The organism is Pseudomonas sp. B424 (genome assembly GCF_055408345.1).
In genome coordinates, this window is record NZ_JBUZTL010000014.1 from 1 (window position 1) to 55841 (window position 55841).

Here is a 55841-nt window from a genome sequence, read left to right on the forward strand (position 1 = left end):
CTTCGGCGGACTCGACGAGAATGGCGCGATCTGCACCCAGTGCCAGCGCGGTACGCAGCTGTTCCTGAGCAGTGGTCGGGCCGATGGAGACGACGACGATTTCAGTCGCAACACCTTTCTCTTTCAGGCGTACGGCTTCTTCCACTGCGATTTCGCAGAAGGGGTTCATCGACATCTTGACGTTGGCGAGGTCAACGCCGGAGTTGTCCGCTTTGACGCGCACTTTAACGTTGTAATCGACCACGCGCTTGATACAGGCCAGCACCTTCATTGCTTGTCCCTCGATGGGTATAGGTTCGTTCGCCCAAGGCAAAAGCGAGCTTACCCCGCAGGCTGAAGCGGGCGTATCGGCCATTCGAGGTAGAGGCGGTTTAACGCGGCATGTAGTCACGCTGCCAGCGCCGCGGAATCCTCAACGACGCCAGCCCCAGCACTGCGGCAAGCCCGGCGCTGAACAGCATGGCCTTTAACCCGAACTGCGCCTCCAGCAAAGCACCCAATACCGCGCCCAACAACATCCCGGTCCAGGGCACCAGTTGCACGCGCCAGCCGCTGCGCCGTTCGCCCAGTATCCAACGGCCCAGCCCCCTGCCGAAACGCGACAAGGCGCCGGTCACATAGGTCAGCCCCACGGGCAAGCCATTGACCTGCTCCACTGCCGCATTGAGCATGCCCATCGCCACAATTGCGGCCAGCAACGCCGGCACTTGAGAGGCAAACGGCAATAATGCTGCCGTGCACAACAGGCCCGCAATCACCAGCATCAGCGGCAATGCACGTCGCCCGCCCCAGCGCGCCAGTAAAACCCCGAGGGCGTTGCCGACAATAAACGCCAGCACGGCAAACAACAGGCGCACCACCATTACCAGGTCGCCCTCACCTATCGCCACTGCCAGGCGCGTGGTGTTGCCGCTCATAAACGAAACGAAATCGCCGGTGGCCAGAAAGCCGATGGCGTCGGTCATGCCCGCCAGCACCGACAGGCTTGCAACCATGGCCAACCCTACACGGCCACGCCAGGCACGAACGCGAAGATGCACGGGGTTGCTCGGTTTTCGCAGTGGCGCTGGAAGCATGGTGCAAGCCTCTGTAGGAATACCTGACTAAAGAGCGAACGATTTTGTCATATAAAAAAGCCACCATAGCACTACGCATGTAGGACTATTCCCAATCTCGCGCAGGTAATATCGAACCAATTGCGAAAAAGGCATCTAATAAACGCGTCTGCCAAGGATGAGAGGCTCAGGTTTTGCCGTAATGACAAGGATCAACACAGAGGCGCAAATGCCCGCTGTGCCAGGCCAGTCAGCCTTAACAGTAGTAAGCAGAAGACCCCATGACTCAGTCTGTTTGGAATAAACCTCGACTCAAGCCCTATGCACTGGCGGCGATTCCGCTGCTGTTGATTGCTGGCGCCGTGACTCTGGCGGTACACGCGGATGACGTCTTTGCCCGGCCGGTAGATGGTGTGCAAACCCTGGTGTTTTTGCGCCACGCGGAAAAACCCGCCGATGGCCTTGGCCAGCTTACCTGCCAGGGGCTGAACCGGGCGATTGACCTGGCTACCCTGCTACCACAACGCTATGGCAAGGCCGATTATGTGTTTGCCGCCAACCCTTCGCGCCAGGTCGAAGAAGGCGCCGATGATGACGCCTACAGCTATGTGCGCCCGCTGATGACCATCAACCCCAGCGCCATCAAGCTGGGCTTGCCGATCAATCTGGAGTACTCGGCCAACGACACCCGCCAGCTGGCCAAAGAGCTGACCGACGACCAGTATCACAGCTCGACCATCTACACCGCCTGGTCCCACGGCTACTTGCCGGAACTGATCAACAGCGTCGCCAGCCAGGCACTGGGCAAGAAGACCTCGTTGACCGAAGACTGGTCCGGCGGCGACTTCGACTCGCTGTATGTGCTGACCCTGACCTGGAAAGACGGCAAGGCCACCCTGCTCAGCCGCGTCGACAAACAAGACCTCAACAATGGCGCCAAGGCTTGCCCGACCTGATCAGCCTGCCCGCACATCACGGCGCGAGCACTGTTCGCGCCGGGGCATGACGACGCACTGCCCAGCTGACACCCCCCAGCAGCATCACCACCGCCAGGGTTTCCAGCAAGGTGGGCCAGCGTTGCAGGTAGATAAAACCGTAGAGAAGCGCAAACACCGTTTCAAACACGATCAACTGCCCGCTCAGGGTCAGCGGCAAACGCCGGGACGAGGCATTCCACATGCGATTGCCAAACCATGAGCCGAGCACCGCGCAGGCCAGGTTGACCAGCCAGAACATCTGCCAGCGCTGATCACTGGCCTCGACCGTCACCGCGTCCACGGCCAGCACATGGGCGACACCCCAGATCAGCACGCCGAGCACACCGGTGGTGACACCCCACAGCGTCGACCACTCGCCACTTTCAAAGCGGCTGTGCTTCAAATACCGCGCATTCTCGATTGCAAACCAGCTCCAGCACGCCAGGGCGCCGATGCCACACAGCACCCCCAGCACCTTGGAGGCAAACGGCTGTTGCGAGGTACCACCGAACAGCGCTTCGAGGTTGATGCACAGCACCCCACCCAGAACCAGCAGCAGCGGCCACACCAGCCGCGCCAGTGGCACCGCCCCGGCATCGCGACGGCCAAGCCAGGTCATGCTTAGCGGCAATACCCCAATAATCAGGGAAGCCGCAGCGATACCCACCCACTGCACCGAAGCGGCCAGCAGCATGTAATAAATCAGATTGCCCAGCAGGGCGAACTTGACCAGTGTCAGTACATCGCGGCGGGTGAGCTGGCGCAGCAAGCGTTGGGCATTGGGCAACAACAACACCAGCGATACCGCGCCATACACGATAAAGCGCCCGCAACTGAGCAACAGCGGGCTGAATTCCGGCAACAACTTTGGCACCAGAAACACCAGCCCCCAGACCGCACCGGCCATGCCGGCATAGACTACCCCGCGTTTCATTGGCTGTTCTCTGGCTGTTGAGTATCGACAGAGCGTAGGCAGTTCAGGGGTACAGCACAAAAGATCATTTGGCATGCTGGCATTCCACCAGGGAATGGCTTATACCGTTAAATCTGAACATGGACCCTCGTAGCCGCTGCCTCGCTCCTCGCCAGCGGCTACATCAAACGAGACGACTGTGAACCGCTACCACAAACACTTGCCGCCCCTGGACAGCCTGATCACCTTCGAAGCGGTCGGCCGCAATGGCAGTTTTACCCGCGCCGCCAGCGAGCTGTGCCTGACCCAAAGTGCAGTCAGCAAACAAATCCGCGCCCTGGAAGACAACCTCAAGCTGGCCCTGTTTGAGCGTCAGGCCCGTGGTATTTGCCTGACCCAGGCCGGAGCCAGCCTGTTCAGCGAAGTCAGTACCCTGCTCGAACGCCTGCAGCACAACGTCAACAGGATCAAGGCCGCCCACGCGCCCAATGCCGTCACTGTCCTCTGCACCCATGCGGTCGCGCAGTTCTGGCTGTTTCCGCGCTTGCTCGCCTTCAACACCGAGCACCCGTCGATCACGGTGAATATTCATGCCAGCAACGATATCGACGAATCCAGTGTCGCCGATTACGACTTCGCGATTTTGTATGGCGCCGGCCAGTGGTCATCTCTGAGGGCCGAGCCGCTGTTCGCCGAAAAGGTCTACCCCGTCGCGCACCCCGACCTTGCCTTGGCCCATGTCAGCCACCCCGCCGACCTGCAAGGCTTGCCCCTGATCGAACTGGACGCTTCGGGCTGGAACTGCATGGACTGGCGCGACTGGTTCAAGCATTTTGGCCTGGAACACAAGGCCGATGCGCAACGACCGACCTTCAATCAGGTCACCCTCGCCTATCAGGCGATCGTGCAAGGCATGGGGGTGGGGCTGGGCTGGGACTTTATGGTGCGGGACAAAATCGAGCGAGGCGAACTGTGCCGCGTCGGTCCATTTGAATTTTTCAGCACAAACGCCGACTATCTGGCGCACTCTCGGCCAAAAACGTTGTCAGAAGCAGCAATTACTTTCCAGCGCTGGCTGCTCGACGACGCCCGGCGCAGCCAATCTCCAATTTGCCAACAGCTCAAGGTACATGCATGAATATCCGCGTTATCGGTTTACCCCTGCTTATTGCAGCACTGTTGGGACTGGCGGGCTGCGCAACCCCGAGCGTTGTAACCTTGCAAAACGGCACGCAGTACCTGACCAAGGACCGGCCCGTCACCACCAACAAGGACGGCTTCTATGAGTTCGACGACATTGCCGGCAAGCGCATCAAGGTCAGGGCCGAGGACGTGTCCACCATCAAGGCAGATTGAATCCGGTGGCTAGCTTCAAGCGGCAAGAAATCTACCTCGCTCTTCACTAGCAGCTTGCCGCTAAAAACTTGCCACTGCTTCTATTCATTCAACGCATCGAGCAGCCGGTAGTAGCTGATACCCGCCGCCACATACAGGCGCTGCAAGCTGTGGAAGGGAATCCGGCGAATCGGCGTAACCGGGAACGGGAAGTCATTGCTGGCTCCCGAAATACGCGCCGCCAGGTGCTTGCCCAAGGTCGTTGCCATGGCAATACCGCGCCCGTTGTAGCCCATCAGTATCGACAAGCCCGGCTGCGGCTCGTGCAGCTGTGGCAGCACGCTGTGGTTGAGGGCTACCCGGCCGCTCCAGCGGTATTCGATCGCCACGCCCGCCAGTTGCGGAAACAGGCTGACCAGCGAACGCTCCAGATGCGCCCAGTCTTCCGCGCGGCGCGGCTCGGAAAATGGCCCGCGCCCACCCAGCAGCACGCGCCCCTGGGCATCCTGTTTGAAGTACAGCAACAGGCGCCGCGCATCCGAACACACTTCCCCGCCCGGCAAAATGGTTTTGCGCAGCTCCGGTGAAAGCGGTCGGGTGGCAATCAAAAAGCTGTTGGCCGCCAGCACGGTTTGCCGTAATCCCGGCCACAACCCATCGGTGTAACCATTGGTGGCCAGCACCACGCGATCGGCCGTGACGCTGTGGCCCTGTGCGGTGGCCAACTGCCAGAGCGGGCCAATGCGACGCAGGTCGGTCACCCGGCTGTCGCTGTGTATGGTCACGCCACGGCCCAGCGCCGATCTGGCCAGGCCCCGGGCATAGTTAAGCGGGTGCAGGCTGCCAGCGCGAGGATCAACCCAACCGCCCACATAATTTTGGGTACCGATACGCTGGCAAACGGCATTGGCGTCCAGCAACTCGGCCGCCACGCCGCGCTGCTGCCATTGCCGGGCGCGGTGTTCCAGGGCCTTCATCGTGCTGCTGGAATATGCAGGCTGGATCCAGCCCTTGCGCGTGGCGTCGCAGGCAATGCCGTACTCGCGAACCAACGAAAACACTTCGTCCGCCGCCCCGCCGCATGCCTCGATAATTTTTTCGCCGCGCTCGGCGCCAAAGCGTTCGAGCAACTGATCCGGGTCGTACTTGAGCCCGGGAATTACCTGCCCGCCATTGCGCCCCGAAGCGCCCCAACCCGGCTCACCGGCATCCAGCACGCAGACGCTGACGCCCGACTCGGCCAGGCGCAGAGCGGTCACCAGCCCGGTATAACCGGCGCCGACAATCGCCACATCCACCCGTTTGTTTTCCGCCAACGGCCGGGTCAATGCACCGGGGCGGGCCGTAGCCGACCACAGTGAAGGCGGCAGTATCAGTTTCGACGGTGCTTTCATGTGCGCCTGCGCAGTGCAAAACGTCGTTCCAGACGACGCAAACCATAGGACAGCGGCAAGCTCATGGACAGATAGAGCAGCGCCACCAGGGTATAGACCGTCATGTTTTCAAAGGTCGACGATGCGATCAGCTGCCCCTGGCGGGTCATCTCGGCCACGGTGATGGTGGACACCAGCGACGAATCCTTGAGCATCATCACCAGCGTGTTGCCATAGGGCGGCAAGGCAATGCGAAACGCCTGAGGCAATACGATCCGGCGCATGATCAACAGACCGCGCATGCCGAACGACTCGGCAGCCTCGATCTGGCCGAGGTCGATGGCCTGGATCCCGGCACGGAAGTTCTCGGCCTGATAGGCCGAATAGGCGATCCCCAGACCGACCACGCCAGCCTGCATGGCGCTGAGCTGGATGCCGAAGTCGGGCAATACGAAATAGATATAGAAAAGCTGCACGATGATCGGCAGGCCGCGAATCACATTGACCACGCCAATGGCGAACAATGCGATGGCGCGGATTTTGGAAACCATCATCAGCGCGAACAACAGGCCAATCACTGAACTGAGCACGAACGAGCCCGCCGTGACCTGCACAGTGACCACTGCCCCCTTGAGCAGAATCGGAAGAAAGTCCAACGCGTCCTGGAGAAACATAAACTACCTGCGCAACGCTACAAGAAGTGGCCCGCCGCAACGCGGGGGCCACAGGGTCATCAGTTCAGCTGCCACTTCTCGATGATGCGTTGCAAGGAGCCGTCAGCCTTGATCGCTGCGATGCCCTTGTTGACCTGAGCCAGCTTCTCGGCGTCGCCCTGACGCATCACCAGGCATACATCGCCCATCACCACCGGCACGTAAGTGCTCGACAGTTTCACGTCCGGGTTTTTGCCCTGGGCCAACTGGTAGGCGATGATCGGGCGATCACCGAAAGCAGCCTTGATGCGCCCCAGCTTCAGGTCGCGCATCAGGTCGGGGATGGAGTCGTAGCTGCGCACTTCCTTGAAGCCGCCGTGCTTGTTCAGCGCATCAAGGAACACTGTACCCACCTGGGCACCGACCACTTCGCCGGCCAGGTCATCCATGGTTCTGTATTCTTTTTGATCGTCAGCTTTAACGATCAGGCCTTCGCCATAGCTGAAAATCGGATCGGAATATTGCACGACCTTTTCACGCTCAGGGGTTTTGAGCATGGCGGCGGAAATCAGGTCGATCTTGTTGGTGGTCAGCGAGGGGATCAGTGCAGCAAACGTGGTTTGCTGGATCTCGGTATCAAACCCTCCGGCTTTGCCGACGGCTTCGGCCGCGTCGACCATCATGCCCTGGATTTTGCCGCTCTTGATGTCGAGGAAGGTGAACGGGATACCCGTTGCGGTCGCACCGACTTTGTAAACTGGCTCTGCAACGGCGTTGACTGATCCAATCAACCCACCAGCCATTGCGCAAACGAGCGCCAGTACTTGAAAAGGTTTTTGCATTGCGAATCTCCCTGTGGTCGCTTTTATTGTTCCTGTTCGGCACTCAACATCCCTTGGACTCTCTGGTACAAAATGCCGGCATCGACTATAACCAATTTACTTAAATCGTAAAGAGATTTATAGATATCGCATATCGATATCTATGTACCTGAAAAATGCCAAGGATGCGCCATGAGCGATAACAACAACCCTCTTTTCAATCAGTCACTGGAAAAGGGCCTGGCCGTACTTCGCGGTTTTGGCGCCGCGCGGCGCACCATGACCCTGGCCGACATTGCGCTGGCGGCAGGCATCAGCAAAAGCTCGGCCCAGCGCATGGTGCATACCCTTGAGGAGCTGGGCTACATACGCAAGCACGCACAAAGCCGGCGCTTCCAGCTGACCCCCAAGGTGATGGAAATCGGCTACAACTATCTGGCTGCCGACATTCTGGTGGATGTGGCCAACCCCTACCTGGCCGAGCTCAACCAGATCACCGGTGAGACCATCAACCTGACAGAGCCCGACGGGCTGGACATGGTGTATGTCTCGCGCTTTGTGGCGCCAAAATTCATCCCGATCCATATGCCCATTGGCAGCCGCATCCCCATGTATTGCACCGGGGCCGGCCGCGCGTACCTGAGCGGCCTGGGTGATGACGAGGTGCACCGCATGCTTGCAAGCAGCAATCGGGTTGAGCTGACCCGGCACACACTGACCGATGCGTCGGCCATCTTCGACCGCGTGCTGACGTGCCGCAAACTGGGATATGCCACCAACAAGGAAGAAATGTTCCTCGGTGACATGACCCTGGCCGCGCCCATTTTCAACAGCAACGGCGTGCCGGTAGCGGCCGTACATGTAGTGGTGCCCACCAGCCGCTGGACCCTGCAGGATGCCGAAGACAAGATGGCCTCTTCGGTGATCCAGTGCGCCCGGGCGATCAGCAATTCGATCAGGACGCTGTAGTGTGTAATCGCAGGGGTGCGCAGCCTCGCTGCGCTCCTCGGCGACTACGGGTATCATGCCGCGCTATTCCCCTGCGTTCGGTAACTCTTTATGCCCAGTATCTCCCCAGCCACGCCCACCAGAGGCTGGTCATTCTGGTGGAAGCCTTTGCTGTTTCTGCTGGTAGCCGGTATTGGCCTGTACTACGTCAAGTGGTCGCCCTACTACTTCAAGGCCTTTGTCGCGGCCGACAACCACAGCATCGGCGCTTCGATCCTCAACGATAACCAGGGCGAACCCGTCGCCGCCGCACTGGCTTATGCCAAGGTGTACTTTCTGGCAATCTGGAAAGCGGCCGTGCTGGCGGTCATTCTCGGCTCGCTGATCCAGGTCCTGATCCCCCGTGACTGGCTGCTGCGCCTGTTCGGCAAGGCCGGTCTGGGCTCGACCCTGCGCGGCGGCCTGTTCGCCTTGCCGGGCATGATGTGCACCTGCTGCGCAGCCCCCGTGGCCGCCGGCATGCGCCGGCAAAATGTTTCGGTCGGCGCCGCCCTGGCCTTCTGGATCGCCAACCCCGTCCTCAACCCCGCGACGTTGGTCTTCATGGGCTTTGTGCTGGGCTGGGGCTTCAGTGCGCTGCGCCTGGTGGCGGGCATCGTGCTGGTGGTGGGGGTCTCGCTGATCGCGCAACGCATCTCGCGACCCGAAAGCATCCCCGAGGCCGCGCTGGATGCGGTGTCGCAAGCCAGCCTGAGCGATCAGCAGAACTTCTTCAGCCGCTGGGGCCGCAGCTTGTGGCAACTGTTCTGGAACACCATTCCGGTCTATCTGTTGGCGGTGCTGTTGCTGGGCGCGGCACGCGTGTGGCTGTTCCCCCATGTAGACGGCGCCATGAGCGACAGTCTGATGTGGCTGGTACCGCTGGCAATCATCGGCACGCTGTTCGTCATCCCGACGGCGGCAGAAATCCCGATTGTGCAGACCATGATGGCCCTGGGCATGGGCACCGCCCCCGCCGTGGCGCTGCTGATGACCTTGCCGAGCGTGAGCCTGCCGTCGCTGTTGATGCTGCGCAAGGACTTCGACGCCCGCGTGCTGGTCAGCGTGGCACTGATGACCATGGTGGTCGGTGTGCTTAGCGGGCTGGTGGGGATGTGGTTGCTCTGACAATCACCGCAACCCGGTAATTCAGCTGTTGCCCAGAATCAGGCTGCGGTAATGGCCCGGGTTGGTCCCCGACCACTTGCGAAAAGCCTTGTAAAACGAGCTGGTGTCGGCAAAGCCCAGGCGCAGGGCGATGTCGGCAAAGCTGTGGTCGGGTTCGGCCAGCCAGCCAATCGCCAGCTCCTTGCGCACACCATCCTTGATGCCTTGAAAGGTTTGCCCTTCGTCCGCCAGACGGCGACGCAGGGTCGACGCCGACATGCACAGGCTCTGCGCCATGCCCTGGGTCTCAGGCCACAGTTCGGCAGGCTGCTGGCGCAACGCCTGCTTGATCTGGCTGGCCAGGCTTTGCGGGTCGCGGTACTTGACCAGGATATTGGCCGGCGCCTCGGCCAGAAACCGCCTCAGCTCCTGGGCATTGCGCCTGATCGGCGCATCCAGGCAGTCCGCCGCGAAAATCATCCGCGTGCGGGGCCGGTCAAAGCGCAGGTTCTCGGAGAACATCACCTCGTAGTCTTCGCAATAATCGGGCGCCGCACAGCGCAACTCTATCGCCAGGATCGGGATCCGCCGCCCGGCCAGCCAGCAGGCCACACCGTGCACGATCATCCAGTAGGTGAAGTAGGTGAAGCCACGCCCCGGATTCGAGTCAGGCTCCTGGAGTACGATTTCCGCCAGGCTTTGCTGGCGCACCAGCCGCGCCGGCAAGCGCTCCAGCATCAACGACAGGAACCCCAGCACCACCTCCAGCCCCTGAGCCAGAGTCGGCTGGGCCATGGCCGTACGGCACATGAATTCCAGGCTGCCGGAGCGCAGCTTGCGCGGGTCCATGCCGAAAAACTCATCATCCAGACGCCGCGCCAGCAGCCGCCACATCCGCGCATAGACCAATGCAGGCACACGGGCATCCGGCTGGTCGAGCAGCGCAGGGGCAATGCCGACCTTGTACAGCACTTCGTCCGTGGCGCTACCCGGCGCACAGCTCTGCAGCAGGGCCTCGCGCACCAGATAAATGGAGATGGTGTCCTTGTTCAGCATGGCCCCTGATCCAGATCCGATGTCCGTTAGATGTCGGCCATCTTAAGCAGCGCAGATCAAAAAGCCAGTAGTACCTTAGGCGTGTACGGGCATCGTCACCGGCGGTGCTGCCAAACGCTTGGCCAGCAACCCTGCAAACGCCACCACCGGCACCACCGCAGTGGCCAGGGCCAGCCACAACAGCCCGGCAAACCCGTGCGCCACCAGTTGCCCCGCCACCGCCGGACCCACCATCGAGCTCAGAGCAAACGCCGCCGGGATCAGCATGATCGAGCGACCGCTCGGGTCCAGACGGGCAACGGCGGCCGTCTGGTAAATGCAGCCCCAGCAGAAGCCCACTTCCCAAATCCAGGCACCCAGCGCATACATCACAAAGCCTTGTGCGTACGCCAGTAACAGCAAGCCGGTGCCGATCACCGCCAGCACCAGCAGGTGCGGCCAGCGTGAACCGAGACGGTCGCCGATCAGGGCCAGAGCCAGCGCCGCACCGCCACCGAGCAATTTAAGCACAGCGAACACCACGCCCATCTGCGCCGGCGCCACCTCCAGGCCGTGCCCCAGACGCTCAAGAAAGGCCCACAGGCCAATCTGCCCGGCACCAAAAACAAAGAAAAATCCCAGTGCCCAATACGCCGGCACCGGGAAGCGAAAGCGGCCTTGAAGGGAGCTCTCTTCAGCCAAACCGGTCTTTACCGCAAAGTCACTGCGCCGTGGCAGCGCGAAGGCGCTCAGGCTCAGTAACAGAATCATTGCCGCCAGTACCAGTGCGGCGCCGGCGTAGTGAAAATGGCTGATCACCAGTGATGGCAACACAAACAGCACCAGCGCCACCAGGCCAAGCTCAATGCCCTGACGGATGCCAAACGCCCGTTCCTTGTTGGGCATTTCGGCCATGATCCGCAACCCGAGACAGGTCATCAATGCCGCAAAAAAACCGATCAATGCCCACAGCGGCAATTGCGCCTGCGCCGGCAATAGTGACGAGGCCAGCAACGCCAGCGCCGCACCCAGCGCGCAACCGAATGTCAGGACGCGCCAGTTGCAGCGGTCAATAAAGCCCACCGCAACCAGCGTGCCCACCAGGTAGCCACTGAAACACACAGAGCCCAACAGACCGATTTGCGCCGGTGCAAAGCTGAAGCTGTCCGCCAGCGCCCCCAGCAAAATGGGCAATGTATTGAAGGGCAATCCGCCGATGGTCGACGCCAGGCTTGCCGCCAACATAAAGGTCAGCGTTTTACGTTGATTCAGCATCATCGGCAGTGCCCTTCACTCAGTCTTCAATCAGCGCTGATCTACGGTGGTGATTTCACGGCGCTCGGCCATGCTCGCCGGAACGCTGGCTTCATCGGTGAAGAACTGCTGGTACCACTCGCGCAGCTGATACACCGGACCGTCGCCCTCGGCCAGAACCGGGTTGTTGACCCGCACTTTGTGGGTCCAGATATCAACGTCCTGATAGAACGAGTCGCGGTTACGCTGCACGTAATCCACGGCCAGTGCTTCGTTCTGGGCATCGGTCCAGCCAGGAACTTTTTTCACCATGCAGCCAAAGCGCAGTTCAAAACTGTTGGGGCCGATCGGCACGTGGCAGTTGAGCAGGATGGACTTGATTTCCTGGCCGTCGAACACCGCACTCATGCGCGTCAGGTGAGTCGCCGGGCCGTAATAGGCCGACTCTGCCACCAGATCACCGCCCAGGCGCTCTGAGTCACCGTGGAAAATCTGTTGGGCGATGTGCCCTTCGAAGACGTTATGGAAGTACTTGGTCGGGGTGCCGTGCACCGGACCGAAATGCTGGGCATCCACCAGGTTGTCCACCAGCTCGCGGGGGTTGGTGTTGATGGTCAGCTTGTCCATGTGCCAGCTGTGCAGCCATTCTTCGCTGTCCATCTCCGGCAGGTGCGGAATTACCACATCTTCGGCAGGCGGCTTGCCTTCAGGGTTGTTCCAGACAAACAGCAGTTTGTTCACTTCGCAGGTCTGCCAGGCGCGGGTTTTGGCCTTGGGCGGAATACGCTTGCAGTAAGGGATCTCGACGCACTTGCCGCTGGCATCGTACTGCCAGTGGTGGAAAGCGCAGACCACCCGGTCATTTTCGATGGTGCCCTGGGACAGGTCAGCGCCCATGTGCGGGCAATGGGCGTCGAGCACACTGATCTCGCCCTTGGACGTGGCGAACGCCAGCAGTCGCGAGCCAAAGACATTCAGGGTATGCAGCTTGCCGTCACGGTATTCATCCGCTTCACCCAGGCAATGCCAACCACGGCCAAAGCGCGGCGACAAAGCATTCTCGACGTGGATTTCTGCGAGTTTAGTCATTTTTATTATTCCTCAGGTTAAGGGCCAGGGCGCTTTACTGAGTGATCTTCACCGAGGTGAGAGGCAGGCTCATCGTTCAGATGGACTAGGTACAGCGCCTTGCCCACATCCATGTGGGAGCCGGCTTGCCTGCGATGCGCACAACGCGGCGCTTCAGGCAGATTGAGGGGATGCCATCGCGAGCAGGCTCGCTCCCGCCGGGTGGGAGCCCGCCTTTATCAGCGCCAATCCTCAACAATCCCGTGTTCACGGGCAAACGGCTGGCAGTGAATGGTTTTGCGCTGGTGATCCACCGCCGCATCGCTGGTCGCCAGCCACACCATGACCGCCGCCGGAACTTGCGGCGGCGCAGAGCCTGCACGCAAGGCAATCACGCCTTTGTCGCCGATGGTGGCGCGCAAGGCGTCGGTGGTCACGACCCCCGGGTTGAGGGTGAAGGCGCGAATCCCCTGATCACCGAACTCCACGGACAAAATACCCGACAAACGCGACACCGCCGCTTTGCCCGCGCCATAGGCATAACCCCAGCCTCCCTTGCCCGCCGCCACCGGAGGATCGGTTTCACCGGCGCCGGAAGTGACATTGATCACTACCCCGCCGCCCTGCTCCAGCATCTGGCTGACCACGGCCCGGGTCAGCAGGAACGGGGTCATGACATAGCCCTGGAACACCCGTTCCAGGGTCTCGGGCTGCAGCTCCATAAAGGGCGCGTTAAGGTCGCTGCCCTGGTAGATCGCGTTATTGACCAGCACATCCACCCGGCCATATTCGGCAAGCACCGCCTGGCTGGCCGCGAGCACCGAATCGCTGTCGAGCAGGTCCATGCGCACCACCAGCGCCTTGCGGCCCAGCTCGCGGATCGCCGCAGCGGTGGCGTTCAGACTGCCGGGCAGCGCCGTGCCGTCAGGGTTGCGCAAACCGTGGGTATGGTTTTCGCCTTCATCCAGGCTGCGGGCGCTGATGGCCAGATCAAAACCTGCACGGGCAAACGCCAGAGCGGTTTCACGACCAATGCCGCGACTGGCGCCGGTAATAAATGCCACTTTGTTCATGGGGATTCCTTAAAAGTCAGAAACGCTGGGCACGCACCATCGCGTCCATGCCACCGTCGACAAACACCACGCTGCCGGTCACAAAGCTGGCCTGGCCCGATTGCAGAAAAGCCACCACCCGGGCGATTTCTTCAGGCGTGCCCGCACGGCCCAATGGCGCCACAAACTCACGCACCGCCTTGCCGAACCGGACGTCATCCTTGGCTGCCTGATGCAGCGGTGTCTCTACCGCGCCCGGCGCAACCACGTTCAGGCGAATGCCTTGCGCCGCCCATTGCACCGACTTGCGCCGTGCTTCGCAGGTCACCGCGTACTTGGAACTGGCGTAGGCGATGTGGGGCTGGCCCAGTGCATTGGCCAGCTCCAGCGCATGCGCCTCGTCACCGGCCAGCAGGGCTGCGACCATCGGCTGTTGATCCGCACCGGGCTGGGTGGCAGCCACCGAGCCAATCACCAGTGCCGCCGGGTTTTCACCCTTGGCCAGGGCATCCGCCAGGCCGTCAAGCAACTCACTGACGCCAAAATAATTCACCGCCAGTACCAGGCTGCTTGAAGACGCCGTCACCCCCAGCCCTGCACAGCACACCAGCCCGTCAAGCACGCCACCGCACTGCTCAAGTACCTGCGCCACTGCCGCCTGGCGCCCGGCGCGGGTCGACAGGTCTGCGACCACTTCGGCGCTGGCCCGGTCAATCCCGATGATGCGGTGCCCCGCAGCCCGCAAAACCGCGCACACGGCGGCGCCGATCCCGGAAGCGGAACCACTGACAGCTGTAACTGGCATAAGACTTTCCTTGATGATGCAGGCGTACGGTGGCCTGACTGATGAGCAACCGGCAGTGGCGATCAATCGCCACTGCCGGCCGGTAAACGTTGCTTAAGCGCTTTTACGAGTCGGCCGCGCCAACTGTGGCGCCGGCACAATCACGGACTCAGCCGCTCGCAAGGCGCACTTGGGCTTTCCCAACGCGACCACGCTGTTCAGCAGAATCCTTACCAGTTCGGTCTGGCGGCGCACACCGGTCTTGGAAAAGATCGAACGCAGATGCGCCCGGGCCGTATTGCGCCGAATATTCAGGTTCTCTGCGGCTTCTTCCAGGGACAAACCGTTGGCCAGTTCCATTGCCAGCGCCGTTTCGGCCTTGGTCAGATTGAACAGCTGCTTGGTCACCACTTCACTGGCCAGCGACTTGCCAACCGAGTCGCGGATGTAGATCACTGCAGCCGGCTTGCTCTTGCCCTCGGCCCATTCCAGCGAAGGGATCGCCTCGACCACCAGCCCCAGACTGACCTGGCCTGAAGGCCGCGTGACGGACATGGCATCGGCGGTCACGCCGCCATCGCGCACTTCCTGGCTAAAGGCGTGTTTGACCAGGCGCTGCAACTCACGGTTGTCGCTGGGATACGTCGCCTCCAGCCTGCCACCCACCAGCTTGAGACCATCGGCATTCTTGAGGATTTCTTCGGCGACCGGGTTCAGGCGCAGCACCTTGCCGGTTTCATCCAGCACGATGGTCGCCACGGACAGGCGGCTGATGGCCTGGGCGTAAAGTTCGCTCATGGACTCGCTGCGATCGAGCAGGTTGTGCAGGTGCAGGGCCCGGCGCAGATGCGGCAAGAAGCTGCTGCACAATGCTCGTTCGGCACTGGAGAATTTGGGAGACATTTTGGGCCGGGTAAGACGAAAGCGCAGCTTGCCGCCGTCGGGGGTCGAAATATCGGCGCCCATTACATGGTAGACATCCTGCTTGGCACAGTAGGCCTTGAAATAAGGCGATTGCACCCACTCGGACTCGCTCATCAGGTCTTCAACCGTAAACACCTGATCAAGCGCCTGACCGGCGAACGGGGTGTTGGCTTGCGGGTAGGTCTGATACGTCAGCTCGCCCTCGCCTTCGATATCCCCCGCCACAATCATCAGGCCCAGATCCGGCTGGTCGGGCACTCGCAGGATCAGCGTTGCGTAGTTGGCCTGGAACATTTTGCGCACGGCACACAAGGTACGCCCCATCACTTTCGGGTCCAGCGCACCGTCGTAGAAATTACCGACCATTTGATCGTAATCGGCCAATTCGAGCCCCAGACTGGCCAGGGTTTGGTGGTTCAGGGTCACTGTATCCACGGACGTTTCCTCGCATTGGGTCAGGTTCAAGACCTGCCCTTTTTATTGTTCTTATTACTAGGGTCTGTTGACGTTTGGTTGTGGCCGCGCAGCCACTGCAACCGCAGCTGCGCAAAAACGACTCAGTGTCTCTTTATGTTCATCGTCATACAAGCCCGGCAAACTGTCTGTTTCAGCGGTTTGAAGCGTCCTTGGCGGCAACGCTCTGTTTGAGCGGGTAATGCCCGGCAGGCGCTTCCTGGCTGCCGGTTTTAACCTTGACCAGCGGGCGCCCCAGGTTGAACCAGGCCGCCAGGGCGGGCAGTAAAAAGATCGCCCCCAGCACGTTGACCAGGAACATGAAGGACAGCAGCACCCCCATGTCGGCCTGGAACTTCAACGGTGCAAAGGCCCAGGTACAGACACCGATAGACATGGTCAGGGCGGTAAACACCGCCGCTGTGCCGCGCTGGCACATGGCCTGGTAGAACGCGTTGCGCAGGTCCTTGCCGTCGGCCATCTCATGGGCAATGCGCTCGTACAGATAAATCCCGTAATCGACCCCCACGCCCACGCCCAGCGCCATCACGGGCAAGGTTGCGACCTTGAGGCCGATGCCCAGGGTCGCCATCAAGGCGTTGCACAGGATGGCGACAATCGCCAACGGCACCAGAATGCACAGCACTGCGCGAAATGAGCCGAAGGTCAGCCAGCAGAACAGTGCCACCGAGCCGAACAGGGCGGCCAGCATCACCACCTCGGCCTGCTTGACCGCTTCGTTGGACGCTGCCATCACGCCCACGTTGCCGCCCGCCATCAGGAACTCCACATTCGGCCCCTGCAGGCCGGCAATGATGCGCTGGGTTTCATTGACCACATGGCTGACGGTCGCGCCTTCGTGGTCGGTGAGGAACACCAGGATCTGCATGCGCTGGCAGCCTTCCGTCACCAGCCCGTCATCCGGCATGTAAGCCCGCGCGCCCTGGCTCAGGCCGCGCTCGGAACCCGGGATCGCCGACCAGCGCGGGTTGCCTTCGTTGTTGCCGGCAATCACGTTTTTGCTCATGCCCGCCACGCTCTGTACCGACTGCACGCCGGACACGCTGCGGATCTGGAAATCGAACGACTCGATCGCCCGCATCACCTGCGGCGCCAGGCAACCTTCTTCGATGCCCTTGACCTGCACAAACACCGACATTACATCCAGGCCGATGGAATAACTGTTGATGATCTTCTGGTTGTCCTGGTTGTAACGCGAGTCGGCCCGCAGCTCCGGCGCACCGACACCAATATCGCCCACCGCCAGGTCCCGGGCCTTCCAGGCGCCCACGCCCAGCAGCAACAGGCTGACCACAAACACCGCCAGCGCCGGTTTCGGCTCGGCCAGCGCCGACAGGCGCCACCACAAGGCGTGCCTGCCCTGAACCTTGAGCCCCTGGGCCATGGCACTCGGCTCAAGCTTCAAGTACGAAAGAATGATCGGCAGCATCAGCTTGTTGGTGATGATCATCAGCATCACCCCGATGCAGGCGGTCACCCCCAGCTCATGGACGATGGGAATGTCGATCAGCATGATCACGCCAAAGCCCAGGGCGTTCATCAACAGCGCCAGAGAGCCCGGAATGAAGATCTTGCAAAAGGCACCGCGGGCAGCCTGCACCGACGAACTGCCGCCCAGTACATCCTGCTTCCAGGCATTGGTCATCTGTACCGCATGGGATACGCCAATCGAGAAAATCAGGAACGGCACCAGGATCGACATCGGGTCGATACCCAGCCCCAGCAAAGGCAGCATCCCCAGCAGCCATACCACCGGCAGCAAAGCCACAGCCAGCGCCACCACGGTCAGGCGCCATGAGCGCGAATAGAACCACAACATCAGGGCCGTGATCACAAAGGCAATCACGAAGAAACCGATCACCGTGGTCAGCCCGTCGACCACATCCCCCACCAGCTTGGCGAAGCCGACGATGTTGATCTCCACATCGTCACTGCTGTACTTGGCGCGGATATCTTCAAGTCGCTTGGCTACCTCGGCATAGGACACCGGTTTGCCGGTTTGCGGGTCCAGGTCCTGCAAGTCGGCGCGCACCATCGATGACGTCAAGTCATTGGACACCAGGCGCCCGACCTGCCCCGAACGGGCCACGTTGTTGCGCACCTGGGACAAGTCTTCGGCGGAACCGGTAAAGCGCGGCGGTACCACTACGTCACCAAAGAAGCCGTCTTCGGTGATTTCGATGTAACGCACGTTGGCGGTAAACAGCGAAGTCACGCTGGCGCGGCTGACACCGTTGATAAAGAACACGTCATCGGTGACTTTGTTCAGGGTTTGGAGGTACTTGCGATTATAGATATCGCCCTCGCCCTTCCACTTCACGCTCACCAGAAAGCGGTTGGCGCCGGTGAAGTACTGGCTGAAGTTGAGGAAGTTGACCATAAACGCATTACGCACCGGGATCTGCTTGTTAAAGCCCGGGTCCAGCTGGGTATGGGTGGCGCTGTAGCCCAGGGCCAGGGTCAGCAGCACAAACAGCGCCAGCAAGCCCCGGCGCCAGATGATCAGCAGATCGGCAACGCGCTCGACCGCGCGGTTTACCGCAGATTTTTCGCGATTCACTTGGCACCTCCCAGCGCAGCAACGCTGCCATCAGTGCCCTGGAAAACACCGCGTTCACCGCCCACCAGCAGGCGCCCGGAACCGACCAGCACCGCTGAAGTCAATGTGCCCAGGCCCGCCAGCCGCGTGGCGTTGACGAGGTGGCCATTGCCGTCCAGTCGCACCAGGGAGCTGCCAGCACCGACAATCAGCAGCCCGCCGCCATTGGGCAGCAGTGCATGACCGTAAAGTGGCAACTGATTGCCCACCGCCACCGCGTCCCAGGTACGGCCAAAATTCTGACTGACGAACACATGGCCGCGCATGCCGTAGGCCACCCAGCGATCCGGGCTCAGGCGCACCACACCAAACAGGGAACCGTTGTAGAACGGCTCCAGGGTTTTCCAGCTGCGGCCGGCATCGTCACTGCGCAGCACCAGACCCTGCTCGCCGACCACCATCCGCCGGCCATCCGCACCGCCGTCCATGCCATTGAGGTGAGCACTGTCTACCTCAATGGGCTGGGCTTGCCAGGTGCGGCCGTCATCATCGGACTGGTAAAACTTGCCAAAACTGCCGAAGGTCATCACGCGGTTGCCGCCGGCACTCCAGATCCCCAGCAAAGGCTCGGCGATTTCGCCGTCGTAGCGGACCTCGGTCCAGTTCGCGCCTTTGTCGACGGAGCGCAAAATCCAGCCATCGTGGCCCACCGCCAACAGGTTTTTGTCATCCAGCGCCACCAGCGCGGTCAGGGTCAGATCACGCTGTGGCTCGACCGCAGCCGGCTGCCAGGACACGCCCTGATCATCACTGAGCAAAATATTGCCGCGTTCACCCACCGCGACCACACGCTGGTCCAGGTACAGCATGCCGTTGATTTGCAGGCGATCCGGGCGCAACTGGGCCGAGGCGACGTTTGAGGCAGGACGGGGGGAGAAGGTAAACGCGATGGTTACAGCGACAATCAGACATACCAGATAGCCGATCATTGAGCGCATGGTAGATGCCTCGCTGCACGATTCAGTTGCTGGGCAGAGTTCATGCGGCCAGTCCTCTTTTTATTATCGTGGATGCTCTGGCTGCCTCCTCGGCGAGGTAACCAGAGCCTTCCTTCGATCATCGGACTGGTCGGTCACGGACACATCGTCCAAATGGCCTAGTGAGATGAAGGAGGGATAATGCGGAGGCAGCGCACACAAACCTGTAGATACTCTGTTCCCGGTCAAGCACTGGCGAAGTGTTTCTCGCTAAACGGCTTGGCCGGATCAAAAGCGTCCGAGGCGGCAGGCCGGTCTGTGTGGTGTCAGGGTCTGTGACGCCTCCAATCCGCTGTGGGAGCGGGCTTGCTCGCGATGGCATCGGCGCGATTCAACTCAAATACCGCGCCGCTTGCATCGCGAGCAAGCCCGCTCCCACAAGGGGTTGTGCAGTTTCAAGCCTTAACCTTTGCTTTTGCTGTAGCCACGGGAATGTACGAACAACGCGAATGCCCCCATTCCAGTGGGGCGTGTGTGGCGGATATGTACTTGGTGTTGTAGTTATTCATCCCGAGTACATATCCGTTCAATGCGCCACGGCTTTCTACGGGTTTCGCCCTTACGGCGAGGCACTTTTTCCAAACGCCGAAAAAGTACCCAAAAAGGCTTGCCCCGGCGTACGGCCTTCGCTGCGCTCAGGTGTCCCTCGCGCAGGGGCCGGTAGATCAAAAGCAATGCCCGCCGAGGCGGCTGACCGGCCGGCCTGGTTGGCGGCGAGGTCTTGGAGACTCGCACATCTCATCTGTGGGAGCGGGCTTGCTCGCGATGGCATCGGCGCGATTCAACTCAAATACCGCGCCGCTTGCATCGCGAGCAAGCCCGCTCCCACAAGGGGTTGTGCAGTTTCAAGCTTTAACCTTTGCTTTTGCTGTAGCCACGGGATTAATCAAGCGACACGAATGCCCCTCACAGGAGGCTGAACGCAGGTGCTGTTATGGGGGTAGCGGCGTACGGCCTGCTTGGTGGCGAAATCCGTGATCGCCCGCATCGCAGGCAAGCCCGCGATGGCATCACGGCGGGCTGCCTGTTATGTCAGTCCGGCTCAAACCAGCCGCTGAATCTGCTTGTGCCGCCAGACCAGCCGGTAATACGCAGTCTGCAACACCAGCATCGCGATATAGGTCACCGGGAACGCCATCCACACGCCTTGCAAACCAAAATGCGCATCCAGCACCACGGCCCCAGCAAAGTCACTGAGATTTTTCTCACCTCTCACGGCGTCCTGCCTAACGAACACAATTTTCATGGGCAACGCAGGTTCACCATCGGCATAAACAAAAGTATCCACACGGCAAATAGCCGGTGTCAGGCCCATTTACAATCGTCAAGCTCTGCGGGGGAAGCAACATCTTCAACAATGCGACTCTATAGGCTGGTGAAGGGCACGACACGTGCAGTCTCTTTGCGCCACGATGTTCTTTTTCAGGAAAATCGCAGATGCGTAAACTATCGTGACACCGCTACTTCAATGCAAGTGCACGCATAACCCGTACAAAATACATTGACCGCCAGACCGGCTTACCGGCTTACCGGCTTACAGCAGTAAAAAACCCTCGTAAGCAAACAGTGCCCCAAGTGATTTTCGCCTTGCCATATTTATTATATTGCGATTGACCTTCATAACGACACGGCAACTTACCAATCGCCAATTTACAGACAAATCATATTAATATTGACATATTAAAACCGAGAAAACACACAGCTAGACCTGCACAGGCACCACCAACAAAACCGCAACAAATCTCCATAACCTGCCGCCACACACGCAAGAACTTATCGCATTAAACAAAGCGTATAACAATCACCATAAAGATCACGCCTGCCCGCGGGCCAATATCTGAAATACCATAACAAAAAGTTTAAATTGATGTTTAACCGCTTTTACATTAACGCTCTAGCGCAGAGGCATTCAAGCAGCCTGGTCTTTGCCACTGAGGCGCATGAGGCGCAAGCCTCACTGAAAATGATTAACGTAAATAAAAATAATATTTTCAATATGTTGGGCATCCACACCCGTGCTTTAAACTTACCCCGCTGCAAGCCTGCCAGCACAGGGCCTTCAACCTGTTACATTGCAGTTAACCTTATTAAAAGCAATCAGTACGCACCCTCCATACATTAAACACCAAACACCAAACACTGAATACTGAATACTGAATACTGAGCACATCCAAATACAACCCCCAAAACTTGCAATGTTCTACAACCGTACTACTTTTGATTATGCACCACGAACACTACCAGCCAGCTGTCCGGCCGCACTAGTTCTGTTTGCGCTTTATGGCGCACACATCAATTGCGTGCCCACACTATTGACACCCAGATCCAATAATACTGTTTGATAGCGACACCCCACCACGACCCCAGGAGACCCGGATAACATGCGCGCTTTATCTTATGCCGGAGCAACCAGCACTTGGCTTGTAATAAAGCCCCTGCGCGTTCCACTCTGGCGCCGCAAGCTTTAACCAACACTTAAACACCGTATGCAAAGGCGGTAGTTCCTGGCGCACATAATATTCCTTCATCAGAGGCTGGCGTACATCACGCCATAAAAAATCATGAACAAGATCTTTTCTGTGGTATGGAGTTACTCCTTGAGCGGTTGGGTGGTAACTAGCGAGTTGGCGCACAAAACATCCAAAACTGGGCCTTGCAAGGGCATTAAAACATTAGTGGCCGTGGCTGTCGGGCTATCCTTCGGGCTGCTGTCCACGCTCGCTCTTGCAGGTACGGCAATGCAGGGAGGGGTCGTTAGCAATACTTCTGCACTAGGTACCGGGGCCTCGGCACCAGCAACCGTAGACAACTTTTCCATCGCCATTGGTGGCGGTACCGGGGCCACGGCCAGAAACAGAAGTGTTGCAATCGGTGAAGACGCAAATGCAATAGGCGACAGTTCTACAGCTGTCGGACGCCTTTCCGATGCCACTGGCAGTAGTTCTGTTGCGATCGGATTAAGCAGTAATGCCTCAGGTTCAGATGCGGTTGTCATAGGCAACTCGGCCTTCGTGTCAGTCGCTGCTACCCAAGGCCTGGCACTGGGTTCCGGAGCAACCTCCAACAACGCCGGTGCCGTTGCACTTGGCGCCAACAGCACCACCGCTGCCTCAGTTGGTACCAGCGGGGCAACCATTGGCGGTGTCGCTTACACCTTTGCCGGGACCACTCCGGCCAGTGTGGTCAGCGTCGGCAGCGTGGGTGCAGAACGGCAGATCACCAATGTCGCGGCAGGCCAAGTAAGCACCACCAGTACCGACGCAGTGAACGGCTCGCAACTTAATGCGACCAATCAACAGGTCACCAACAATTCAACAGCCATTACCAACATCAACAACGGCGCCGGGATTAAATACTTCCACGCCAACTCGATACTGGCCGATTCATCGGCGGCAGGCCTTGATGCAACAGCGGTCGGGCCCAATGCCCAGTCTCTGAATGCCTCGGATACGGCAATCGGCGTCAATTCCATTGCCAGCGGCGGCAACTCCCTGGCGGCCGGTTCGGGGGCAAATGCCAGCGCAGTCGGAGCAGTGTCCCTGGGTAACGGCTCGCAAGCCAACGAGGCAGGCTCTGTTGCCCTCGGCGATGCAGCCATCGTGGCTGTCGGTGCGACCCAGGGCCTGGCACTGGGTTCCGGAGCAACCTCCAACAACGCCGGTGCCGTTGCGCTCGGCGCTGGCAGCACCACCGCTGCCGCGGTCGGCACCAGCGGGGCAACCATTGGCGGTGTCGCTTACACCTTTGCCGGGACCACTCCGGCCAGTGTGGTCAGCGTCGGCAGCGCGGGTGCAGAACGGCAGATCACCAATGTCGCGGCAGGCCAAATAAGCACCACCAGCACCGACGCAGTGAACGGCTCGCAACTTAATGCGACCAATCAACAGGTCACCACCAATTCAACAGCTATAACCAACATCCAAAACGGCACGGTAGGCATGTTCCAGGTCAAGAACACCAGTGCTTTGTCCAATCCTGCGGCAACCGGTACCGACGCGGTCGCAGGCGGTGCCGGCTCGCAAGCTTCTGGCAACAACAGTACGGCCGTTGGTAGCAATGCCATTGCCAGCGCAGAAAAAACAGTCGCAGTCGGGCACGGAGCAACCGCTAGAGGAACGAACAGCGTGGCATTGGGTGTCAACTCGACAACCACTCGCGACAACAGCGTTTCGGTAGGAGCCCCCGACAGCGAACGGCAGATCACCAATGTTGCAGCCGCAACTCAGGGCACCGATGCGGTGAACTTCGACCAACTCAACAGAACTACGGCAAACACCACCAACAATGCCAACAACTACACCGACCAACGTTTTTCCCAGCTAAAAAGCGACCTGGACAAACAGGATCGTGTCTTGAGCGCGGGGATCGCCGGGGCCATGGCCATGGCCAGCCTGCCACAGCCTTACGTTGCAGGCGCCAGCATGACAGCCGTGGGGGCCGCCACCTATCGTGGGCAAGAGGGACTGTCGTTCGGGGTGTCGAGAGTCTCTGATAACGGCCACTGGGTGGGCAAGCTCCAAGCCAGTACCACTACCCAGAGCTATTTCGGGGTAGGGGTCGGTGTGGGCTACCAGTGGTGAACATTAACTGAAGCGTTCTACAAACGACGGCCTACCCCCGTCACTGCTGCCCCGGCACGGCTCTCTTGGTGCCGGGGCGTTAATCTCAAAAATCAGGGCGGATACCATGTCATTGCTCAAAACAACCGGATGGGTTTTCTCATTAGCGCTGATGGCAGGCTGCGACGGCGCTCCACAAGTTCACGCTAACCTCACCAATAAGAAGCCGCACGGAGTAATGATCCCGGCACTGCCAATCATCCAGGGAGCGGTCATGGGGTTGGTGCCGATGGTCGAAGGGCAACGCAACGATGTGATGATGCACCATGTCTGCGCAATGGCACGGGGTGAAAGCACAGCCAAGCAAGTTGCCGAAACCTTGAAAAAACAGGGGATTGATTTGAGCAAAACGCCTCAACAGGGCGATCCATTGTCATTGCTGGTGGATCCGGACATGTCTCACCGGGAGACCGCATGCGCAGCCTACATAGCCACGTCGACAATGGTACTGCCCAAAACCAGTGAGTTTATGGTGCAAACGATCACCGAACACCCACAGGGCAAACAGTCGAAGACACTGACTGTCGACCCGCAGAAGCTGAATAACTTCATGCGGGTGCAATTGGCAATCGCCAAGTCTGATGCAGACGTATTTGCAATGATTGCGACCCAATTGGCACAAACTCCGGGCTTGACCCTGGATCAATACAATCAGCGGGCCAAAAGCCTGTTTACAACCATTGCCCCCCGATACTTGCAGCGGGTCAAGGAACTGTATGCCAGCGATAAAAATACCCTGTTTGCCTTAAGGGATTATTCGCAGAACGGCTTCAAGTTCGTTAGCAGTAGCGGCCTTCTTTTTGAATACGACTACAACGGCCTGAACCTGACCTTCAACCGCATCCCCTGGTACGGGTCTGGTCAGTTGCTGGGTAAAACCTACTGGCTGGATGTGGCGTACTTCGATCCGGCACTGGTAACGGCGTTGCAAGCGGTCCCAGGGGAAACCAAACCCGTCAGGCCTTGAACCCATCGCAGACTGTCTGCCATTGCACACGTTTGCAGTGCCGCACCGCAAGTTGTCACAGAGCCCCAGGTGATGCGAGGGGGGGAGCACCCGCGGGGGCGGTGCCACGTTATGGGCTGAATCCGCATCGCGGGCAGGCTCGCCGAGCCGGAATGGATGCCGCTAGAGCCGGATATGTACCCGGTACCCGGCTTGGCACCGCAAACCTCAAACCAGCCGCTGAATCTGCTTGTGCCGCCAGACCAGCCGGTAATACGCAGTCTGCAACCCCAGCATCGCGATATAGGTCACAGGGAACGCCATCCACACCCCTTCGAGACCAAAGTGCGCATTGAGTGCATAAGCCACCGGCAACTCAATGCACAGCACGCAGAAAATCGTGATCCCCATGGGCACCAGCACCACGCCGCTGGCTCGCATGATCCCGCCAATCACCGCCTGGAAACCAAACACCAGAACGCTCCACAGCATGATATGCAGCAGGTGCTCAGCCCGGACCCGTGCGTCCACGTCAGTAATAAACAGCCCCAGCAACCAGTGGGAGAGCACATAGCCCAGCACAATCAGGAAACCGGTCAGGCACAGGTTGATCAGCAGCCCGGTGCGCAGGATCAGGCCTATACGCTCAATACGTCCCGCACCGATAGCCTGTGCCCCAAGGATCGAGGCGGTGATGGCAATCGACAGCGCCGGAAACTGCACATAGTTGACGATCTGGGTGACCGCACCATAAGCCGCTGTGGCCTGAGAACCGTGACTATTGACCAGCGCCAGAATCACCAGCTCCGACAGTGACAACACCACCATTTGCACGCCGGTGGGCAAACCGATGCGCAATACCTTGCCCAGAATCTCCGGGTTCAGGCGCAATGCGGCCAACAGTTCGCGGTCCGGGGCCATCACATGGTTTTTGTGCCGCAGTCGCAGCACCAGAAACAGCATGGCCAGCACGTTGCCCACCAGCCCCGCATAGGCAGCACTTTGAATGCCCATGGGTGGCAACCCGGTCCAGCCGAGGATCAGCGCCGGCGTCAGCAGCAAGCCCACCGCCGTAGACACCATCAGCGCCAGCAACGGCGAAACTGTGTCACTGACCCCGCGCAATATTTGCGTAAACAGAATAAACACCAGCAGCAACGGCATGATCAGCATCATCACCCGGGCATAGCCCACCGCCTCGTCCAGCACGTCGACCGGCGTGCCCAGCGCCTGCAAGGCAGGCCGCGCCAGCAGGCTGCCCAGCACCGCTGCCGCCAGGCCGATCAACGCCCCCAGGGTCAGCGTGGCCCCCGTGATCTGTTTGACCATTGCGGTCTCGCGCGCCCCCCAGGCCTGACCGATCAGCACCGAAGCTCCTGCCCCCAGGCCGATCACCAGCGCGATAAAGAAAAACACGATGGGAAACATCCCCGACACCGCTGCCAGCGCCTGGGTACCCAGCAACTGCCCGACATAAATGCCGTTGAGGGTGCCGGAAAAACTCTGGAGAAAATTGGACAGCACCATCGGCGCCAGAAAGATCAGGTAGATCTGCCACAGCGGCCGTTGCGAAGGGGTTTGCATTAAGAGTGGGCCTGAAGAAATAAACGTCAAAGGTTTATACCGCAAATGTATCTGAATGTTGAATCCTGGACCCGCGGCCATAAAAGGCATTTCGGCTACCCTTTCTGACGGCCCGCTGAACATGAAGAAATATTAAGAAACGTTTCAGCTTTTTATGGGCAAAATGTGCTCACCGCTGAAAAAGCCCATCAGGTGACGGTATGACCCGTATTTTGACCATTGAAGACGATGCCGTGACAGCGAAAGAAATCGTGGCTGAACTGACCAGCCACGGCCTTGAGGTCGACTGGGTAGCCAATGGCCGCGAAGGTCTGGTACGCGCCGTCAGTGGCGACTACGACCTGATCACCCTCGACCGCATGCTCCCGGAGCTGGACGGACTGGCGATTGTCACCACCTTGCGCACTATTGGCGTCAGTACCCCGATCCTGATGATCAGCGCCCTGTCCGATGTCGACGAACGTGTGCGCGGCCTGCGCGCCGGGGGCGATGACTACCTGACCAAACCCTTTGCCAGCGACGAGATGGCGGCCCGGGTTGAAGTCCTTTTGCGGCGCAAGAGCCCGGTGGACAAATACGAAACCTCATTGCGCGTTTGCGACCTGGAACTGAACCTGATCACCCGCGAAGCCAGCCGCAGCGATCAACAGCTGAGCCTGCTGCCCACCGAGTACAAGCTGCTGGAATTCCTGATGCGCAACACCGGGCAAATCCTCTCGCGCATGATGATTTTCGAGGAAGTGTGGGGCTATCACTTCGACCCGGGCACCAACCTGATTGACGTGCACATCGGTCGCCTGCGCAAAAAAATCGACCCACCGGGCCTGGTGCCCCTGATCCGCACCGTTCGAGGCTCGGGCTATGTCATTGCCGAACCCCTCTAAGGGCTGGCGTTCTTCCAGCAGCCGACTGCTGGCGTTGTACAGTTTCCTGTTCGTGGCCTGGAGCTGCATCCTCATGGGGGTGCTGTATTACGAGGTCTCGGACTATCTGGGCAGCCTGGCCAAGCATTCGCTGATGCAGCGCCAGCATCTGTTTGCACGCTTTGAAGGCGAGCAACTGGACGAAGCCCTGGCCACCAGCATGACGTTCGACATGCGCGCAGTGGATGCCTATGGCCTGTTCGATGAACAGCGCAAGCCGCTCAGTGGACCGATCCGGTCATTCCCCGCGGGCTTGCCCCTGGACGGCCAGATCCATGCCCTGAGCACCTGCATCGACTCCGACGACCCCAACCTGCCGCAAGACAGTTGCGATGCCGTAGCCACCCGAACCAACGACGGGCGCTGGCTGGTTCTGGTGCGCGACAACGGTTCACTGTTTGCCGTCACCCGGATCATTTTGCATGCGCTGTTCTGGGGGCTGTCACTGACCATCATTCCCGGCATTGCCGGCTGGCACTTGCTGCGCCGCCGTCCGTTGCAGCGCATCCGGGCCATTCAGGCCAGCGCTGAAGCAATTGTCGCGGGGGATTTGACCTACCGCCTGCCGCTGTCCAATCGGCGTGACGAGCTGGACATGCTGGCCGCTATCGTCAACGCCATGCTCGACCGTATCGAGCTGCTGATGCACGAGGTCAAGGGCGTGTGCGACAACATCGCCCACGACCTGCGCACCCCGCTCACCCGCTTGCGGGCCCAGCTGTACCGGATTCGCCAGCAGGCGGGCGAAGGCTCCCCCGAGGCGCTGCAACTGGACGAAGTCATCGGCGAAACCGACACCCTGATGGCGCGTTTTCGCGGTTTGCTGCGTATTTCCGAGCTGGAAGACCATCAACGACGCTCGGGTTTCCTCAAGCTCGACCCGCTGCCGCTGCTGCAGGAGCTGTATGACTTTTACCTGCCCCTGGCGGAAGAAGGCCAGGTCACGCTGACGCTCGACACAGCTCCCACGCTGCCCGGGCTGACCGGCGACCGGGCGTTGCTGTTCGAAGCCCTGGCCAACCTGCTGAGCAACTCGATCAAATTCACCCCGCCGGGTGGTGAGGTGATTTTGCGTGCCTCGGACGACAACAACAGCCTGCGTATTGAAGTCCTCGACACCGGCCCCGGTATCCCCGAAGCCGAACGGGTCGCGGTGTTCCAGCGCTTTTATCGCTGTGATGACACGCACGCCGGGTTTGGTCTTGGTTTGTCCATCGTCGCCGCCATCGTCAACCTGCATGGCTTCAGCCTGGACGTGAGCAACCGTGAAAGCGGCGGCGCCCGACTGACCCTGCACTGCCGGCAAAGCCTGATAAACCCCGGGTGAGCAGCGGCGGTGTCAGGTATAAACTGCACCCGATCAATTCACATTGCGCGATAGGCAATGCCAGCACCAAGATGCTTCAACTCCAGGAGGAATCATGCTTTCAATCCAGAACGCCGAGCAGATGGCTAAAAACCTGCGCGTTTCGTTAGGCCGGCATAATCAAGAAATCACCCATGCCGCAGCACTCGAACTGGTTGCACAGCAGCTGGGCTACACGGACTGGCACGTCGCATCGGCAAAGCTTGCACAAGCAGCGCCCCGGCCTGCGGTTACGTTCGACACGGCAATTCCCGTATTGCGCATATTTGACGAAGCCAAGGCCCGCGAGTTCTATCTGGATTATCTGGGCTTCGGCGTCGAATTTGAGCACCGGTTTGAAGCGGATCTACCGCTGTACCTGGGCATCAGCCGAAACGGCCTGCAGCTTCACCTGTCCGAACACCATGGCGACGCGAGCCCGGGGTCGACGACATTTATCCCCATGCAGAATATTGAAATGCTTCGGGATGAGTTACTTGGCAAACGCTACAAATACGGGCGCCCGGATATTGTTCAGCAGGGTTGGGGGCAAGTCCTGGAAGTTCACGACCCTTTCGGTAACCGGATCAGGTTCTGCCAATATTGATATATGCCAAAACGGCATATGCAAAGCGTTTTATATTCTTTTTTAAACTCTAAATTTCCTGCAAGACTCTCGTCATAACTCTTCCAACTCATGATGAGAACGAAATGAAAAAACTCACTGCCCTCACCGCCCTGACCCTGGCCGTTTTGTCTGGCCTGGCCCACGCTGACCGTCTGGATGACATCAAAAAGTCCGGTGTGCTGAGGGTGGCGTCGTTTGACAGCAACCCGCCGTTTGGCTTTGTCGATGCCAAAAGCAAGCAGATTGAAGGCCTGGACGTGGATTACGCCAAGGCCATTGCCGACAAGCTGGGCGTGAAATTGCAACTGCAACCCACCAACCCGGCCAACCGTGTACCGCTGCTGGTAGCAAACAAGGTGGACCTGGTACTGGCCAACTTCACCATCACCCCGGAGCGCGCCGAACAGGTTAATTTCAGCATTCCGTACTTCGCCTCGGGGCAGCAGTTCATCGTTAAGAAAGGCACCCTCACCTCCCCTGAAGAACTGAACAAATGGCGCGTCGGTGTCGACAAGGGCACGGTCAACGAAGGCGTGCTGCGCGAGAAATTCCCGGGCGCCAAAGTGGTGGCCTACGATGACACCCCGTTTGCCTTCACCGCCCTGCGCAACGGCAACGTGCAAGCCATCACCCAGGACGGCCCGAAACTGATCGGCCTGCTGGCCAATGTGCCGGACAAGGACAAGTACGAAGTGCCGCCGTTCACCATTTCCAATGACCTGATCGGCGTCGGCATTCCCAAGGGTGAAGCGCGCCTGACCGACGTGGTCAACCAGACCCTTACCGAGCTGGAAAGCCAGGGCAAGGCACAGGGCATCTATGACGCCTGGTTCGGCCCGACCACCAAGACCCCGCTGACCCGCCTGTACAAAATTGGCGACAAGAGCTGACCCCTGTGTGGGAGCGAGCCTGCTCGCGAAGCTCGTTAACGCAGGCGCGTGCTTACCCGGTAAGTGCGGCGCCTTGGGATATTCGCGAGCAGGCTCGCTCCCACGGTTGAGGTCACGTTGTTCGTATCTGGATGGACGCTGTTTTTATGTTCGGTGAACTGCTGGCCCCGCAATACCTGCACTGGCTGCTCGATGGTTTTGTTCTGACCCTGATCCTTTCCCTGCTGACCTGCCTGGTTGCCACCGGGCTGGGATTTTTGCTGTGCCTGGCCCGTATTTCTCCTTCGCGTCTGTGGTCGTGGCCAGCACGGGCTTACCTCGCCCTGTTTCGCAATACGCCACTGCTGGTGCAGCTGTTTTTCTGGTACTTCGGGGTCACGGCGATGCTGCCCGAAGGCCTGGTGATGTGGCTCAACCAGCCGCGCAGCCTGGCATTGAGCTGGTTCGAGATTCAATGGCCGTCCTTTGAGTTTCTGGCCGGGTTCTGGGGCCTGATGCTCTACACATCGGCGTTTATTTGCGAAGAGTTCCGCGCAGGCGTCAGCTCGGTGCGGGTTGAACAACGGGCAGCCGGCTTGGCGCTGGGCTTCAAGCCGGCCCAGGTGTGGCGTTTTATCGTGTTCCCCCAGGCACTGCGCACGGCGCTGGGCCCGTTGCTTGGGCAATACATGAATGCACTGAAAAACTCGTCGCTGACCATGGCTATCGGCCTGGCCGAGCTGTCCTACGCTTCGCGGCAAGTCGAGACTGAAACCTTCAAGACCTTCCAGGCCTTCGGTTTCGCCACGCTGCTGTACGTGGCAAGCATTGCGCTGATCGAGGTGATCGGCCAGTTGATTGCGCGTAGCAAGTGGTATCGCCAGGGGGTGATGTAAGCCATGGACTTTTCAGTGATCAGCGACAATCTGTCGTATTTGCTGCTCGGTGCTTACCCCGACGGGCCGCTGGGCGGCGCAGCCCTCACACTGGTGTTGAGTGCATTGTCCGGCGCGATTTCGGCAGTGCTGGGGCTGGTGCTCGGGATCGCACTGGTAATGATCCGCGGCAAGGTCCGCTGGGTGTTGCTGGCAGTGCTGGGCTTTTTGCGGGCGATTCCGGTGGTGATGCTGATTTTCTGGAGTTACTTCCTGCTGCCCATCGTGTTCAAGGTCGATGTGCCCGCGCTGGCCACGGTGGTGTGCGCCCTGTCGTTGATCGGCGGCGCGTATCTGGCGCACTCGGTGTATGCCGGCATCAGCAGTTTGCCGCCGGGCCAGTGGGCGGCCGGCAAGGCGTTGGGCCTGGGCACCTGGCAAGTGCTGCGGCTGATCATCTTGCCGCAAGCCTTGCCGATGATGCTGCCCTCCTTTCTCAACCAGTGGATTTCACTGATCAAGGACACCTCGCTGGCGTACGTGATTGGCGTGGGAGAGTTGTCGTTTGTGGCCACCCAGGTCAGCAATCGGGTGATGGTGCACCCGACCGAAATCTTCCTGTTTGTGGCGCTGGTGTACTTCGTGTTTTGCAGCGGCCTGGATGTGATTGCCAATCGTCTGGTCAAACCTGAACAAAACCTGTAGATCCTCTGCTCCCGGTCAGCACTAGCGAAGAAGTGTTTCTCGCTAAACGGCTTGGCCGGATCAAAGGCGTCCGGGGCGGCAGGCCGGTCTGTTTGGTGTCGGGATCTGCGAGACTCGCACATCTCCTCTGTGGGAGCGGGCTTGCTCGCGATGCAAGCGGCGCGGTATTTGAGTTGAATCGCGCCGATGCCATCGCGAGCAAGCCCGCTCCCACATGGGGTTGTGCAGTTTCAAGCCTTTGCCTTTGCCTTTGCTGTAGTCAGGGGAATGTGCAAACAACGCGAATGCCCCTATTCCAGTTGGGCGTGTGTGGCGGATATGTACTTGGTGGTTCTGTTGTTTTTGCAGCTGTTGAACAGCTGAACAGCGTACATATCCATTCGATGCGCCACGGCTTTCTACGGGTTTCGCCCTTACGGCGAGGCACTTTTTCCAAACGCCGAAAAAGTACCCAAAAAGGCTTGCCCCAGCGTACGGCCTTCGCTGCGCTCAGGTGTCCCTCGCTCCGGCCCCGCTCCGTGGGCACGCCGTGACGGGCCATCCTTGGCCCAGCACGGCTCTCCCGGCATCCATGCCGGAAGACCCACTGCGCAGAACCTCCACTCGGCCTCCCGAAGGGGCAGGTAGATCAAGAGCAGATCAAAAGCCAAAGCAAAGCAAAGCAAAGCAAAGCAAAGCAAAGCAAAGCAAAGCAAAGCAAAGCAAAGCAAAGCAAAGCAAAGCAAAGCAAAGCAAAGCAAAGCAAAGCAATAGATTGCGCGATACACAAAACCTGTAGCCGCTGCCGCAGGCTGCGATGAAACCGAGGATTTAAGATTGCCGCCTTCGTCACTTGGCAGCGGCTACAAGTCAGCCGCCAATCAGGGGCTCGAAACCCTCTGCCAACAGCGCGGCAAACGCATCCCGGGCGCTGTGGTTACCGGTTTCGCGGTGCCAGAAAAATTGGTTCTGGATCGGCGCCAATTCGGCAAAGCGGTAGGTGGTCAAGTTCGCGCTGGCGCCAAAATGCTGGAACAGTCCCTCAGGTACTATCGCCAGACCGGCCCCGGCACTGACACAGCCAAAGATGCTTCCCCAACTGGCGTAATCGATGCCGTTGACCTCAAGCCCGCGGGCTGCCAACCCACTCTCTAGCGCCGCACGGTACGGGCAACCGGGCGGCCACATAAAGACGGTGTGCCGATGCACATCGCCAAGACTCGCAAGCGGTGCCAGTGCTGAACTGGCGATCACGATCAGCGGTTCGTAGTACAGCGCGGTCTTAGCCAGCTTGGGCTGGTCGCTATCACCTGCAATCAGAGCGCCGTCCAGTCGGTGATGCTGCACGTCATCGAGTAACTGGCGCCATTGACCGGTGACCAGTTCCAGCGTCACTTGTGGGTAGCGCCGATGAAACTCGGCCAGCAAAGGCGGCAGCCTCCCCGTGGCACAGGACTCTATCGCCCCGATCCGCAGTTTGCCCGTGGGTACGGCATGGGGTTGGACGGAACGCTTTGCCTGATCAACCAGCGCCAGGATTTGCTCGATATAACCGACAAAGACCCGGCCCGAAGGACTGATGCGCAGCCCTCGACCCGCTCGGGTGAACAAAACGGTGCCCAGTTCTCTCTCCAGCTGTTTGATCCGGGTCGTGATATTCGACGGCACGCAATGCAACTGCTGAGCCGCCAGCGCAATGCTGCCGCACTCTGCCACCGCCTTGACCATACGTAACTGGCTTAATTCCATTACTCACTCCTGGAGACTACAGAACTCTTTATATATCACTTGTTATGGGTTGGGAGATTGACAAAAATTGAATTCCGCAAACAGCTTTGCTGAAGAAAAACAAGATAAATCCTGGCCCGAAAGTCATCTTGGAGTGAACATTTTGAACACTAAAGAAGCTGTTATCGAGGCATTGGCACGCACCGTCTTCGATCATGGTGCGTTGAATAACGAATTTTATCGACGTTGGCCAAGTACCCCCATGAAACTCCATGAGGTCGAAATCTTTGCACGAAATTATTGGGCCAGAACCCGTCGCACTGCAATGATAGTAGCGCTGTCCTTATTGCGAGCTAAGCCATTGTCTGCACGCGTCGAAATCGTCAAGAGTATTTATTCAGAACTGGGCTGCGGTGATGCAAAAAGAGCCCATAGCGTACGCCTGCAAAACTACTTGCTCGACTTGCCAAGTCGTTTGGCCAGACGAACTTATACCGTGAATGAATTGGAAGCAGGACAGGTGCTCACTTCAACCAGCCTGTTTATTGAGGAACAAGATGCACTGTATGCACCTGAAGGACAAGGGCACCCGTCAAGCCTTGTGCTGGGAGCGTTGCTGGCGCAAGAGTGGCTGGCATACTCAATGTTGACGCACTTATATGAAGGTGCACGAAATTATCAATACTTATACTCGGACAATGATGAATTTCATGGGCAGTGTGAATATTTTTATATACACATAGGCGAGGCTGAAAAAAGCCATAAAGTTCAATCAATCACAGCCGCAGCACTTGAATGCCACAGCGAAGAAGATCTGGTCGGGTTAACCACAGGATTCAATCGTTTTCTCGATATTACTGAAGCCTACTGGAACGGTATTGCAGGAGCCATTGAGGGTGTTGGCGAACTGGATGCCAACATTTGAAGTCCCCTGTAAAGAGGCAAATAGTCGCCGCCATGGCCGCTGTTGTGCTCTGTTGGGCGTATTCACCGATTGGCATTAGTATCGGTCTGCAAAGTTATTCGCCCGGGCATCTGGCGTTGCTGCGATTCTTGATTGCCTCGATATTTATGGGGGGGGTCGCGCTCTTTATGCCCATTGGTCTGCCAAGGCTCAGGGATGTGCCTTGGCTGTTAGTTCTGGGGTTTTTCGCCATCGTGTTGCATCACGTTGCGCTCAACTTCGGACAGCGATGGGTAAGCCCTGGCGCTTCCAGTGTATTGGCGCAGTCCGCGCCCTTGTTCAGTACGTTGATCGCCCGTGTGTTTTTGAAAGAGCCTGTCAGTCGTTGGCGCTGGCTATGGGTGGGTGTGGGCTTGCTGGGTGCGCTGATAGTGGTGGTGACCGATAAAGGCGTCGCGCAGTTTGAACCTCAGGGGCTGCTGATTTTGCTGGCGGCGTTTTCATGGAGCGTTTATTTCGCGTTGCAAAAGCATTACTCCAATCACTACAGCCCTCTAACGTTGGTTTGTTACACGATCTGGGGCGGGACGTTGCTACTGGGTGTGTACGTGCCGGGGCTTATGGATGAGGTCTTGAGTGCGCCAGCCCGGGTGAATGGTGCGGTGCTGCTGCTCGGAATTTTCCCCAGTGCATTGGCGTATCTGTTCTGGGCCTTTGTGCTGGCGCGCACCGAGGTCAGCCGCGCAGTGGCTGTGATGTATTTGATTCCGCCGGTGGCGATGGTAATGGCGGCCGTTATTTTAGGCAGCAAAGTCTCGATGGGGGTGGTAGCAGGCGCAGCCATCGTGTTGTTCAGTGTGATGGCAATGAGTCGAGTGCGTTGACGGTAACCTCCAGGAATGCCGCGCAGCCCGGCATTGCGCTGGTGTACTTCGTGTTTTGCAGCAGCCTGGATGTGATTGCCAACCGTCTGGTGAAGCGCTAAACACCCGTGGGAGCGGGCTTGCTCGCGATGCCGGCGACGCGGTCTGCCTGGCAAATCGCAGTGATACCATCGCGAGCAAGCCCGCTCCCACAAAGGGGGTGGCGCTTGGTCAAGCCAGGGTTTCAATCACCGCCCATACCGGCACCAACCCCAGCGGCAGCCACACGGCCAGCCGTGGCCGGTAAGGCAACAACATCAGCAACCCGAAGCCGCCCAGCGAAAGCATGCCCAGCCAGCCGACAGGCCCCATGGCCCAGCCCCAGGCCTTGCCACAAAAGTACAAACTCAGACCCAGGCAGATCCAGCCGCCAACCCGCAACACACGCCGCAACCTGGCTGACGGGGCTTTGTTCCACACCTGTTTGTAGTGACGCTCCAGCCCCTGGCACAGGGCAAGCATGCCGATATAAGCCAACGCCAGGGCCGCAAAAAAATGAGCCAGCATGTCAATTCACCTCGGCCATGACAGCGGTCTTTTTACGCGGCACCCGCTCCACCGCCGGTTGCGATACTTTCCAGCACGCCCATAGCAACAGGGCACCCAGCGCCATTGCCGTCAGCTCCAGCCCCATGCTGCTGTGCAGCGCCCACGGCTGGTTGACCGTGGCCAGGCTCAGCAGCGGCAAGGTCAGGCACATCACACCCGCCAGCGCCAACTGCTCGCGCCAGGCCTGCATCCGTGGCCTGATCAAGGCATGCAGCAAGCTCAACGCCCACATCCCAAAGAACACGTTCAGCTCGGCATCGCTGCGTTGCGCCATGCCGGCCGGCAACAGGTGATTGCCCCACAGCAAGCTGATGCAGGCCAGGCTCAAACCCGCCATCACGGTGACGTTGATCGCTTCCACCACACGGTACAGCACCTGCGCAACGCGGCTTTCGCTGGCGTATTTGCGCCGACGCTTGACCGTGAACAGCACCAGGCCGCTGCCGATCATGGCACTGCTGATCAGGCCGCAGATGAAGTACAGCCAGCGCATCGGGTAGCCCCCAAACTGGGCGAAGTGCAACCCGGAAACCACCCGGTGCGTGAGGACTGTGGAACGCATCTCGGTGGGCCCGGACAACTGCTCGCCCGTGACCCCGTCAAAGCGCATGCCGCCGCCTTTGATCAGGGCGATGCGATTGCCCAGGATCGGGCGAATCTGGATTTCGGCATTGCTCTTCCCGGGGTTGCTGATGCTCACCCCGCTCAATGGCCCCATGACCTCGCGGGCCTTGGCCAGCAACGGTGCGATGGCCACCAGCGGCGCCGGTTCGACCGCCTGCGGGCGTTTGATTTCAAGCGCCGGTGGCGCCGTGTCCTGGGCCTTGAAAAAAGCCTCGCGGTTGCCATCGAACAAGGCGTCCATGGCCGCCGGCATGTAGATCACCAAAAAAATCGCCAGCCCGCTGTAGGTGATCATCAAGTGAAATGGCAACAACAGCACGGCACTGGCGTTGTGGGCATCAAGCCAGGAGCGCTGGCCCTTGGCGGGGCGAAAGGTGAAGAACTCCTTGAAGAACTTTTTGTGAATCACGATGCCGCTGACCAGTGCCGCGAGCATGCCCATTGCCAGGGCGCCGACCAGATAGATCCCGATCATGCGCGGCATGTGCAAGGTGAAGTGGAACAGGAAAAAGAACCGTCCTCCCACCGTTTCGCGCACCGGCAACACTTCGCCGCTGTCGGGGTCCAGGGTCACTGACACCCCGTCACGGCGCCCACCGGTCGAAGCCTGTAGCTGCGGCGACCGCGCGTAAGGCAGGCTGATGCCCCATTGTTTGGCGCCGGGTTCATGCTCACTCAGATAACCCAGCGCGCGCTGCACTGCCTGCTCATCGGTCAACTGGTGTGCAGGCAGTTCGGGGTTCATCCAGTTGTCGATCTCCTGATCGAACACCGCAAGGGTGCCGGTCAAAAAAATCACAAACAGCAACCATCCAACAATCAGGCCGCCCCAGGTGTGCAGCCAGGCCATGGATTGGGTCAGGGTCTGTTTCATCCCATGCGCTCCAGCAGTTGAGGCCAAAAACCGATGGCAGCCAGGGGCACCGCGAGCACCGCCCCCATCCATGCCGACCACTGATGGCGGGCGGCAAATGCCCACAAAATGGCAAAGGTGTAGATCACAAACGACAGCAGGCTGGCGACGATCATCGAGTCTACGTTGTCCAGCGGCAACAGCCGGGCCAGCGCCGCGGTAAAGGCGTAGGTAAAGACATAACCGCCCACCAGTGCGGCCAGTGTGCGAGACAGGATCGGCACCCAGGCCGAGGTTGCGAGTTTCATGTATTGATCCTTCATCGAGCCCTGCGTTTTGCCTGTGCCAGATGCGACAACGGCGCGGCACCCGTTACTCACGGATGTCGCGCCTGAAAGTGCCTGCACTGCGAGCAGTGAGGCCGACGTTGTATCAGAACGAACTGGTCACCGACGCGAAGTAGGCACGGCCCGCTTCGTTATAGGTTTGTGCACCCGCCTCGTCTGCGTTGCCCTTGCGGTACAGCTGTTTGTCGAACAGGTTATTGATGCCCACCCGCACGCTGAAGTTTTTGTTGAACTCATAACCGCTGCTCAAACCCACCAGACCGTAGGGGTCAACCGGTTGCTGCACCGATTTGTCCAGCGCTTCGTTGGCGCGGTTGTTACGTTTGGGCGCTTCCTGCTTGCCATAGTAAGTACCGCTGACCTGGAACGACAGCTTCTCGGTGGCATACCAGTCCAGCATGGTATTGAGGGTGTACTTGGGGATGATGCTCAGCGGATCACCGGTTTCCTTGTCCTTGCTTTCGATCATGTAGGTCAGGTTGGTGTTCCAGTCCATATCTTCGCGCAGGCTGACGAACAGGTTGCCTTCAACCCCTTGCACGATGGCCTTGCCGCTGTTTTCCCATTGCAGAACCCGACGCCCGTTTGGCAAGCGGAATGCCGCTTCGTTGCTGGCATTGATCTTGTTCTGGTAGTCATTGCGGAAATACGTCGCGCTGGTGCGCCATGTGCCTTTGTCGAACGCCAGGCCGATCTCTTTGTTGACGCTGATTTCCGGCTTCAGGTCCGGGTTGCCCACCAGGTAGCAGCCACCCAGGTTGGCCTCAACCGAGCTGCAACCGTTGCCACGGCTGTACAGCAGGTAGTTGGGGTTGGACTGGTACAGGTTCGGGGTTTTGTAGGCCCGGGCAATACCGCCCTTGATGCTCAGCTCATCGGTGATCTGGTGCGAAGCGTTGAGGCTCGGGCTCCAGTTGCCGCCGAACTCGCTGTGATGGTCAAAACGTACGCCCGGAGTGACGATGGTTTTGGCGCCGACTTCGATGTTGTCTTCCACATAGAACGCGTAGCTGTTGGCCGTGGATTTGGTTTGGGTGCGGTCGGTTCCGGGAAGGCTCGGGATATCGCCTGTGCCCGGGTCCCAGCTTTGCGGGCGCAACGAGCCCGGGTCGTTCAGCGACTCGTACAGGTATTCGCCGCCCAGGGTCAGCACCTGGGGAGTGCCCATGGTCAACGGCAAGTTCACTTCGCCAGTGGCGCGGGTATTGCGCAAGCGCGATTCAAATTTGCCGGCACTTTCAGACGGCGCGCCTTCGCCATAACCGGCCAGGCCTTCGTTCAGGCGGGCGTTACGGGTCAGGTCGTGGCTCAGGGAGGCGCTGGTCGAGCCCCAGTCGAACGAACCATTGTGGGTCGCGGAGAAGGTGCTGCGTTGCAACACACTGGTTTCTTTGCCCGTGAGGCTGTTAACAAAATCACCGCCGCTGTTGAGCATGGTGTCGCCGGCAAAAATGTTGCCCTGGCGGCTGTAGCTGGCTTCCAGGTCCAGGGATTGCTCCGGGGTGAACTGCCAGCTGATCAAGCCGTTCACATCCTTGTTGCGCACGCCTTCACGGCCTGCCACGACGCTGTCGGGCGAGGCTTGCGCCGCAGTGTTGATGCCCGGGTCATCGGCGTCGGTCTTGTTCACGCCACCGTATACACGAAACACCAGATCATCCGTGATCGGCCCGCTGAGGTTGAAGTTGGTGCGCTTGCTGACGCCTTCGGAGTCGTCTTCCGGCGACAGGTAGTACGCCGTCACCGAGCCCTTGAGTTTGTCGGACGGGCGCTTGGTGATGATGTTGACCACCCCGCCCATGGCGCCCGAACCGTAGCGGGCAGCCGCAGGGCCGCGCAGGATTTCGATGCGCTCGACTTCTTCCGCCGGTACCCAGTTGGTTTCGCCACGGGTATCACGGTCGCCGCTCCAGCCATAACGCTGGGCGTTACGCGAAGAAGACGGCTTGCCGTCAATCAGGATCAGGGTGTTTTCCGGGCCCATGCCGCGCAGGTCGATCTGGCGGTTGTTGCCGCGAGCACCGCTGGAACTGTTACCGGTCAGGTTGACCCCCGGCTCGCGCCGAATGATGTCGGAGAGGTCATTGGCCGGCGGGCGCTTCTTGATGTCTTCGGCGGTGATGATCGACACCCCGGGCGCCTGCTTGAGCTCTTCGGCAGCAGTGCCCAAAACACGGGTTTCTTCCAGTTGCAATGCTTGCCTGGTGCCATCGACCGCCAGGTCGGTGGTCTCCACCGGCACCTCGTCACGATCGCGCTCAAGCGCATCGGCCAAAACGGTGGGTGACGCCAGGGCGGCAACGAAAGCCAGTGAAAGATGACTGCGGTTGAATCGAGACGACATGTCCAGTTGATCCCTTAACAATGGAGTGTGCTCAGCAGGCCAAAGGCTGGAAATCGCTGTCGCACGAACCCGAAAGGACACGACGTTTTTAGCTCTCCCCGGCACTGCCAGGGCTGCAATGATAAACACTCTCATTTGAGAGTAAAGCGCAATTGACACTAATCCTCATTCGCAAGTTCCCCAATCCCTTTGTTTTAGAGCCTTTTCCTACAGAAAAAAAATTAAATTCATTGCAAAACACAGCTCAAATTGAGAGAAACACCGCCGCAAGTCGCCCTCTCCCATCACTTTTTGAGTCCCACAGCATGACAACCGAACTTCAGATCACCGACCTTGTGCAGGGCGACGGCAAAGCCGTGGTCAAAGGTGCCTTGATCACCACCCAATACACCGGCTGGCTCGAAGACGGCACGGTGTTCGACTCTTCCTTTGAACGCGGCAAGCCGTTCCAGTGCGTGATTGGCTCCGGGCGCGTCATCAAGGGCTGGGACATCGGCCTCATGGGCATGCAGGTCGGGGGCAAGCGCGAACTGAAGGTTCCTGCTCATCTGGCCTATGGTGAAAGAAGCATGGGCGCGCATATCACACCGAACTCCAACCTCAGGTTTGAGATCGAACTGCTGGAAGTGCTCACGCGCGACGATTGATCGCGGCGGCACATAAGCAGCATTTTTCAGGAGTCAGGCTGGGTGAATCGATTTTTCAGGCATTTTTTGCCGGTATTGCCGCTGGTGGTACTGGCGGGTTGTAGCAGTCAGGGCACGCAGACACTGCCGAATCTGACCCCCGAACAGAGCCGCGCCCGCATCGTGCAATTGATGCCGGCCAAAACACCGGATCGCCAGGGCTGGGCCACCGACATCCAGGCCGCTTTTACCGCCCAGGGGCTGGCCCCCAGCGACGAAAACCTGTGCTCGGTACTCGCCGTCACCGAGCAGGAGTCCACCTTTCAGGCCGACCCGCCAGTGCCGGGCCTGGCCAAGATCGCCCGCACGGAAATCAACCGTCGCGCCGGCAAGCTGCATATCCCGCAATTTTTGGTCAACAGCGCACTGAATATCACCTCCCCTACAGGCAAAACTTACAACCAGCGCCTGGATGCCGCCCGCACCGAAGGCCAGCTCAGCGCCATTTTTGATGATTTCATTGGCATGGTGCCGATGGGCAAAACCCTGTTTGGCAGTTTGAACCCGGTGCACACCGGCGGTCCGATGCAGGTCAGCATTGCCTTCGCCCAGCAGCGGGCGCGGGACTACCCCTACCCGGTTGCCCACTCGATCCGCCAGGAAGTCTTTACCCGGCGCGGCGGCATGTACTTCGGCATTGCCCATTTGCTGGGCTACCCCGTCGACTACAGCGAGTCGCTGTACCGTTTTGCCGACTTTAATGCCGGCTGGTACGCCAGCCGTAATGCCGCTTTCCAGAACGCCGTGAGCCAGGCGTCCGGCATCCCGCTGGCACTGGATGGCGACCTGACGGTGCCCGGTTCGTATGCGCTCGGGTCAACCGAGCGGGCAGTCCGGGCGCTGGGCAAGCAACTGAAACTGAGCGACAACGCCATCAGAAACCAGCTACTCAAAGGCGACAGCCTGGACTTCAATGACACCGACCTCTACACGCGGGTCTTCGCCCTGGCCGAGCGCCAGCAAGGCAAAACCCTGCCCCGCGCCGTGCTGCCGGGCATCACCCTGCAAAGCCCGAAAATCACCCGCACGCTGACCACGGCCTGGTTTGCCAAGCGCGTCGATGAGCGTCGCCAGCGCTGCATTAACCGGGCGAAGGCACTACCGGCGCCCTGAACAAGTTCAGATACGAACAAAGCTATTGAAATAATTCACATGCGGAGTATGGTCGAAGTTAATGACATTCAGGAGAACGCCATGGGACTCGCAGCCCGCAACCTCGAACCCGATATCACCACAGGTGATGCCGGCCGTGTGGCCCTGACCTTTTTCTTCAACCTGATGGAGCATTGGGGTTGCAGTAAGGAGCAGCAATGCACGCTGCTGGGGGCCATAGGCAACACCACCTACTTCAAGTACAAAAAACTGCCCAATGTGCGCTTGCCCCACGACACGCTGGAGCGGATTTCGTACCTGATGGGGGTGCACAAAGCGCTGCGAATCCTGTTCAGCAACCAGCCCGAGCGCGCCTATGAGTGGGTGCACAAACCCAATACCGCTGCGCCCTTTAATGGTCAGAGCGCCTTGAGCTACATGCTCGCAGGCCAGGTGGTCGACCTGGCTGACGTGCGTCGTTATCTGGATGGAGTGCGCGGCTGATGCCCGATGCGCCTCTGCCCGCCGTCCTGCCCGACTGGGGCAAGGCCTATCGCATTATCAACAGCGCATTCCCGCCGCTCAGCGTGTTTGAAGACACCCTGGACCCGGCAGACCTGGAGATTGCCTTTGCCCTCGAAAGCCTGACCAATGACCGGCTGCGTGACGCGGCCGGTTTGCTGTGCCGGGTCCGGCCCGAGGACCGGCTGTGCGGCGAGGGCTCAACTGTGGTGATGGCCGCCTTTACCCATATTGGCCGGGCCAGCCGGTTTACCGACGGCACGTATGGTGTGTACTACTGCGCCAGCAGCGTTGAAGCGGCAATCGCCGAAACCTGCTTTCATCAGGAGCAGTTCTGGCGGGCCACGCAGGAAGCCAGTATCGAGATCACCCTGCGCACCTACATCAACAGGGTGCTGCAACCGATGATCGACGTGCGTGCCGTACCCGAACTGCACCAGCCATCGCCTTCCAGTTACGGCATCTGCCAGGACTTCGCCCGCCCCCTGCGTGAAAACCTGGCCTGGGGCCTGCTTTACAACAGTGTGCGGCTTGCCGGCCATGAATGCGTGGCAGCGTTGCGCCCACCTGCGCTCTCGCTGCCGGTGCAGGGTCAACATTTTCGGTATGTGTGGGATGACAAGACGCAAGCCATTGCGTGGGTGTTGCAGGTCAGTGAAGTGGTGCGTTGAAACTGCCTGGGTGGCGTCACTGTTGTCACCCAGGCCCGTTCAGTTCAAGCGTTACAAACCATCAGTCGGTTTAAGCGTACGCTCGGCAACGGCTTCAGCGCTTTTTTCCTGCCAGACCGGCCAGTAAGAGGCGCGTTTCTTCTCAACGCTGGCTTTGACGCGTTCGTACCAGGCCAGGGATTTTGGCGAGTTGGTCACCAGATCCGTGTCCTCAACCCAGCCTTTGAAATTTTTCGATTTCAGGCTGTGGGCGGCTTCGGGATCATTGCTGATCGGCCATAGAGAAAAACGGGCTTTCCACAGACCCATGCGTGGCGTTACCAGGGCGTAGTAGGTTTTGCCGGCAACCAGATCGGCTTCCATAAAGTCAGCTGCTTCGGACACCACCATAAAGGTGTGTTTACCCGGGGTAGTCGGGTAGGCGATCTTGGTGCCGTTGGCCATCACCCCGATAAACCGGGTCTTGCCATCTGTCACGTCATACAGCGAAGAAACAATCGCTTTACCGGTATAGGCATCGCGCATGAACACTACTTGCGCCGAGTCTGCCGCAGCCGGCGGCAACGTCTGGTCGGCCACAGGTGCCATGGGGTTGCTTACGCAACCGGCCAGCAACAAGGTGCCCAACAAGGTAAAGATATAAAACACGCGCATCTACAGCTCCTTTGAATGATGACTTCCTGACCCGGCCTCTGCCGGGCCCGCGGCATTATCGACACATGTTGGCCTGGTCACAAACGAAACCACCCATATGCATTCCTGCATGCAAGCCGACCTCAAAGGGTGTACTGCTTGAACAGCTCCTCCTTGATGATCAGCAGCGCGTCTTCGTAGTAGCGTTCGCCCCGGGCTTCGCTGAGTAAAACCGAGCGCACACTGCCTTCGCCTTCGCCGGGGATGTGTTCGCAGGTCAGGAAGAACTCGGCGGTTTCGGGCTTGAACTCCAGGTAGTAAAACAACTCGCGGCCTTCGCGGTGCCAGTAACCAATTTCTCTGCGCATGGATCTGCCTTCTGTGAAGATGCCGGGCTTTGTGCTGCCCGCTAACTTGATGCTGTCGCCCACGAGGTGCGTGTTGCCGCAACCCGCTCCAGTGCCACTTTCAGAGCCTGGGCACTCGCGGCCGCTGTCAGGCTGATGCGCACCGCGTTGGCCGGGGTGGATTTAACCGCAAAAACGTCCGCCGGCACCACGTCTACTCCCGCCGCGCGGCAAACCTCGGCGAGCGAGGCCTCCCCCTCATCCACTGTCAGCCAGATATGCGGCGACGGCGTCTGTGCCTGGTACATCGCCGGGCCCAACAGCTTTTTCGCCAGCCGCCAGCGCCGGGTCACTTCTTCGGTTTGCCACTGCACCCGCGCTTGCGCCGTGCCATCGCCGATCCATTGGCAGGCGATGGCCATGCACAGCGGCGCCACCCCCCAGTGCGCCGACTGCGCATAGGGATCAATGCGTGCCAGCAACTGCGGGCTGGCCACGATCCAGCCCAGGCGCACGCCCGCAGCGACGGTCTTGGACAGGCTGCTCACCAGCACCCCGTAATCCGGCAAGTGCCGGTACAACGGCGGGCTGTCCGTGAGGGCACCGTACACGTCGTCTTCAATCACCCGGACCCCGTGACGCCGGGCAATGTGTGCAATCGCCTGTTTGCGCTCAAGGCTCATCACCGCTGAGGTCGGGTTTTGCAGGGTCGGCGTCAGTACGGCAATCCGTGCGCCCGTGGCGCGAATCATCCGGTCGAAGTCCTCCGGCACGATGCCCTCACGGTCGAGCGCCACCCCGTGCATCGGCAGGCGCAGCTGCACGCAGGCGGCCTTTATCCCCGGCGCGGTAAAGGCTTCGACCAGCACCGGATCACCGGCCTGGCACAGCGACAACAACACGGTAAACAACCCTTGCTGGGCGCCGGTACAAAGCATGACGTTATCCACCATCAGGTCCAGCCCGCGGCCCTTGAACCAGGCTGCGCCCTGCACTCGCGCCCTGAGCAGATCCGCCGCACTCAGGTAGCCCTGCAAACGGATCGCCTGGCGGCTGTCGAGCAACCAGGACAAGGCCTGTGCATCCGTTTCACCGTGGTGGTCGATGGCCGGGACATTGGTCCTCAGGTCGATTCGCATCGCATGTTCATCGGCGTTTTGCAGCCTGAACAGGGTTGCCTCCTGACTGCCCGCCAGGACATAGGTGCCACGCCCCACCTCACCCGAAACCAGATGTCGACGCGCCGCCTCGCGGTACGCCTGCATCGTGGTGCTGGGGTTCCAGCCCAGCGCCCAGGCCAGTCGCCGCTGGGGGGGCAAGCGGGCGCCGGGTTGCAGTTCACCGCTCGCGATGGCCCGGGTAATGGCTTCGACCAACGCCAGATAGCGGGGCTGGTCGGTGTCGTTGAGAGTCGGTATCCACATTTATTGTTGGCCATGCAATATAAGGGTCGGCCCATACAATGCGTTGTGCCTAGAATCGAGTCAAACCCCTCGATGACGGTGCGCCATGTTTGATTTGAATGCCCTTCGCCTTGCAGCACACGCCGTGCACCAGACCCTGGCACCCACCCCGCAGCTCGCCTGGCCTTTGCTGGCTGATCGCCTGGGTTGCACCGTGTGGGTCAAACATGAAAACCACACACCTACCGGCGCATTCAAAGTGCGCGGCGGGTTGCTGTATGTGCAGGGCTTGCTCGCCCGGGAGCCGCAGACCAAAGGGCTGGTCACCGCTACTCGCGGCAATCACGGGCAAAGCCTGGCCCTGGCGGCCCGGCGCATGGGGCTGCCGATCCGTATCGTGGTGCCCGAAGGCAACTCACTGGAAAAAAACGCCGCCATGGTAGCCCTGGGCGCGACAGTCATTGAGTGCGGCAAAGACTTTGATGAGGCACGGACCGAGGCCGCAGCACTGGCCAGAACCCATCAATGGCATCTGGTGCCCGCCTTTCACCCCGATCTGATTCGCGGGGTCGCCACCTATGCGCTGGAGCTGTTTGAAGCCGTGGAAGAGCTGGACACGGTGTATGTCCCCATTGGCATGGGCTCAGGGATTTGCGGGCTGATCCAGGCCCGTGACCTGCTGGGCCTGGACACCGAGATCGTGGGCGTGGTGTCTGCCCATGCCGACGCCTTTGCACAAAGCTTCGAACAGGGCCGGGTAGTTTGCACGGACTCGGCCCACACTTTCGCCGACGGCCTGGCCTGCCGCCAGCCGCTGCCTGAAGCCCTGGCCATTATTGCCCAGGGCGCGGCACGGGTGATTCGGGTATCAGACCGGGAGATCGAACACGCCATTCGGGTCTACCATGAAACCACCCACAACACCGCCGAAGGGGCCGGTGCCGCGGCGCTGGCCGGGTTGATCCGCGAGCAATCGCAGCAACAGGGCCGACGGGTTGCCCTGATCCTGAGCGGAGCCAATATTGACCGGCAGCTGTACGCCGGGATTCTGGCTGACGGTGCTGAGCCATCCCCCCAACTGTAAAAGCGCAAGGAGCCACGATGCAGTGCCAGATTCGACGCGCCACCCAACTCGATGCACCCGCCATCAGCAAAGTGGTGATCGCCGCTTTGCGCGAGTCCAATGCCCGGGACTACCCACCCGAGGTGATCGCCGAGGTCGAGCAGCACTTCTGTCCGGCCTCGATCCTGACGCTGATGAAACAGCGTCAGATGTACGTGGCCGTGGTCGAGCAACACGTGGTCGGCACCGCCAGCCTGGATCAGGCGGTGGTACGCAGTGTGTTCGTCAGCCCGCGCCATCAGGGGCGCGGGATCGGCCAGCAGTTGATGGCGCGCCTCAAGGAGGCGGCCCTTGCCGCGCAGGTCGAGGAGTTGCGGGTGCCCTCATCGCTGACCGCCGAATCGTTCTACGCACAACTGGGTTTTCAAAAAATCCGCGATGAGTTTCACGGGGTCGAGCACACAGTCATCATGGCCTTGCGTCTGGACGCCTGAATCGTCACGCGGCTATGCTGCCCCAATGACTCCCTCAACGGTGCTTCGCTCACCCTGCCCTCCCGGCGCCTGCATTTGCGAGCGGGAACAGCTGTTGAGGGCGCCTGATAGCGACCTGCGCATCTTCAGCCTCACACGCCAGGCCGAGAAGGTGCTGCTGGAACGGCTGGAAAATATTCAAAGCCTTGGCGACCTGGAACATCTGCGCCGCCGCATGCGCGAGCAATTGGGGATTGAGGTGCAGATCGACCCGGGGGTCACTGAAGTTCGTACCATGCGCGGTATTGCCATTCGCCTGGCCGAGCAGCCGGGGCTGTGCCGCAAAACCCGCCAGGCCATCCCGGCCGCCATTCGCCGGGCCCTGGAAAAACACCCCGAAATCGCCTACAAACTGCTGGATGATCAAGGTCTGTTCCGTGACACCTGATACCGCTCTCGCAGAGGCTTTTGGCCCTGAAATAGTCGTATTTTGCAGTAGATGCATGATTTAACTTGCCATAACCCGAATGGCTGCCATATAAGCGCGTCTTTTAAATTAAATGAGTCATATCATGAGTGCCGGATTCACCGAGGACGACATGCGCAGAGCGCTCGGCCTTGACCTACCTGCTGCCCCTGTTCAACCCGAGGTCGAAGCTGCCCCGGCGAAAGTCGCGCCAGCCCCCAAGCCTGCCCCGAAGAAAGTTGCCGCCCCTGCCTCGGCGCAATCACCTGCGCCCAAAAAACGCAGCGGCCCGATCCTTCGCGTCACGATGCGGGTGACCAAAGTGTTCGACGGTGAAGAAACCCTGTTCGTGCACGATTCCAAGGACCTGAGCCGGTTCAATGCCGAGCAAGAAGCCAAAAAGGCACTGGCCAAGGCCGGCTTCAAATACTTTGAGCTCTCGTCCATCGTATCTGTGGACTGACTTCAAGCCTCAACCTGCCCGGCAAACGTCAGGCCCCTCGCGCCCATCCAAGGAGCCCGCACATGCAATCCCAACCCCTGAACGCCAGCGATTTTGAAGTGATCGAAAACACGCTGCTCAAATACGGCGACGATCACTCTGTCCTCAACCCTTCAGAACTGGACGGCTACTTCACAGCCCTGGTTTCGAGCCCGACACGGGTAGATATCGCCGACTGGTTCCCGGCGATCTGGGGCGGTCAGAACCCGGCCTGGCAAACCCCGCAGGAAGCCAAGCAGTTCATCGAGTTGAGCGTGCGCCACATCAACACCCTTGCCAGGCAGCTGGCCGAGGACAGCGCTGCATTCGCTCCCCGCTTCGAACAGACCGAGCATCTGGGGCAAGACGTGACGCTGGCTGAAGAGTGGTGCTTCGGTTACACCCGCGCAGTCGCCATCTGCAACTGGCCGGCATTGCCTGCACCCCAGGCCATCCTGCTGCAAGCCATTGCCGATTGTGCCGAGCAGGACAACTTCGAACTGCCCGAAGACCTGGACGTGGCGGCCCATCAGCAAGCTGTTGCAGCCATTGCACCGGCTGCACGGGCATTGCATGACTTCTGGTTGAGCCAGCGCTGATCCATGACCACCCTTACCCACTTCGACACCCCGGTCAGCGAGCCGATCAACAGCCAGATCCTGCAGCTTGTGGTCGACCACCTCACCGACATCAGTGCGATGGAAATCGCACCGAGCAATCTGCTGTACAGCATTTACCAGTACGCCATTGGCTTTGAAGTGCATCTGTACCTGCAAGCCCTTGGCGGGTCCAGGGGGATTGCGGTTGAGCTGATTGTGGCAACCGATGCCCAGGACCCGGACAAAGTGACCGGCTTCGCCCTGTACCTGCCGGCCAAGGATGACCCGCAGGCCTGCGCCATCGCCTACATGGCAGAACTGGCCAGCCATCGCCATCTGGGTATCACCCGGGCAATGGTGCAAGAAGTGGTGCGCCGCTACCCCCATACCGAACTGAGCTGTTCCGTGGCCAGGGTTGCTGCGTTTCAAGCCATGGGTTTACAGGTCATCGGCACCCGTGGCCCGCAAGTGCTGATGAACACCCGCGACCACAGCAGCGATGGCCTGACCGGCGTCCTCGACGTGGCGGCGATCTACAACTCCACTGAAGTGCGCCAGATCCATACCTACCTGCTGCAACGCAACGGCAAAAAGGCGATGCTCGACGCGGAAAAAAAACGCGATCGCCAAATCGATCAACTGACGGCCAGGGCCAAAGCCTTCGTGGCCCTGGAAAAAGACTAAAAAGCAGAAATAACGCATCATGGGCGCACTCCGCTTAGAGGGAACCTATATGCGTACTCACTTAACCCTGGCCCGTCTGGGTGCCTTGACCCTGGGTCTGGCGTTTGGCCCTTGGGCCTTCGCCAGCGAAGAGTCGCAACTGATCGATTCGATCAACGCCTGGCGCAGCCAGATCCAGCTGTGCGCCGGTCAGTCTTCTCAAGAGTTGCCACCACTGTCGGCGGACACCCGGCTGATACTGCCGGCCAGCAGCTTCGGGGATCTGCAGCAAGCACTCGGGCGGGCTGCGTACCCGATGGTCAACGTACAGGCGATCAACCTCACCGGCCCCCGCGATGCCCAGGCCGCCATGAAGGCGGTGCAGGAAAGCTTCTGTCGCGTGGTGCTGGACCCGCAATTTGTCGATATCGGCGTCAGCCATGACCAGCGCGACTGGCGCATCGTACTGGCCCGCCCGCTGCTGGCGGCACGCTTGGGCGACTGGCAAGCCGAAGGCCGCAAGGTACTTGAAATGCTCAACAGTGCCCGCACCCAGCCACGCCAGTGCGGCCCCCAGGCCTTTGGCCCTGCGGCCCCGCTGACCTGGAATGCCACCCTGGCAACCGCCGCCGAAACCCACTCGCGGGACATGGCCAATAACAACTACTTCGATCACAAAGGCCGCGATGGCTCGACGCCGGGCGATCGCGCTGAACTGGCGGGTTATGACGCGCAACAGATCGGTGAAAATATCGCGGCTGGGCAAGACACCACGCGCAAGCTGGTTGACGGCTGGCTGGCCAGCCCTGGCCATTGCGCCAACGTGATGAACCCTCAGTTTCGCGAGGTGGGTGCAGCCTATGCGGTAGACCCGAAGAGTGACGCGGGGATTTACTGGACGGCGTTGTTCGGTACGCAGTAAGTGCGCAGAGGTCGTTGCGAAGGGATCTTGCGAGGATAAAGCGAACAAAGAAGCCCCACCCGACGGTCGTCAGGCGGGGCTTTTTTTTACAGCGCCATGTCGGCCGCAGGGTTGCTTGGCGCAGGCGTGGCCGGCGCAGCAGGTGCCGCTGGTGTAGCGGTTGCCGCAGGGATCGCCGGTGGTGGAGTCAACTGCAGAACTTCAGCAGTGTATGCCCACTCCTGAGCAACGCGCTCAGGCGAACCGTTGAGCTTGGTGCCATAGCTCGGCACGATCTGGTGCAGCTTGGCTTGCCACTCTGGCGTCGCAACCTTGTCCTTGAACACGGTTTCGAGCACGGTCAGCATGATCGGCGCAGCAGTGGATGCACCAGGGGACGCGCCCAGCAGGCCCGCGATGCTGCCATCTTTGGCGCTGACGATCTCGGTGCCGAGTTTCAGCACGCCGCCCTTCTCTTCGTCACGCTTGATGATCTGAACACGCTGGCCGGCCTGCCACAGGCGCCAGTCTTCAGGCTTGGCGTTCGGGAAGTACTCTTTCAACGCGTTGAAGCGGTCTTCGTCAGACAGCATCAGTTGGCCGGCCAGGTACTCAACCAGTGGGTACTGTTCAATACCGACTTTGGTCATTGGCCAGATGTTGTGGGTCGTGGTGCTGGTCAGCAGGTCGAAGTACGAGCCTTCCTTGAGGAACTTGGTGGAGAAGGTCGCGAACGGGCCAAACAGGATTACGCGCTTGCCATCCAGCACGCGGGTATCCAGGTGCGGAACCGACATCGGCGGTGCGCCAACCGAAGCCTTGCCGTAGGCCTTGGCCAGGTGCTGCTGGGCTACAGTCGGGTTTTCGGTGACCAGGAACGAGCCGCCAACCGGGAAGCCGGCGTATTCCTTGGCTTCAGGAATGCCAGACTTCTGCAGCAGGTGCAGTGCACCGCCGCCAGCGCCGATGAACACAAACTTGGCATCCGTTTCGGTTTTGGTGCCGTCTTTCAGGTTTTTGTACACCACACGCCATGAACCATCTTCATTGCGCTTGATGTCTTCAACTTCGCTCGACAGTTTCAGCGAGAAGTTAGGCTTGGTTTGCAGGTAGGCCGCAAACTGGCGCGTAATTTCGCCGAAGTTGACGTCGGTACCGATCGGGGACCAGGTGGCCGCGATTTTCTGGTTCGGGTCACGCCCTTCCATCATCAGCGGAACCCACTTCTTGATCTGAACCGGGTCTTCGGAGTACTGCATGCCCGCGAACAGAGGGCTGGCCTGGAGGGCTTCGTAGCGCTTCTTCAAGAACTTGATGTTGTCATCGCCCCACACAAAGCTCATGTGCGGAGTGGAGTTGATGAACGAACGCGGGTCTTTCAGAACACCGTTCTTGACCTGCCACGACCAGAACTGACGCGATACCTGGAAAGCTTCATTGATTTCAATGGCCTTCGGGATTTCAACGTTGCCGTTCTTGTCTTCAGGCGTGTAGTTCAGCTCGGCCAGGGCCGAGTGGCCCGTACCGGCGTTGTTCCAGCCGTTGGAGCTCTCAAGGGCAACGCCATCGAGACGTTCAACCATCTCCATGGACATGCCAGGTTCCAGCTCATTGAGCCAGACACCCAAAGTAGCGCTCATGATGCCGCCACCGATCAGCAGCACATCGACCTGTTTGGTCTCGGCAGCCTGCACGGACGAAAGCCCCATGGTCAGCGCCAGGCCCAGTAGCCCCTTATTCACTTTTTTGAACATGTTGTAGTACCTAAGATAAAACGCCATCTACCCGGCACGCGGAGCATGAAGTCCTTCGACCCACCACAGGCTTGTCGCCTGCGATCGAGCCATCCCTCAAGCCCGGAACGGGCAGATATATAAGGCCTGTGCACGTTACAGACCTCACTTTATGTACCTTGGGCGCTGATCTATTGTTGGTTTTGGCTTCAGCTACTTGGGTGACATTTATGGTGTGACTAATGCGACTCCCTTGATATCCGGCCTGCTCACAACTCCTTCCGGGAAGCTGCGTGGAAACGAAAATCCGGGGCGGCCAGCCGACTAGCCGCGACATTCTACCTCAGGCAGCACGGTGGGCGAAGTGCCAGCCGGGCCACAGAGGATAAATCCGGGCATAAAGCTCAGGTATAATCGCGCCTTTGCCCCGCCTATCAACAGGATTCACCCATGTCTTTAAGCAAGCGCACTCAGGCACAGATTGAACGCCGCCTGATTACCTCCCTGACCGAGGCCTGCGAAACGGCCAAAACACAGATCCCGGGGTTTGTCTGGCTGACTCATGTGGTCGACTACGAGGCCTTCCCGGCCAGCCTGAAGGTGGTCTGGGTATTCGACACCCAGGACAGTAAAGACTTCGCCCTGGCTGATGGCGAGGCCGCCTTCATGGGTGAGCTGACAGCACAGGCGCTGGCTGATGCCCAGGTGAAAGTGCGCAATGGGTCGGCTCACGTGTATTTCGACTCCGAAGAAGAATGCCAGCGCAGCTGCGGCGGCAACTGGCCAAAGCGTCTGGCCCAGAAGCAGACAGGCCGCTGAGCCGTGGCAAAAGACATTGAAAACCCGTGCATTGCGGTGTGCCAGTTAAGTGGCGAGTTGTGCGTGAGCTGCGGGCGCACCAAGGAAGACATCCGCAAGTGGCGGAGCATGAAGCGCCCCGAAAAAATGGCCGCCGTGCAACGCGCCAGCACGCGGCTCAAGAGTCTGCGAAAAAAAAACGGTCACTAGGCCAGGTACTTGCCAAACCAGCCCAGCGTCCTGTTCCAGGCCAGCGTCGCTGCTGCTTCATCGTAGCGAGGCGTGGAATCGTTATGAAAACCATGATTTACCCCCGGGTAGACATGCGCTTCATAGACTTTGCCATTGGCCTTCAACGCCTGCTCAAACGCCGGCCAGCCTTCATTGATCCGCGTGTCCAGCCCGGCGTAATGCAGCATCAGCGGCGCCTGAATCCGGCCGACCTCATCGGCACCGGGCTGGCGCCCGTAAAACGATACCGCTGCCCCCAACTCCGGGTAGGCCACAGCTGCCGCATTGGCCACCCCGCCGCCATAGCAAAAACCGGTAATCCCCACTTTGCCGGTGCTTGCGTCGTGCTGCATCAACCACTCCACCGCTGCGAAAAAGTCGTTCATCAGCTTGGTGGGGTCGACCTTTTGCTGCAGCGCCAGGCCCTGCTCGTCGTTGCCGGGGTAGCCACCCACTGACGTCAGGCCATCGGGTGCCAGGGCAACAAACCCCGCCTTGCCCAGGCGCCGGGCGACATCTTCGATGTACGGGTTAAGCCCGCGGTTTTCATGCACCACCACCACGGCCGGCAACTTGCCCGTTGCCCTGGCGGGACGCACAAGGTAGCCGCGCACCTGGCCATGGCCTTTGGGCGAGGGATACATGACGTACTCGGCAACGATATCCGGGTCGGTAAAAGAGACCTGCTCGGCAAGGGCGTAGTCGGGACTCAGTGCGCTCAACACCGAGAGCGCTGACACCCCTGCCGTGAAAATCGCGGCACGGTCCAGAAACTCACGCCGGTTGATCTTGCCGTGGGCGTAGTAGTCATAAAGTTCAAGCAACTCAGGGGCGAAGTCTTTGGCAGTAAGACGCGTCATAAGTGCATTTCCTTTGGCCGGTTGCGCTTAACCATAGAGCAATATGCATCGCCCTACAGCCTGGCATTCTGCAGAGGGCCAGGCTGACTACAGACCTTAGCGCTGACGCAGCGTATTGACCCCGCCCTGACTGGCTGTTTCACGCAGGTACTCGGCCATCGAATCATCCAGCGCCTGTAGCCAGCGCGTGTGATGGGGCACAGCGGTAGTGCCTGTGATCACGGAACGGTAGGACTTGTCGCGATAACCCATGATGTCGCGCTTTTTATCCGTCTTCCACTTGAGGAAAATTTGATTCACCGCATCGATATCAAAGTTGGGGTAATCGGTCTGCTCGATCAGATGCTTGATGTAACTGCCCTGAAATTCGTACATGGATGCGGTGGTGTCCAGGCTGTCTTCCTCGGCCCGCCAGCGCGCGCTGTCGTCCTGCATAACGGATTTTTCAGGCAAGGCGATACGCCCCAGGATGCAGTCGCGAACGAACCAGGCTTGCGCATCGAACAGGTTAAAGCTGTACCAGAGGTCCTGCATGCCGAGGTAGACCAACTGCGGGTTCTGCTCCCAGAAAACACCCTGATACAGGCCCAGCGGCCAAAGCCGGTTGCCGGTTTTAAGGGTCAGCTCGTCAGGCAGAAAAGGAAAATGATGCTTGTAGCCGGTACACAGAATAATCGCGTCGACCCGCTTGCTTGATCCGTCGCCGAAATAGGCGATGTCACCCTCGACACGACTCAAAAGCGGACGCTCTTCCCAGCCCTTGGGCCATTTGTAGCCCATGGGCTGCGTGCGGTAGGTGCTGGTAATCGAACGCGCACCGTACTTGTAGCATTGCGAACCGATGTCTTCAGCCGAGTAACTGCTGCCGATAATCAGCAGATCCTTGCCTTTGAGTTCCGTGGCTTCACGAAAGTCATGGGCGTGCATGATGCGCCCCGAAAAACGCTCAAAACCCTCAAACTCAGGCACATGAGGGGTAGAGAAATGGCCGCTGGCCACGATCACATAATCGAAGACCTGAGTCTGGGTTTGCTGTTGCTCGTAGTCATACACCGTGACCGTGAACTCTCGCGTGCCCTCGTCAAAGCTGACGTGCTTGACCGCCGTATTGAAGCGAATAAATTCGCGCACCCCTGCCTTGCGCACCCGGCCCTGTATGTAGTCCCACAGCACTTCACGAGGCGGATAGGAAGAAATCGGCCGGCCGAAATGCTCGTCGAAACTATAGTCAGCGAATTCCAGGCATTCTTTCGGGCCGTTCGACCAGAGATAGCGGTACATACTTGCGTGAACCGGCTCACCGTGTTCATCCAGGCCTGTACGCCACGTGTAATTCCACATTCCCCCCCAATCGGCCTGCTTCTCGAAGCAAACCACCTGCGGCATGACCGCACCTTTGGCATGCGCCGATTGAAAAGCACGCAGCTGCGCGAGACCGGAAGGACCGGCACCGATAATTGCGACACGAACAGACATAGAATTTCCTCAACCGATTGAAAACTGAAAAAGCAGAAACCCCACCCCAAAAAGGCCAAGCCCAGGGCGGTGAAAACACATTCAGAAATCAAAAAGTTGGCGGAGGAACCGAGCGATTGCGCTTGCCCGTAACAAGGGCATCTCGTAGCGATGTGGGTGGAACGTGAAAGCGTGTGGCTAACAATGAGCCAGGAGAAAGGGGGTTTTGTCTCGGCCCGAATCCGTTACTGCATTGCGCAGAACGCGGGCCCGAAGGGCAAAAGATGCGTGTGTTCTCATACATTGAGCTTATTTAGCCTCTTATGGTTATGAATTACCTTTTACCTATAACGGATAGGGATTTGTATTACAAGGATGTGTGGAGATGGATCACAGACATCCATGACACCGACTGGGCCGAAAATCAGCATGCAAACGCGCTAAAAGACCACACTGCGAGAAAGGTCTTGGCCTGACTTGATGGGATACCATGCGCGGCGTGCCTGATGCCTGTCAGGCGCTACACAACCAAGAGGTATTAATCGGTGAGAATTGCACTTGTACTGCTGTTGAGCGCGCTGTCCATGCAGGCCTTCGCGGCGAATATCGGTGAACGCCTGACGCCCTGGAC

Annotated in this window: 56 protein-coding genes and 1 pseudogene (1 of these 57 running past the window's edge); 30 read left to right on the forward strand and 27 right to left on the reverse strand. The window is 59.5% G+C overall.

Translation table 11 applies throughout. The features are described from left to right. Nucleotides 1–271 (reverse strand): electron transfer flavoprotein subunit beta/FixA family protein (locus tag ACZRMS_RS16405; protein ID WP_463996102.1); only part of this gene is annotated, 271 nt, incomplete at its 3' end. A gap of 100 nt (nt 272–371) precedes the next feature. Next, nucleotides 372–1076 carry a YoaK family protein gene (locus ACZRMS_RS16410; protein WP_463996103.1) on the reverse strand — a complete coding sequence of 235 codons (705 nt, stop codon included), beginning with the start codon at nt 1074–1076 and terminating at the stop codon, nt 372–374. A 260-nt stretch (nt 1077–1336) separates the two neighbouring features. On the opposite strand from ACZRMS_RS16410, the gene ACZRMS_RS16415 reads away from it, so the two are divergent. Then, nucleotides 1337–2011 carry a histidine phosphatase family protein gene (locus tag ACZRMS_RS16415; RefSeq protein WP_463996104.1) on the forward strand — a complete coding sequence of 225 codons (675 nt, stop codon included), beginning with the start codon at nt 1337–1339 and terminating at the stop codon, nt 2009–2011. A 16-nt stretch (nt 2012–2027) separates the two neighbouring features. On the opposite strand, the gene ACZRMS_RS16420 is transcribed toward ACZRMS_RS16415, so the two are convergent. Next, on the reverse strand, nt 2028–2966 hold the full coding sequence (locus ACZRMS_RS16420) for a DMT family transporter (RefSeq protein WP_463996105.1): 939 nt from the start codon (nt 2964–2966) through the stop codon (nt 2028–2030). 178 nt (nt 2967–3144) lie between these two features. On the opposite strand from ACZRMS_RS16420, the gene ACZRMS_RS16425 reads away from it, so the two are divergent. Both ACZRMS_RS16425 and ACZRMS_RS16430 read left to right on the forward strand, forming a co-directional pair. Then, nucleotides 3145–4083 carry a LysR substrate-binding domain-containing protein gene (locus tag ACZRMS_RS16425; RefSeq protein WP_463996106.1) on the forward strand — a complete coding sequence of 313 codons (939 nt, stop codon included), beginning with the start codon at nt 3145–3147 and terminating at the stop codon, nt 4081–4083. Next, on the forward strand, nt 4080–4301 hold the full coding sequence (locus ACZRMS_RS16430) for a YgdI/YgdR family lipoprotein (protein WP_463996107.1): 222 nt from the start codon (nt 4080–4082) through the stop codon (nt 4299–4301). Before ACZRMS_RS16425 ends, ACZRMS_RS16430 begins: the two co-directional genes overlap by 4 nt. An 80-nt stretch (nt 4302–4381) precedes the next feature. Here the strand turns inward: ACZRMS_RS16430 and ACZRMS_RS16435 are convergent, their stop codons facing one another. Genes ACZRMS_RS16435 through ACZRMS_RS16445 form a run of 3 tightly spaced genes read right to left on the reverse strand, consistent with a single transcriptional unit; the run spans nt 4382 to nt 7148 of the window. After that, nucleotides 4382–5674, reverse strand: a complete 1293-nt coding sequence (locus tag ACZRMS_RS16435; protein ID WP_463996108.1) for an NAD(P)/FAD-dependent oxidoreductase — start codon at nt 5672–5674, stop codon at nt 4382–4384. Beyond that, complete coding sequence (locus tag ACZRMS_RS16440; RefSeq protein ID WP_463996109.1) at nt 5671–6327, reverse strand: amino acid ABC transporter permease; 657 nt, start codon at nt 6325–6327, stop codon at nt 5671–5673. The genes ACZRMS_RS16435 and ACZRMS_RS16440 overlap by 4 nt, the downstream gene beginning before the upstream one ends. A gap of 59 nt (nt 6328–6386) precedes the next feature. After that, on the reverse strand, nt 6387–7148 hold the full coding sequence (locus tag ACZRMS_RS16445; protein ID WP_463996110.1) for an ABC transporter substrate-binding protein: 762 nt from the start codon (nt 7146–7148) through the stop codon (nt 6387–6389). A gap of 171 nt (nt 7149–7319) precedes the next feature. Between ACZRMS_RS16445 and ACZRMS_RS16450 the strand changes: the two genes are divergently transcribed. Together ACZRMS_RS16450 and ACZRMS_RS16455 are read left to right on the forward strand one after the other, a co-directional pair. Continuing rightward, nucleotides 7320–8096, forward strand: coding sequence for an IclR family transcriptional regulator (locus ACZRMS_RS16450; RefSeq protein WP_463996111.1), 777 nt, complete (start codon nt 7320–7322; stop codon nt 8094–8096). 90 nt (nt 8097–8186) lie between these two features. Further along, nucleotides 8187–9242 carry a permease gene (locus ACZRMS_RS16455; protein WP_463996112.1) on the forward strand — a complete coding sequence of 352 codons (1056 nt, stop codon included), beginning with the start codon at nt 8187–8189 and terminating at the stop codon, nt 9240–9242. Nucleotides 9243–9263: 21 nt separating this feature from the next. Here the strand turns inward: ACZRMS_RS16455 and ACZRMS_RS16460 are convergent, their stop codons facing one another. The 9 genes from ACZRMS_RS16460 to ACZRMS_RS16500 form a co-directional block, all read right to left on the reverse strand. Beyond that, nucleotides 9264–10277: an AraC family transcriptional regulator gene (locus tag ACZRMS_RS16460; RefSeq protein WP_463996113.1), complete on the reverse strand. Its 1014-nt coding sequence runs from the start codon at nt 10275–10277 to the stop codon at nt 9264–9266. A 75-nt stretch (nt 10278–10352) separates the two neighbouring features. Further along, nucleotides 10353–11534, reverse strand: coding sequence for an MFS transporter (locus ACZRMS_RS16465; protein ID WP_463996114.1), 1182 nt, complete (start codon nt 11532–11534; stop codon nt 10353–10355). A gap of 27 nt (nt 11535–11561) precedes the next feature. Continuing rightward, a complete protein-coding gene (locus ACZRMS_RS16470) occupies nt 11562–12599 on the reverse strand; it encodes a Rieske 2Fe-2S domain-containing protein (RefSeq protein WP_463996115.1) in 1038 nt (345 codons plus the stop codon). 218 nt (nt 12600–12817) lie between these two features. Next, the gene (locus tag ACZRMS_RS16475) at nt 12818–13651 is read right to left on the reverse strand and encodes an SDR family NAD(P)-dependent oxidoreductase (protein ID WP_463996116.1); all 834 of its coding nucleotides are present in this window, start codon (nt 13649–13651) and stop codon (nt 12818–12820) included. Between the two features lie 16 nt (nt 13652–13667). Then, nucleotides 13668–14435, reverse strand: a complete 768-nt coding sequence (locus ACZRMS_RS16480; RefSeq protein WP_463996117.1) for an SDR family oxidoreductase — start codon at nt 14433–14435, stop codon at nt 13668–13670. 93 nt (nt 14436–14528) lie between these two features. After that, a complete protein-coding gene (locus ACZRMS_RS16485; RefSeq protein ID WP_463996118.1) occupies nt 14529–15773 on the reverse strand; it encodes a helix-turn-helix transcriptional regulator in 1245 nt (414 codons plus the stop codon). Nucleotides 15774–15945: 172 nt separating this feature from the next. Further along, a complete protein-coding gene (locus tag ACZRMS_RS16490; RefSeq protein WP_463996119.1) occupies nt 15946–18372 on the reverse strand; it encodes an efflux RND transporter permease subunit in 2427 nt (808 codons plus the stop codon). Continuing rightward, nucleotides 18369–19349: a WD40/YVTN/BNR-like repeat-containing protein gene (locus ACZRMS_RS16495; protein ID WP_463996120.1), complete on the reverse strand. Its 981-nt coding sequence runs from the start codon at nt 19347–19349 to the stop codon at nt 18369–18371. Before ACZRMS_RS16495 ends, ACZRMS_RS16490 begins: the two co-directional genes overlap by 4 nt. Before the next feature lie 1081 nt (nt 19350–20430). After that, on the reverse strand, nt 20431–20703 hold the full coding sequence (locus ACZRMS_RS16500) for a hypothetical protein (protein ID WP_463996221.1): 273 nt from the start codon (nt 20701–20703) through the stop codon (nt 20431–20433). 1246 nt (nt 20704–21949) lie between these two features. Here ACZRMS_RS16500 and ACZRMS_RS16505 point away from each other — a divergent pair. The 3 genes and pseudogenes from ACZRMS_RS16505 to ACZRMS_RS16515 all read left to right on the forward strand — a co-directional run. Then, nucleotides 21950–22384, forward strand: a pseudogene (locus ACZRMS_RS16505) (ESPR-type extended signal peptide-containing protein); the annotation flags it as partial. A gap of 15 nt (nt 22385–22399) precedes the next feature. Beyond that, nucleotides 22400–23968 carry a YadA family autotransporter adhesin gene (locus ACZRMS_RS16510; RefSeq protein ID WP_463996219.1) on the forward strand — a complete coding sequence of 523 codons (1569 nt, stop codon included), beginning with the start codon at nt 22400–22402 and terminating at the stop codon, nt 23966–23968. A gap of 106 nt (nt 23969–24074) precedes the next feature. After that, nucleotides 24075–24974 carry a hypothetical protein gene (locus ACZRMS_RS16515; RefSeq protein WP_463996121.1) on the forward strand — a complete coding sequence of 300 codons (900 nt, stop codon included), beginning with the start codon at nt 24075–24077 and terminating at the stop codon, nt 24972–24974. A gap of 207 nt (nt 24975–25181) precedes the next feature. Here ACZRMS_RS16515 and ACZRMS_RS16520 read toward each other — a convergent pair whose 3' ends face one another. Continuing rightward, entirely contained in the window at nt 25182–26537 is a 1356-nt protein-coding gene (locus ACZRMS_RS16520) for an MATE family efflux transporter (RefSeq protein WP_463996122.1), read from the reverse strand. Between the two features lie 200 nt (nt 26538–26737). Between ACZRMS_RS16520 and ACZRMS_RS16525 the strand changes: the two genes are divergently transcribed. The 6 genes from ACZRMS_RS16525 to ACZRMS_RS16550 all read left to right on the forward strand — a co-directional run bounded on the left by ACZRMS_RS16525 (nt 26738) and on the right by ACZRMS_RS16550 (nt 31882). Further along, a complete protein-coding gene (locus ACZRMS_RS16525) occupies nt 26738–27421 on the forward strand; it encodes a response regulator transcription factor (protein ID WP_048361035.1) in 684 nt (227 codons plus the stop codon). Continuing rightward, the gene (locus tag ACZRMS_RS16530) at nt 27399–28787 is read left to right on the forward strand and encodes a sensor histidine kinase (protein ID WP_463996123.1); all 1389 of its coding nucleotides are present in this window, start codon (nt 27399–27401) and stop codon (nt 28785–28787) included. Before ACZRMS_RS16525 ends, ACZRMS_RS16530 begins: the two co-directional genes overlap by 23 nt. Before the next feature lie 94 nt (nt 28788–28881). After that, on the forward strand, nt 28882–29412 hold the full coding sequence (locus ACZRMS_RS16535) for a glyoxalase superfamily protein (protein ID WP_463996124.1): 531 nt from the start codon (nt 28882–28884) through the stop codon (nt 29410–29412). A 104-nt stretch (nt 29413–29516) separates the two neighbouring features. Beyond that, a complete protein-coding gene (locus ACZRMS_RS16540) occupies nt 29517–30323 on the forward strand; it encodes an ABC transporter substrate-binding protein (RefSeq protein ID WP_048361032.1) in 807 nt (268 codons plus the stop codon). 146 nt (nt 30324–30469) lie between these two features. Further along, on the forward strand, nt 30470–31198 hold the full coding sequence (locus ACZRMS_RS16545; RefSeq protein ID WP_463996125.1) for an amino acid ABC transporter permease: 729 nt from the start codon (nt 30470–30472) through the stop codon (nt 31196–31198). Between the two features lie 3 nt (nt 31199–31201). After that, nucleotides 31202–31882 carry an amino acid ABC transporter permease gene (locus ACZRMS_RS16550; protein ID WP_463996126.1) on the forward strand — a complete coding sequence of 227 codons (681 nt, stop codon included), beginning with the start codon at nt 31202–31204 and terminating at the stop codon, nt 31880–31882. An 849-nt stretch (nt 31883–32731) separates the two neighbouring features. On the opposite strand, the gene ACZRMS_RS16555 is transcribed toward ACZRMS_RS16550, so the two are convergent. Continuing rightward, nucleotides 32732–33610 (reverse strand): LysR family transcriptional regulator, encoded by an 879-nt coding sequence (locus ACZRMS_RS16555; RefSeq protein WP_463996127.1) that lies wholly within the window; start codon nt 33608–33610, stop codon nt 32732–32734. Between the two features lie 67 nt (nt 33611–33677). Between ACZRMS_RS16555 and ACZRMS_RS16560 the strand changes: the two genes are divergently transcribed. Together ACZRMS_RS16560 and ACZRMS_RS16565 are read left to right on the forward strand one after the other, a co-directional pair. Next, on the forward strand, nt 33678–34514 hold the full coding sequence (locus tag ACZRMS_RS16560) for a hypothetical protein (protein WP_463996128.1): 837 nt from the start codon (nt 33678–33680) through the stop codon (nt 34512–34514). Between the two features lie 32 nt (nt 34515–34546). After that, nucleotides 34547–35377, forward strand: a complete 831-nt coding sequence (locus ACZRMS_RS16565) for a DMT family transporter (RefSeq protein WP_463996129.1) — start codon at nt 34547–34549, stop codon at nt 35375–35377. A gap of 210 nt (nt 35378–35587) precedes the next feature. Here ACZRMS_RS16565 and ACZRMS_RS16570 read toward each other — a convergent pair whose 3' ends face one another. The 4 genes from ACZRMS_RS16570 to ACZRMS_RS16585 all read right to left on the reverse strand — a co-directional run bounded on the left by ACZRMS_RS16570 (nt 35588) and on the right by ACZRMS_RS16585 (nt 40133). Further along, complete coding sequence (locus ACZRMS_RS16570; protein ID WP_463996130.1) at nt 35588–35923, reverse strand: DUF3325 domain-containing protein; 336 nt, start codon at nt 35921–35923, stop codon at nt 35588–35590. 1 nt (nt 35924) lies between these two features. Then, nucleotides 35925–37463 carry a PepSY-associated TM helix domain-containing protein gene (locus ACZRMS_RS16575; RefSeq protein WP_463996131.1) on the reverse strand — a complete coding sequence of 513 codons (1539 nt, stop codon included), beginning with the start codon at nt 37461–37463 and terminating at the stop codon, nt 35925–35927. Further along, the gene (locus ACZRMS_RS16580; RefSeq protein ID WP_048361027.1) at nt 37460–37750 is read right to left on the reverse strand and encodes a hypothetical protein; all 291 of its coding nucleotides are present in this window, start codon (nt 37748–37750) and stop codon (nt 37460–37462) included. Before ACZRMS_RS16580 ends, ACZRMS_RS16575 begins: the two co-directional genes overlap by 4 nt. Before the next feature lie 124 nt (nt 37751–37874). Beyond that, a complete protein-coding gene (locus tag ACZRMS_RS16585) occupies nt 37875–40133 on the reverse strand; it encodes a TonB-dependent siderophore receptor (protein ID WP_463996132.1) in 2259 nt (752 codons plus the stop codon). 305 nt (nt 40134–40438) lie between these two features. On the opposite strand from ACZRMS_RS16585, the gene ACZRMS_RS16590 reads away from it, so the two are divergent. From ACZRMS_RS16590 to ACZRMS_RS16605, 4 genes are all read left to right on the forward strand, one after another. After that, nucleotides 40439–40780, forward strand: coding sequence for an FKBP-type peptidyl-prolyl cis-trans isomerase (locus ACZRMS_RS16590; RefSeq protein ID WP_463996133.1), 342 nt, complete (start codon nt 40439–40441; stop codon nt 40778–40780). 42 nt (nt 40781–40822) lie between these two features. Further along, on the forward strand, nt 40823–41932 hold the full coding sequence (locus ACZRMS_RS16595; protein ID WP_463996134.1) for a DUF1615 domain-containing protein: 1110 nt from the start codon (nt 40823–40825) through the stop codon (nt 41930–41932). 81 nt (nt 41933–42013) lie between these two features. Beyond that, complete coding sequence (locus tag ACZRMS_RS16600; RefSeq protein WP_463996135.1) at nt 42014–42415, forward strand: MbcA/ParS/Xre antitoxin family protein; 402 nt, start codon at nt 42014–42016, stop codon at nt 42413–42415. Next, nucleotides 42415–43104, forward strand: a complete 690-nt coding sequence (locus ACZRMS_RS16605; protein WP_463996136.1) for an RES family NAD+ phosphorylase — start codon at nt 42415–42417, stop codon at nt 43102–43104. Before ACZRMS_RS16600 ends, ACZRMS_RS16605 begins: the two co-directional genes overlap by 1 nt. A gap of 51 nt (nt 43105–43155) precedes the next feature. Here ACZRMS_RS16605 and ACZRMS_RS16610 read toward each other — a convergent pair whose 3' ends face one another. The 3 genes from ACZRMS_RS16610 to ACZRMS_RS16620 form a co-directional block, all read right to left on the reverse strand. Continuing rightward, nucleotides 43156–43758, reverse strand: a complete 603-nt coding sequence (locus ACZRMS_RS16610; protein ID WP_463996137.1) for a hypothetical protein — start codon at nt 43756–43758, stop codon at nt 43156–43158. Nucleotides 43759–43880: 122 nt separating this feature from the next. After that, on the reverse strand, nt 43881–44105 hold the full coding sequence (locus tag ACZRMS_RS16615; protein WP_463996138.1) for a hypothetical protein: 225 nt from the start codon (nt 44103–44105) through the stop codon (nt 43881–43883). 41 nt (nt 44106–44146) lie between these two features. After that, entirely contained in the window at nt 44147–45508 is a 1362-nt protein-coding gene (locus tag ACZRMS_RS16620) for an aminotransferase-like domain-containing protein (protein ID WP_463996139.1), read from the reverse strand. Between the two features lie 85 nt (nt 45509–45593). Here ACZRMS_RS16620 and ACZRMS_RS16625 point away from each other — a divergent pair, with 85 nt between their 5' ends. The 7 genes from ACZRMS_RS16625 (at nt 45594) to ACZRMS_RS16655 (ending at nt 50154) form a co-directional block, all read left to right on the forward strand. After that, complete coding sequence (locus ACZRMS_RS16625) at nt 45594–46571, forward strand: threonine dehydratase (protein WP_463996140.1); 978 nt, start codon at nt 45594–45596, stop codon at nt 46569–46571. Between the two features lie 17 nt (nt 46572–46588). Then, complete coding sequence (locus tag ACZRMS_RS16630; protein WP_463996141.1) at nt 46589–47044, forward strand: N-acetyltransferase family protein; 456 nt, start codon at nt 46589–46591, stop codon at nt 47042–47044. Between the two features lie 25 nt (nt 47045–47069). Then, a complete protein-coding gene (locus tag ACZRMS_RS16635; protein ID WP_463996142.1) occupies nt 47070–47471 on the forward strand; it encodes a hypothetical protein in 402 nt (133 codons plus the stop codon). Between the two features lie 124 nt (nt 47472–47595). Then, nucleotides 47596–47952 (forward strand): hypothetical protein, encoded by a 357-nt coding sequence (locus tag ACZRMS_RS16640; protein WP_463996143.1) that lies wholly within the window; start codon nt 47596–47598, stop codon nt 47950–47952. A 62-nt stretch (nt 47953–48014) separates the two neighbouring features. Next, nucleotides 48015–48569: a UPF0149 family protein gene (locus ACZRMS_RS16645; RefSeq protein WP_463996144.1), complete on the forward strand. Its 555-nt coding sequence runs from the start codon at nt 48015–48017 to the stop codon at nt 48567–48569. A 3-nt stretch (nt 48570–48572) separates the two neighbouring features. Then, complete coding sequence (locus ACZRMS_RS16650; protein WP_463996145.1) at nt 48573–49253, forward strand: GNAT family N-acetyltransferase; 681 nt, start codon at nt 48573–48575, stop codon at nt 49251–49253. Nucleotides 49254–49302: 49 nt separating this feature from the next. Next, nucleotides 49303–50154 carry a CAP domain-containing protein gene (locus ACZRMS_RS16655; RefSeq protein ID WP_463996146.1) on the forward strand — a complete coding sequence of 284 codons (852 nt, stop codon included), beginning with the start codon at nt 49303–49305 and terminating at the stop codon, nt 50152–50154. 86 nt (nt 50155–50240) lie between these two features. On the opposite strand, the gene mqo is transcribed toward ACZRMS_RS16655, so the two are convergent. Then, nucleotides 50241–51887 (reverse strand): malate dehydrogenase (quinone), encoded by a 1647-nt coding sequence (mqo, locus tag ACZRMS_RS16660; protein WP_463996147.1) that lies wholly within the window; start codon nt 51885–51887, stop codon nt 50241–50243. 429 nt (nt 51888–52316) lie between these two features. Between mqo and ACZRMS_RS16665 the strand changes: the two genes are divergently transcribed. Continuing rightward, nucleotides 52317–52685, forward strand: a complete 369-nt coding sequence (locus ACZRMS_RS16665; RefSeq protein WP_463996148.1) for a hypothetical protein — start codon at nt 52317–52319, stop codon at nt 52683–52685. A gap of 3 nt (nt 52686–52688) precedes the next feature. Then, nucleotides 52689–52874: a DUF1289 domain-containing protein gene (locus tag ACZRMS_RS16670; RefSeq protein ID WP_463996149.1), complete on the forward strand. Its 186-nt coding sequence runs from the start codon at nt 52689–52691 to the stop codon at nt 52872–52874. Here the strand turns inward: ACZRMS_RS16670 and yghX are convergent. Both yghX and ACZRMS_RS16680 read right to left on the reverse strand, forming a co-directional pair. Beyond that, entirely contained in the window at nt 52871–53755 is an 885-nt protein-coding gene (gene yghX / locus ACZRMS_RS16675) for a YghX family hydrolase (protein WP_463996150.1), read from the reverse strand. The genes ACZRMS_RS16670 and yghX overlap by 4 nt on opposite strands. A gap of 96 nt (nt 53756–53851) precedes the next feature. Further along, nucleotides 53852–55231: an NAD(P)-binding domain-containing protein gene (locus ACZRMS_RS16680; RefSeq protein WP_463996151.1), complete on the reverse strand. Its 1380-nt coding sequence runs from the start codon at nt 55229–55231 to the stop codon at nt 53852–53854. A 524-nt stretch (nt 55232–55755) separates the two neighbouring features. Here ACZRMS_RS16680 and ACZRMS_RS16685 point away from each other — a divergent pair. Beyond that, nucleotides 55756–55841 carry the beginning of an FAD/FMN-containing dehydrogenase gene (locus ACZRMS_RS16685; RefSeq protein WP_463996152.1) on the forward strand. Its footprint extends 385 nt past the window's final position, so the window shows 86 of its 471 coding nt (coding positions 1–86); the start codon lies at nt 55756–55758; the stop codon falls past the right edge of the window.

What these genes read in the sequence shown, in the direction of transcription:
- ACZRMS_RS16410 (WP_463996103.1), bottom strand. Translation starts at nt 1,076, where the DNA reads ATGCTTCCAGCGCCACTGCGAAAACCGAGCAACCCCGTGCATCTTCGC.
- ACZRMS_RS16415 (WP_463996104.1), top strand. Translation starts at nt 1,337, where the DNA reads ATGACTCAGTCTGTTTGGAATAAACCTCGACTCAAGCCCTATGCACTG.
- ACZRMS_RS16420 (WP_463996105.1), bottom strand. Translation starts at nt 2,966, where the DNA reads ATGAAACGCGGGGTAGTCTATGCCGGCATGGCCGGTGCGGTCTGGGGG.
- ACZRMS_RS16430 (WP_463996107.1), top strand. Translation starts at nt 4,080, where the DNA reads ATGAATATCCGCGTTATCGGTTTACCCCTGCTTATTGCAGCACTGTTG.
- ACZRMS_RS16435 (WP_463996108.1), bottom strand. Translation starts at nt 5,674, where the DNA reads ATGAAAGCACCGTCGAAACTGATACTGCCGCCTTCACTGTGGTCGGCT.
- ACZRMS_RS16440 (WP_463996109.1), bottom strand. Translation starts at nt 6,327, where the DNA reads ATGTTTCTCCAGGACGCGTTGGACTTTCTTCCGATTCTGCTCAAGGGG.
- ACZRMS_RS16445 (WP_463996110.1), bottom strand. Translation starts at nt 7,148, where the DNA reads ATGCAAAAACCTTTTCAAGTACTGGCGCTCGTTTGCGCAATGGCTGGT.
- ACZRMS_RS16450 (WP_463996111.1), top strand. Translation starts at nt 7,320, where the DNA reads ATGAGCGATAACAACAACCCTCTTTTCAATCAGTCACTGGAAAAGGGC.
- ACZRMS_RS16455 (WP_463996112.1), top strand. Translation starts at nt 8,187, where the DNA reads ATGCCCAGTATCTCCCCAGCCACGCCCACCAGAGGCTGGTCATTCTGG.
- ACZRMS_RS16460 (WP_463996113.1), bottom strand. Translation starts at nt 10,277, where the DNA reads ATGCTGAACAAGGACACCATCTCCATTTATCTGGTGCGCGAGGCCCTG.
- ACZRMS_RS16465 (WP_463996114.1), bottom strand. Translation starts at nt 11,534, where the DNA reads ATGATGCTGAATCAACGTAAAACGCTGACCTTTATGTTGGCGGCAAGC.
- ACZRMS_RS16470 (WP_463996115.1), bottom strand. Translation starts at nt 12,599, where the DNA reads ATGACTAAACTCGCAGAAATCCACGTCGAGAATGCTTTGTCGCCGCGC.
- ACZRMS_RS16475 (WP_463996116.1), bottom strand. Translation starts at nt 13,651, where the DNA reads ATGAACAAAGTGGCATTTATTACCGGCGCCAGTCGCGGCATTGGTCGT.
- ACZRMS_RS16480 (WP_463996117.1), bottom strand. Translation starts at nt 14,435, where the DNA reads ATGCCAGTTACAGCTGTCAGTGGTTCCGCTTCCGGGATCGGCGCCGCC.
- ACZRMS_RS16495 (WP_463996120.1), bottom strand. Translation starts at nt 19,349, where the DNA reads ATGCGCTCAATGATCGGCTATCTGGTATGTCTGATTGTCGCTGTAACC.
- ACZRMS_RS16500 (WP_463996221.1), bottom strand. Translation starts at nt 20,703, where the DNA reads ATGGGCCTGACACCGGCTATTTGCCGTGTGGATACTTTTGTTTATGCC.
- ACZRMS_RS16515 (WP_463996121.1), top strand. Translation starts at nt 24,075, where the DNA reads ATGTCATTGCTCAAAACAACCGGATGGGTTTTCTCATTAGCGCTGATG.
- ACZRMS_RS16520 (WP_463996122.1), bottom strand. Translation starts at nt 26,537, where the DNA reads ATGCAAACCCCTTCGCAACGGCCGCTGTGGCAGATCTACCTGATCTTT.
- ACZRMS_RS16525 (WP_048361035.1), top strand. Translation starts at nt 26,738, where the DNA reads ATGACCCGTATTTTGACCATTGAAGACGATGCCGTGACAGCGAAAGAA.
- ACZRMS_RS16530 (WP_463996123.1), top strand. Translation starts at nt 27,399, where the DNA reads ATGTCATTGCCGAACCCCTCTAAGGGCTGGCGTTCTTCCAGCAGCCGA.
- ACZRMS_RS16535 (WP_463996124.1), top strand. Translation starts at nt 28,882, where the DNA reads ATGCTTTCAATCCAGAACGCCGAGCAGATGGCTAAAAACCTGCGCGTT.
- ACZRMS_RS16540 (WP_048361032.1), top strand. Translation starts at nt 29,517, where the DNA reads ATGAAAAAACTCACTGCCCTCACCGCCCTGACCCTGGCCGTTTTGTCT.
- ACZRMS_RS16545 (WP_463996125.1), top strand. Translation starts at nt 30,470, where the DNA reads ATGTTCGGTGAACTGCTGGCCCCGCAATACCTGCACTGGCTGCTCGAT.
- ACZRMS_RS16550 (WP_463996126.1), top strand. Translation starts at nt 31,202, where the DNA reads ATGGACTTTTCAGTGATCAGCGACAATCTGTCGTATTTGCTGCTCGGT.
- ACZRMS_RS16555 (WP_463996127.1), bottom strand. Translation starts at nt 33,610, where the DNA reads ATGGAATTAAGCCAGTTACGTATGGTCAAGGCGGTGGCAGAGTGCGGC.
- ACZRMS_RS16565 (WP_463996129.1), top strand. Translation starts at nt 34,547, where the DNA reads ATGGCCGCTGTTGTGCTCTGTTGGGCGTATTCACCGATTGGCATTAGT.
- ACZRMS_RS16570 (WP_463996130.1), bottom strand. Translation starts at nt 35,923, where the DNA reads ATGCTGGCTCATTTTTTTGCGGCCCTGGCGTTGGCTTATATCGGCATG.
- ACZRMS_RS16575 (WP_463996131.1), bottom strand. Translation starts at nt 37,463, where the DNA reads ATGAAACAGACCCTGACCCAATCCATGGCCTGGCTGCACACCTGGGGC.
- ACZRMS_RS16580 (WP_048361027.1), bottom strand. Translation starts at nt 37,750, where the DNA reads ATGAAACTCGCAACCTCGGCCTGGGTGCCGATCCTGTCTCGCACACTG.
- ACZRMS_RS16585 (WP_463996132.1), bottom strand. Translation starts at nt 40,133, where the DNA reads ATGTCGTCTCGATTCAACCGCAGTCATCTTTCACTGGCTTTCGTTGCC.
- ACZRMS_RS16590 (WP_463996133.1), top strand. Translation starts at nt 40,439, where the DNA reads ATGACAACCGAACTTCAGATCACCGACCTTGTGCAGGGCGACGGCAAA.
- ACZRMS_RS16600 (WP_463996135.1), top strand. Translation starts at nt 42,014, where the DNA reads ATGGGACTCGCAGCCCGCAACCTCGAACCCGATATCACCACAGGTGAT.
- ACZRMS_RS16605 (WP_463996136.1), top strand. Translation starts at nt 42,415, where the DNA reads ATGCCCGATGCGCCTCTGCCCGCCGTCCTGCCCGACTGGGGCAAGGCC.
- ACZRMS_RS16610 (WP_463996137.1), bottom strand. Translation starts at nt 43,758, where the DNA reads ATGCGCGTGTTTTATATCTTTACCTTGTTGGGCACCTTGTTGCTGGCC.
- ACZRMS_RS16615 (WP_463996138.1), bottom strand. Translation starts at nt 44,105, where the DNA reads ATGCGCAGAGAAATTGGTTACTGGCACCGCGAAGGCCGCGAGTTGTTT.
- ACZRMS_RS16620 (WP_463996139.1), bottom strand. Translation starts at nt 45,508, where the DNA reads ATGTGGATACCGACTCTCAACGACACCGACCAGCCCCGCTATCTGGCG.
- ACZRMS_RS16625 (WP_463996140.1), top strand. Translation starts at nt 45,594, where the DNA reads ATGTTTGATTTGAATGCCCTTCGCCTTGCAGCACACGCCGTGCACCAG.
- ACZRMS_RS16630 (WP_463996141.1), top strand. Translation starts at nt 46,589, where the DNA reads ATGCAGTGCCAGATTCGACGCGCCACCCAACTCGATGCACCCGCCATC.
- ACZRMS_RS16635 (WP_463996142.1), top strand. Translation starts at nt 47,070, where the DNA reads ATGACTCCCTCAACGGTGCTTCGCTCACCCTGCCCTCCCGGCGCCTGC.
- ACZRMS_RS16640 (WP_463996143.1), top strand. Translation starts at nt 47,596, where the DNA reads ATGAGTGCCGGATTCACCGAGGACGACATGCGCAGAGCGCTCGGCCTT.
- ACZRMS_RS16645 (WP_463996144.1), top strand. Translation starts at nt 48,015, where the DNA reads ATGCAATCCCAACCCCTGAACGCCAGCGATTTTGAAGTGATCGAAAAC.
- ACZRMS_RS16650 (WP_463996145.1), top strand. Translation starts at nt 48,573, where the DNA reads ATGACCACCCTTACCCACTTCGACACCCCGGTCAGCGAGCCGATCAAC.
- ACZRMS_RS16655 (WP_463996146.1), top strand. Translation starts at nt 49,303, where the DNA reads ATGCGTACTCACTTAACCCTGGCCCGTCTGGGTGCCTTGACCCTGGGT.
- mqo (WP_463996147.1), bottom strand. Translation starts at nt 51,887, where the DNA reads ATGTTCAAAAAAGTGAATAAGGGGCTACTGGGCCTGGCGCTGACCATG.
- ACZRMS_RS16665 (WP_463996148.1), top strand. Translation starts at nt 52,317, where the DNA reads ATGTCTTTAAGCAAGCGCACTCAGGCACAGATTGAACGCCGCCTGATT.
- yghX (WP_463996150.1), bottom strand. Translation starts at nt 53,755, where the DNA reads ATGACGCGTCTTACTGCCAAAGACTTCGCCCCTGAGTTGCTTGAACTT.
- ACZRMS_RS16680 (WP_463996151.1), bottom strand. Translation starts at nt 55,231, where the DNA reads ATGTCTGTTCGTGTCGCAATTATCGGTGCCGGTCCTTCCGGTCTCGCG.